Genomic DNA, 53,648 nt, shown 5'->3' on the forward strand with positions numbered 1-53,648 from the left:
ACATCTTCACCGATGAGGAATGCTACAACTTCTTCAAAGCCGCAGGATATGGAACTAATTAAACGCGACACGCTCTAAAGGTTCATTGTGGTGACACGAGCCCGCCTGTAGCGTTCCCTTTGGGGTTTTGTCAGGCGTGGCTTTTGGCCAGGCCCGGAATGCTTGGGGGCAAGATGACACTGCATGGACATTTTCACTGGAATGAACTGAACACGCGCGATCCGGAACGGGCGCGTATGTTCTATGGCGCCACGCTGGGCTGGACCTTCTCGGAGACGCCGATGGATGACGGCGTCTATTGGGTTGCCATGATGGACGGTTGTCCCGTCGCCGGCATCTTCACGATGACCAGCCCGGACTTCGACGGCTTGCCGGAGCACTGGTTTTCATATCTGGCCGTCGACGATGTCGATGTGCGGGTTGCGCAGGCTGTAAAGGCGGGGGCTGAGTTGATCCGCCCGCCCTTTGAAGCTGCCGGGGCCGGGCGCCTTGCCATCGTGCGCGATCCCTCTGGCGCGGTGCTTGGCTGGATCACGCCGGAAACCGTCAGCGAGACCGTCAGCGAGACCGGCAGCTGACGCTGCGACGGTCAAAGGGCTTGCGCGGTTCAAGGGCCGTTGGTCGCCGCCTTCAGGCCGCGCGGCTGTCTTTAGCGGGTGCTGGCAAGGCCGGGCTACTGGTCGCGGCCTGGTCGGCAACAACTGCCCGCAACTGATCCGCCTCACGATGCCATTTGTCGGCTTCGCTGCGCTTCACGCGGGCTTCCCGTCGCCACTTGCCCTGCTTGGCCCATGCTCCAAGTCCGCCGATGGCGATGCCGGCCAGGATTGCGCAGAAGATCACCCAGAACAGCGGCACATCGGTGATCGTCAGGCGTGGATCCTGCGGATCAAAGGGATTGAGCGAGATGTTGACGCCATGGCGGTTGGCAACAGACAGCGGCAACAACACAAGCGCAATGACGAACAGGATGATGTTCTTCAGGAAGCGTGTCACGGGTCTGAAGCCTTTCGCTTGAATGCAGGTAATCAGTCGTCGTCGTCTTCACCGTGATCAACGCCATCATTGAGGCGTTCGCGCATTTCCTTGCCCGTCTTGAAGAAGGGCACGTATTTCTCGTCCACGTCGACCTTCTGGCCGGTGCGGGGATTGCGACCGACGCGAGCCGGGCGGTTCTTGACGGAAAAGGCACCAAAGCCACGCAACTCGACACGGTCCCCACGCATCAGCGCTTCGGTGACCTCATCAAGGATGGCGTTGACGATGTTCTCGACGTCCCGCTGGTAGAGATGCGGGTTCTGTTCGGCGATGCGCTGAACCAGTTCGGACTTGATCATTCCCCGCCCCCTCGTTTTGCTTCTGTCTCTGCCGCGTTGGGAGCGTGCCAAACAGAGACCAGTCCGTCAAGCGTAAGGCTCGGGGAAATCAATCCTTTAGCGTCCGAAACGTGGCCGATCAGCGCGCTGACCGCCCCTTCGCCCAGGCTATGGCCGATCTGGGCAGCGAAAGGCAGATTGCCTGCCTCCTTGGGGACCTTCCAGGTCACGACGGGCAATCCGCCGGGGACGCCTTTTTCGGCGCGCAGCCAGGCAATCGCTGTATCCTCTCCGCCGATGGCGTCGATCAGGCCAGCTTCTTTCGCGCGGTATCCGGTCAGGATCGCGCCATTGGCCAGTTCCCGGGCACGAGCATCGTCGAGATTGCGGCGGTCGGCGACCAGACGCACGAACCAGTCGTAGCTGTCGCCCACCAGTGTCTCCAGCACCTGACGGGCTTCCGGGCTTGTTGCGGAATAGAAATCCGGTTCGGCCTTCAGGGGAGAGCTTTTCACCGCATCCATCTCGATACCGAGCGTGGTGAGCAGTTTTTCGATGTTGCCGTACTGGAAAAGCACGCCGATGGAGCCGGTAATGGAATTGTAGCGGGCAACGATATGGTCGCTGGCCAGGGCAATCATGTAGCCGGCCGAGGCGCCGACCGTCCTGATCTCTGCGACCAGCGGCTTCTTGTTTGCCAGTTCGGTCAGTGCTTCATACAGCGCTTCACCGCCCGTGGTGCTGCCGCCGGGCGAGTTGATGGACAGGATCACACCTTTGACAGCCGTTGATTCCGAGATATCCCGGATCATCTTCAGTTGCTGGCGGTCATCCAGAATCACGCCATCGATGGCAATGCGGGCAATATGGGCTGAGCGGCGCGAGGCATCGGCGAGGCCTGTGACAGCGACAATTGCAGCGCCAAGGGCTACAGCAAGGATCAAAAAGGCGGCGACCCGCCAGAACGTCAGTTTCCGGCGCAGGCGGCGGCGGTCGACTATGGCATCGGGATCCAGGGACATGCGGCGCTATCTCCGTGAGGACTGACCCTCGTCAGTCCTCATGGCTACACAGCCGCAGTGGGCTTGAAAAGGCCATATCCTTCAGAATCTGCCTGCGGCAGTTTCATCGCCATGGCGCGCAGGGGCCAGACCTAGCACATTTCCGTCAGCCTTGAGCCTGTTCAGGCCTTGGGCGACGGGGATACGGAACGGCAGTTTCCGGAGGATTTCAGCTGACGCGCTGGAGTCCGATGGTCTTTGCCGTCTGGTCTTTCGTCTGCATCGTCGCGAGTGTTGCCCTCAGGGCACTGACTTGCATATCGGCAAGGTCGTCCATGGTTCGGACACCGGCCAGTTCTGCAGTAAAGCCACAAGCGCTCAGGTGTCCGTTGTCGAAGAGATAGCGCATCGCAAGAACGGCTGGATGCGGGGCTGCCGGTGCGGCCTCGTCTCTCGGGTCACGATGTTCGATAATATAGCGCTCCAGCTCGAAATCCGTCTGGATCTGCGGTTCGGATGCACGCATTCCGGTCCTCCCTATGCCACATTCGTGACCGGCGGTCTGAAGCTTGCCGGCTGAGAATTTCACTTTGTGACAAACAAGTTGCGGAACACTTGCAGGGCAAAATCCTGTTCATGATACGGTTAAACAGATGGAAATACGCCACAATGAGCGACGCTCGCCACATAGGTGCCGTTTTCGGGCGGTTGTGTGAGGAATTGCTGGTCTGCCCGTTCACCGGGGACGGTGTTCCCCGCTCCGGAGGTTGTTCTCATGCGCAAGAACCTGCGCTCGTTCATTGCTGGTGTCTCTTTTTCTGCCGTCGTTCTGTCTGCTCCGGCAGCCTTGGCGGCAAAATGTGGCTCTGATGCCAGCGGCTTTGCGGCCTGGCTCCAGGCGTTCAAGCAGGAGGCCACGTCCAGGCACGGACTGAGTTCCTACACCGTTTCTGCGGCTTTGAACGGCGTCACCTATGATGCGCAGGTGATCAAGCTTGATCGGAACCAGAAGTCCTTCAAGCTGAGCTTTGACGAATTCTACAAGCGCCGGGTCAACAACGCGCTGATCAAACGTGGTCAGACCCTCTGGGCGCAATATGGCGGCCTGTTCTCCCGGATCGAACGCGATTACGGCGTGCCGCCGCAGATCATCCTTGCAATCTGGGGGCTGGAGACTGGCTATGGCTCGGGATCGGGCAAGATGCAGGTCGTCCGCTCGCTCGCCACGTTGTCTTACGATTGTCGCCGCAGTGAGTTCTTCACGCGCGAACTCGTCGCGGCACTCAAGATCATCGAGAATGGCGACAAGGCGCCGGAAGACATGCGCGGTGCCTGGGCCGGCGAGCTTGGCCAGACGCAGTTCCTGCCGAGTTCCTATGTCAATTACGCCGTCGACTATGACGGCGACGGCAAGCGTGATCTGATCCGGTCTGTTCCTGATGTTCTGGCGTCCACTGCCAATTATCTGAAGCAGAAAGGTTGGCGGCCGGGTGAAGGCTGGGGTCCGGGCAGCGCCAATGAGGCTGTCCTGCGCGACTGGAACAGGGCCGAGGTCTATGTGAAGACCATCGGCGTGATGGCTGAAAAGCTCGAGAACTGATCCGGATCGAGACCGGTTGGTGCGGTTCTGATTTTTTTTGCCAAGTGACGCGGAATTGCCGGCGAGAGGGCGCCGGCACCGATGCGCCGGTGATGTGTGTCGCTGGCCTGTTTCAGGAGTTGCTGATGTCGCGGTCCTCCCTCGTTTCCCTGTTGGTTTTCCTTGTGCTGGTTGTCGGTGGCGGGTTGTTCATCGGCGCCACCAATCTGCCGGGCGAATGGTACGCCGGGCTGGTGAAGCCATCCTTCACGCCGCCAAACTGGCTGTTTCCGCCGGTCTGGACCCTGCTTTACATCGCCATTGCCGTGGCGGGCTGGCGTGTGTGTGCCCTGGGGCTGGCCGCCGCCCCGTTCCGGCTTTGGGTCTTGCAACTGGTGCTCAACTTCGCCTGGAGTCCGGTGGTCTTCACGTTGCACCGGCTGGATTTCGGTCTGGGCATCATCCTGGCGCTGCTGATCACCATTGTTCTGTTTATCCGGGTGTCCTGGCCTGCCGATCGCCTGGCGGCGCTGCTGTTTCTGCCCTACGCGGTCTGGGTTGCCTATGCCAGCGCATTGAACGGGGCTCTGGTGGTCCTCAACTGATCCGGCACGACCGTTTACCGGCTTAACAACGGACCTTTCCTCCTCTATTGCGCTGCAGCACGAGCCTCATTAGGCTCTGCCGCCTTGGAATGATGAGAAAGGTCAGCCGATGCTCAGCCGGGCGACGGATTTCGACAGCCTGAGTGCCGGGTTCTCCTGGAACCTGCCGGCGCGCTACAATATCGCCCGCTCTGTCTGCGACGACTGGGCGGCCCGCGAGCCGAGCCGTCTTGCAATCCGGCAGGTGTTTCCGGATGGCAGCGTGCGTGACTGGACCTACTCCGGTCTTGCCGCCGCCTCCAACCGCTTTGCCAATGTTCTGGCCGCCCGGGGCATCAAGCCGGGGGACCGGGTGGCGCTCCTGCTGCCGCAGGCTCCGGAAACCGCAATCGTTCATCTGGCCGTCTACAAGCTTGGCGCCATTGCGGTGCCACTGGCGGCTCTGTTCGGCTCGGATGCGCTGCGTTACCGGCTGACCGATTCCGGTGCGCGCGTGCTGGTGACCAATGCGGCGGGCCTGGCCAAGGTCGCACCCTTGCGCCCTGATCTGCAAGGCCTGGAACAGGTGATCAGCGTCGACGGGGCGGGGGATGGTGCAGACGGGTTCGAGGACCTGATGCAGCGGGCCCGTGATACCTTCACCTGTCTGGACACCGGTCTCAACGATCCAGCCCTGATGATCTACACCTCCGGCACCACTGGCCAGCCGAAGGGCGTCTTGCATGGTCACCGGGTGCTGCTCGGGCATCTGCCGGGCATTGAACTGTCGCAGGAATTTCTCGGCCAACCGGGTGATCTGCTCTGGACCCCGGCCGACTGGGCCTGGGCGGGCGGGCTGCTCAATGCGCTGTTTCCTTCGCTTCACCTCGGCGTGCCGGTGATTGCCTTTTCGGCGCAGAAATTTGATCCGGAACAGGCGTTCCACCTGATTGCAACCCAGGGCGTGCGCAACGTGTTCGTTCCGCCCACCGCGTTGAAAATGATGCGCGCGGTCGAAAACCCGGGCCGCCGGTTTGATCTCAAGCTGCGCAGCATCGGCTCGGCCGGTGAGGCGCTCGGACGTGAGGCGTTTGAGTGGACCCGCAGTGAACTGGGCCTGCCGGTCAACGAGTTCTACGGCCAGACAGAGTGCAACGCGGTCCTTGGCTCCTGCGCCGGGCTCGGCGTGTCGCGCCCGGGCGCCATCGGGCGTGCCATCCCGGGCCACGAGGTTGCGATCATCGGACCGGACGGCGTGGTGCTGCCGCGTGGAGAACAGGGCCAGATTGCCGTGCGGCGGCCGGATCCTGTGATGTTCCTGCAGTACTGGAACAAGCCGGAGGCGACAGCGGAGAAGTTCATCGGCGACTGGATGACCACCGGCGACCAGGGGGTGATGGACCGGGATGGCTATGTCGAGTTCATCGGCCGGGACGACGATGTCATCACCTCGGCCAGCTATCGTATCGGTCCCGGTGAGATCGAGGATTGCCTCCTCACTCATCCAGCCGTGAAACTGGCGGCGGCCATCGGCAAGCCGGACGCCCTGCGCACCGAAATCGTCAAGGCCTATGTGGTTCTGGCCGAAGGCTACCAGGGCGATGAAGCCCTGGCACAGGAGATCCGCGCCCATGTGCGCACGCGTCTGTCGGCGCATGAATATCCGCGCGAGATCGCGTTTCTGGATGAACTGCCGATGACCACCACGGGGAAGATCATCCGGCGCGAATTGCGGGAGCGGGCGAAGGCAGAGGGCTGAGCCTTCCCCGTCAGCGCCGTTTCAAACGATGATACAGGTGCCGCGCGGCGCGGAATGCGAAGCGATCTGCCGCCTGCACAGCCGCGACTGGCGCCGCCAACGGGCCCCGCGTGAAGCGGAACGTGGCATATGTCATGCGCCCGCGCCACAGCGGGTTGATCATCGGATGGTCGGGGATGGCCAGAGAATCGCCGCCTCCGGACCGGCAGGGATCATTCACCCCGTTGCGTAGCGCCTGCAGCGTGATGCGCTGGCCGGGAGAAAAGCGGGCAAGTTCCTCGGCATAGGCGATCTTCCAGGCATAGGCCCGGCCGCCATGCTCTGCCATTACCAGGAGCGCGATCGCGCGCCCATCGAGCCGCAAGGCCTCGACCTGCAGTGCGTCTGCCGTCGCCAGCGCGGCCACGAAGCTGCGCGCGAAGGCGTCGGTCTGTCCGTTGCTGGCGAGCGCCGTGCCCGAGCGCCCCTTCCAGCCGGCAGCTTCCAGGGTCAGGAAGTCCTCGAAGGCGGACAGGGCCGCCGCACCCCGGTAACTTTCCTCGCGCACGTCGCCAAGCTCCTGCAGACGGCGCGCCAGCCGATCGTATTCCTTGCGCCGCTTGCCGGTCATGACCTCTGCCAGCTGCTGCGCCCCTTCAGCGCCTGCCGCATGGGCCGCGCGGTCCTCGGCGGGTCCTTGCGTAATGGTCCAGCCGCTTGCGCCCTGGCGCAGCAGGCGGGCAACCGGCCCTTCCAGCGGCAGGAACGGGATATCAAGGCTGCTTGCGCCCGGCAGGGCGGCAACAGAAGAGGCCGCTTCCAGGAACCCGGGAATGGCGTCGGCAGGGCATTGCGGGTGGACCAGTGGCGTGCCGAGCGGGCCATATTCGCTGGCCCAGAGCGTTGCCGTCGGGACAAGGAACCCCGCCTGCCGTCGCCCAACGGGCGCTGCCATCAGCCAGCGGCCTGTGGCCGCCTCCTTGACGACGGCAAGGTGCAACTGGCCGCGTTTCAGATGGGCGGCATAAGGCAGCAGGAAGCCTGGACCGAAGAACGGATTTGGCTCCAGCGCCTCGGCATAGAGCTGGTTCCAGGCGGTATTTTCAGCGAGCGGGCACAGGCGGGTGGTGAAGGTCATGCGGTACCTGTTCGGCCGGGTGTGCGGTGCCTGTCCGGCAGGAGGGCAAAGGGGACAAACCCCAGCCGCCGCCGTGTCATCAGCGCAAGGGCAATGGCTTCGATGATCATGGCAAGCGATGTTGCAACCGCAGCGCCGATCAGCCCATAGAGCGGGATCATCACCATGTTGAGGCAGACATTGACCGCAAACACACCGGCATAGACAGCGGCGCAGCTTTTCTGGTGGCCGCTCATGCCCAAAAGGGCATCCGCCGGTCCGATGCTGGCGCGGGCCAGGACCCCGATGACGAGGATGGCGATCAGCGGGGCGCCGGCGCTGAACTGGGGGCCGAACAGGGCCAAGAGCAGCGGTGACAGGACTATGAGCACAGTTCCTGCGGCCAGGGACGGCCAGAAGGTCCAGCGGCTCGTCTGCCGGGCATAGGCGGCGAGGGCGCTCCGGTTCGCGCCCTGGGCAAGGCCGGCAAAACGATGCGCCGAGGCTGCACGGACGGCAAAGTGGACAAAATGCACCAGGGCAAGCGTCTTTGAGGCGGCAAAGTAAATCGCAACGTCTTCCGGCGGACGCCAGAAGCTGACCATCACCACGTCGGCGCTGCTGAGAAGCTGGAGAAAGCCCTCCACCATCAGCAGTGGCAGGGATACAGTGATCCAGAGCCGCATTTCGTGCCGGTGCGGGCCCGCCGGGATGCGCCGGTTCAGCTCCCGCTGCAGTGTCCAGGCCTGGTGTGCCGTTACGGTGAGGCTCGCAGCGACAGCCATCACGGCGGCAATGGCCGCTGTGACGATATGGCCGGTCAGGACCAGGGGAAGCAGCAAGGCCAGCAGCAGTAGGGGTCTGTAGATAAAGGAGGCAAGCAGTCCGAGCGCCGGCAGGTCATAGCTGCGGGCGATGGCATCCTGCACGCTGGTCAGCGCAAACAAGGGGACTGCAAGCAGGGCAATGGCTGCCGGCCAGACATACAGCGGATCGATCAGCGACCGGCTCCACAAGATCACTTCCAGCCCGGCCAGGGTGGTGAGACTGGCCGCCGCAAACACGAGGAGACGGCTGGCGCTTAAAAAGCCGCGCAGCCGGTTCATGTCCTTCGCGGCATTGTATTGCGGCACGAACCGCGTTGGCGAGGCGGAGAAGCCGAGGCTGGCCAACAGCCCCAGCACCAGCGCCAGCGTCCAGACGACGGCGAAAATGCCGTAATCCGCAGCGCCCATCCAGCGCGCCAGCACGATCTGGGACAGATAGGCAAGCGCCGCGCCGGCGATGCGGATGGCGAGGATGACGAGCGCCATGCGCCCTGCGCCGGTTGCCAGCTTTTGCCCCAGCTGCTGCCGCAGACCCTGCGGCAGCAAGCCTTGCAGGCGGGAAAACATGGCAGGTTGCCGCGCTGCGGCGCCTGTCCCTGTCCGTGCCGCCCGCTGCCTTGCCACCTGCCGTCTCCGCCTGTCCGGTCCCTTGCCTGCATCGTCTATCGCATGGCGCATTTAAGATTTGGTCATCCCGGCCCTGGCCTCGGCCCTAGCCCCCTGACAGCCAATGGTTCTGGTCGTTCGGCAACGTGGCATGGCAAGGCCGGGTGCCATCCGGGCTCGACCCTTGTGAAATTTTAGCTGCTTGACTCTCGTCTGGAGATCGGGAATCCATAAGAACAGAAAGAGAACAAAAGAACGAGGCATTGAGGGCGCGATGGAAAGGTCCAGAACGGAACCGACCCCGGCTCGCCCGGTGGATGATGTGAAGCATGGCGCAGGCCTGGGGGGAGCGCAAGGTCGCGCTGCGGGCCCCGTGGGGCCTTACGGAAAATCTTTCGGAAGAGATTCGGGAGACTTTCCTGTGTCGTCTGTTGCCGCATCTCTGCCGCCTTGCCCCAAACAGGTTTCGCCTGCCGGGAACGAACAGGAAACGGTGCCCCCGCCCGGTTCCATGCGTTCCCGCTCGGCCCTTGATGAGCTGCGTCGCCGCATTGCCGGACTTGAGGGACGCCTCCCTTCAGACACGCAGCTCATGCCGGTTTCCCCTCCCGCCGCCAGGGCGGGGAAACCGGCCAGGGTCGACCTTGCGGGCAAGCCGGCACAGGCGAAGTCCGATACAGGGCAGGACAAGGCCGGGGCCTCCGGTCGTGTCCGCCTTGGGGTGCCGGAGGTTGACGGGCTGATGGCCTGCGGCGCCGGCCTTGCGCTGGGCGCGCTGCATGAGATCGGCGCAGATGAAAGTCGGGATTGCGGAGCCGTGTCCGGTCTCGGGCTTGCCTTTGTCGCTGCGGTCGCGCGCTCACGGCCGGGGCAAGTGCTCTGGGTGTGTGATCCGATGGTGCGGCGGGAGACCGGTTTGCCGCATGCGCCGGGCCTGTGGCAGTTCGGACTTGATCCGGCCCGGATCATCCTGGTGCTTGCCCGCCGGCCGGAAGAGGCCTTGTGGGCGATGGAGGAAGGTGCCCGCTGCCCGGCGCTTGCCGCCGTGGTTGGCGAGTTTCATGGCTTTGTCCGTGCCCTGGACCTGACGGCCAGCCGGCGTCTGTCCTTGCGGGCGCAGGAGAGCGGTGTGCCGGTTTTCCTGCTGCGCCATGGCGCGGTGGCAGAGCCGGGAGCAGCGCTTACCCGCTGGCGTGCTGCGCCGGCCGCTTCGGGGCCTGTTGCCCTTGCCCCTGGCGGCAGTGAAACCGGGATGGGAAGGCATCCCTTCATCGGCCTGTCACGCTGGCGGGCTGCCCTTGATCGCAACCGGGAAGGATCGTCCGCCCGGCTCACCCTGGAGTGGTCACATGCCGCGAGCAGACTTGCCGCGCCAGCGGCTTCTGACACTCTGGTTTCCGCAACTGCCGTTGGACCGGATCCTGCGGCTGCAGGCGGTGAACTTGTTGCCTTCCCGGGGCGGCGGGCAGGCTGAACCGGCCCGTACGGCGACCTCTGCGGTGACCCGGCCGCAGGCTGTCATCCATGACAGCGGTCAGGCCTTGCGGCTGCGCAGCCTTGATGCAACCGCCGTTGCTTGCGGGCTGCGACCGGGTGATGCCCTGGCCGATGCCCGGGCCAGGGTGCCGGATCTTCAGGTTCACCGTGAAGCCCCGGAACTGGAGGCCGCGCTGCTGGCGTCGCTTGCCGACTGGTGTGATCGTTACACGCCCCTGGTGGCCCTTGAAGCGCCGGACCGTTTGGTTCTGGACATAACGGGATGTGCGCATCTGCATGGCGGCGAAGCCGGGTTGATGGCCGATGCCCTTGCGCGGCTCCAGCGGCAAGGCTTTGCAGTCCGGGCCGCCATTGCGGATACGGCCGCTGCTACCCGGGGCCTGGCCTGCCACGCGACATCGGTACAGCAGCCTGGGGTGCTGGTTCCGGAAGGGGAGGTGCGAAAGGCTCTTGCGCCCTTGCCATTGGCTGCACTTGGCATTGCGCCGGAGGCGGTGGCTGCGCTGTCGGCTGTCGGCCTGACCCGGATTGCCGACATCCTCGGTCAGCCCCGTGCCCCTCTGGCCGCCCGCTACGGCCTGGAGTTGCTCCGCCGTCTTGATCAGGCCCTGGGGGAGGCTGGCGAGAGCATTTCACCCCGGCTCGCCCCGCCGTTGATCCTGGCCGAACGGCGGCTGTTCGAACCGGTGGCCCGGCTGGAGGATATCGAGGCGATCCTGCTTTCGCTTGGCGGGCAGGTCAGCGATGCGCTGGAGCGGCGTGTCGAAGGCGGGCGCTTGTTTGAATTTACCCTTTTCCGGGTCGATGGTCATGTCCAGCGGCTGATGGTGGGCACCAGCCGCCCCTTGCGCGGCGGGGCAGCGCTTTTGTCCCTGTTCCGCCAGAAGCTGAAGGCCGACGAGGGCGCGCTGGAGGCCGGGTTCGGCTTTGATCTCCTGCGGCTTGCCGTTCTGGAGGCGCAGTCCTTTGCCCCGCACCAGACCAGTCTTGAGGGGGCCAGCCTCGGGGGGGCAGGGGAGGACACGACAACAGACCTTGCCGGCCTTGTCGACCGGCTGGGCGCGCGGCTTGGGCTCGCCCGGGTCGCCCGGTTCATGCCGGTGGACCATCATTTGCCCGAGGTGCGGGTTCACCTGGTGCCGGCGGCGTCCGTGGCCGATGCCGCGCTGGCCTGGGACTGTGAGCCACGCCCCGGCGGGGAGGCCCCCCTGACACGGCCCCTGCGCCTGCTTGTTCCGGCCGAGCCTGTGGATGCCGTTGCAATCGTGCCGGAGGGACCGCCGTTGCGGTTCCGCTGGCGCCGGGCGCTCTATCGGGTGGCGCGGTCCGAGGGGCCGGAGCGTCTGGCGCCGCCCTGGTGGCTGGGGGGCGGCGGGGCCGGTCGTCTGCCGGAGACGCCGGGTGAGCCTGTTCACATGCCAACGCGGGACTATTACCGCATCGAGGATGAGGAGGGGCGCCGCTTCTGGATCTATCGTGATGGTCTTTATGAGCGGGAGACGGCGGATCCGCGCTGGTTCCTGCAAGGGGTTTTCGCGTGAGCAAGTCTTTTCCCCCTGTTGCCACGGGTCCTTTGGGGCGGCAGGCGTCTTTCGCCGAACTGGGCGTTGCCAGCAACTTCTCATTCCTGCAAGGCGCGTCCCATGCCGAGGAACTGGTTGCAACGGCCGCACAGCTCGGGCTGTCCGGACTTGGACTTACGGATCGCAACAGCCTTGCCGGCGTGGTGCGGGCGCATGTGGCGGCCAGGGACCTCGGGCTGCGCTACGTTCCCGGTTGCCGCCTGGTGTTTGCCGATGGCACGCCGGACCTGTTGATCTGGCCACGCGACCGGGAGGCCTATGGCCGGCTTGCCCGATTGTTGACCCTTGGCAACCGGCGCAGCGTCAAGGGACAGTGTACCTTGATGCTCGAGGATGTCTTGGCTGTCGGCGACGGCTTCGCGCTCGCGCTGGTGGCTCCGCCCGGCCTGCCACAGCCGGAGCACCTCCTGCCCGTTCTGTCCCGGCTGCGCGAGGGACATGGCGCGGGGCTGCGCCTGGCTGCCCCGCCTGCCTATGACGGGCTTGACCGTCGCCGGCTGGGCCTGCTGATGGAGATTGCCGACCGGGCGGAGGCGCGTCTGCTGGCCACCAATGACGTGCTCTATCATGCGGTTGATCGTCGGCCCTTGCAGGATGTCCTGACCTGCATCCGCCTGCATGAGCGCCTGGCCACTGCCGGACGCCGGCTGTCGGCCAATGCCGAGCGCCATCTGAAGGGGCCGGAGGCGATGGCGCGCCTGTTTGCTCCCTGTCCGCAGGCGCTGCGTGAGAGCCTGGTCATTCTGGAGGAGACCAGTTTCTCGCTCGATCAGCTTGGCTACGACTATCCCGATGAACCGACTGGCCCCAGTGCCAATCCCCAGGCGGAGCTGGAGCGGCTGACCGAGCTGGGCAAGACGCGGCGCTATCCTGACGGCGTTCCGGCGGCTGTGGAGGCGGCCATCGCGCATGAGCTGCAGATAATTAGCCAGCTTAATTACGCGCCCTATTTCCTCACCGTGGCGGATATTGTCCGTTTCGCCCGGTCGCGCGGCATCCTGTGTCAGGGTCGCGGGTCGGCGGCCAATTCCGCCGTGTGTTTCTGCATCGGTATCACCGAGGTCGATCCGAAACGCGGGGACCTGCTGTTCGAACGGTTCATCTCGCCCGAGCGGCGGGAGCCTCCGGACATTGACGTCGACTTCGAGCATGAGCGGCGCGAGGAGGTGATCCAGTATATCTACGGCAAGTACGGGCGTGAGCGGGCCGGGCTTGCGGCGACGGTGATCAGCTATCGCTCCCGCTCGGCCTTGCGCGAGGTTGGCAAGGTATTCGGCTTGTCGGGCGATGCTGTGGCTGCGCTGTCGGGGACCGTCTGGGGGCATTCCTCTTCCGGCACGCGGGAGACCCATGTGCGGGAGGCGGGGCTTGATCCGGACGATCCGCTGCTGGCCCAGGTGCTGGCCCTGTCGCGGCAACTGATCGGGTTTCCCCGCCATCTGTCGCAGCATGTCGGCGGCTTTGTCATCACGCGCGGCCGGCTCGACGAGGTGGTGCCGATCCAGAACGCGGCCATGGCCGACCGCACCGTCATCGAGTGGGACAAGGATGATCTTGATGCCCTTGGCATTCTCAAGATCGATGTGCTGGCGCTCGGGATGCTGTCGGCTCTGCGCAAGGCGCTGGACATGCTGCGGGCCGATTATGGCCGCGACCTCACCCTGGCGACGATCCCTGCCGAGGATCCGGCGGTCTATGACATGCTGTGCCGGGCCGATTCCATCGGCGTGTTCCAGGTCGAGAGCCGGGCCCAGATGACCATGCTGCCGCGTCTCAGGCCGCGCCATTTCTATGACCTTGTCATCGAGGTGGCGATTGTCCGGCCCGGGCCGATCCAGGGCGACATGGTTCATCCCTATTTGCGCCGGCGCCAGGGCAAGGAACGCGTCAGCTATCCGTCGCGCGAGCTGGAGGCCGTGCTTGGTAAGACCCTGGGCGTGCCCTTGTTCCAGGAACAGGCGATGCGGATCGCCATTGTCGCAGCGGGATTTACGCCCGGCGAAGCCGATCGGTTGCGCCGGGCGATGGCCACGTTTCGCAAGGTCGGGACCATCGGCAGTTTTCAGCAGAAAATGATCGAGGGCATGGCCGCCAATGGCTATGACCGCGATTTCGCCGAGCGTTGCTTCCGCCAGATCGAGGGCTTTGGCGAATACGGGTTTCCCGAAAGCCATGCGGCCAGTTTTGCCCTCCTCGTCTATGCCTCCGCCTGGGTCAAGGCGCGCTATCCGGATGTGTTTCTGGCTGCCCTTCTCAACGCACAGCCGCTCGGCTTCTATGCTCCGGCGCAGCTGGTGCGTGACGCGCAGGAGCATGGCGTCGAGGTGCGCGAGGTCGATGTCAATCTGTCAGGCTGGGATGCGCATCTTGAACCTGGGCTTGCTGCCGCGCGCGGCCTGCATCCCCGTCATCGCGAGATGACCGGCGTGGTCCTGTCGGACCGGGCGGTCCGGCTCGGCTTCCGTCAGGTGAAGGGACTTACCGAAGCGGACATACGCCGGTTGGTTGAGCCGCGCGGCGAAGGCTACGATTCGCTGCGTGACCTGTGGCTGCGCACTGGCCTGCCCCGGGCAGTGATCGCCCGCCTGGCCGAGGCCGATGCCTTTCGCTCCCTCGGGCTGGATCGCCGGACCGCGCTCTGGGCGGCGCAGGGGCTGGAAGCAGGCGGGGCGGCGGAGCGGTTGCCGTTGTTCGACCAGGCGTCTCTGCCGGATCTGCGGCGGGAGCCCGATGTTGCCCTGCCGCCCATGCCGCCGGGCGCGCATGTGGTTGCCGACTATCGCAGCCTGTCGCTGTCGCTCAAGGCGCATCCGGTGAGTTTTGTCCGCGATCTGCTGCGACGGCGCGATGTCACACCGGCGGAGCATCTTGCCCGTCTGTCCACCGGGCGGCGCCTGTCGGTTGCCGGTCTCGTGCTGGTGCGCCAGCGCCCGGGTTCGGCCAAGGGCGTCATCTTCATGACGCTGGAGGACGAGGGCGGGGTTGCCAATGTCATTGTCTGGCCGGCGGTGTTCGAACGCTTCCGGGCCATCATCCTGGGGGCGCGCTTCGTCCGGGTGCGTGGCCGGCTGCAGAACGAGGCGGGTGTCATCCACGTGGTTGCGGAGGAACTCGAGGATGTCACGCCCCTGCTGGCCCTGCTGTCGGACCAGCCGTTGACCGATGCCGGATTATCACGCGCCGACGAGGTGCGCCGTCCGGTGATCGAGCAATCGGAAAAGCTGAAGCCCGCTGGCCGCCTCGCCATGCTGGTGCGCGAGGTGCCGGAACTGCGGCAGGACATTGCCCGCCTGCCGCCGCCGCGCGACCTGATGGACAGTGCCCGCCAGGTGCTGCCGCGCGGTCGCAACTTTCATTGAGCTAGATCCCGGCGCGGCCGACCTCAGCTCTCGTCCAGAGCCTCGACGTAGTACCAGCGCCCGCCAGACTTGCGAAACAGGCTCAGTTCCCGGTGCGTCTGCAGCTTGGCGGCCGCAAGATAGCGCGCTTCGAACAGGACAGTGCCGTCACGCGCTGCCCCCGTGCCCTTCTCTGTCGCCAGAACAGTCAGCCCGGTCCAGCGGCTTTCCTCCGCCCAGCGGGTGGTTGCGGCGACGTCAAAGCCGGGCTGAAACTTCGGCCACAGCGTTTCATTGAGATAGGCAATGTCCTTGAGCACATAGGCGCTGTAACGGGAGCGCATCAGGGCCTCGGCGGTCGCGGCCGGCGTCGTGCGGGCCAGCGCCGGGCCACAGCATAGGCCAAGCGTCTGCCCCGATCCGCAGGGACATGGCGCGTTCGCGGCAAGTGGGGTCATCGCGCTCATGCCTCAGGGCAGGGCAGCCTGCCCCGCGTTGCTGTCGGTCGCCAGCCAAGAGCGGCGCCCGGACAGGAAAGGTGCCAGGAAAGGTGTCAGCAAGGAGCTGGTGGAGCCGAGGGGAATCGAACCCCTGACCTCTGCAGTGCGATTGCAGCGCTCTCCCATCTGAGCTACGGCCCCCTTCAGGTCGCGGCATTTAGGAGGGGGTTCGCAGCCCTGTCAAGCGCTTCGCTTAAGGCTGAAACCAGATCGCGTCTTGCGGCAGGAGAGGGGGGCCGCTACATGATGCGTCACGGCCAAATGCGGATACGGACAACACGATGCGTGCAATTCTCGACGTCTTCCTCCTGGTGCTTCAGCTTTACACCTATGTGCTGATCGCCAGCGCCATCTTCTCCTGGCTCTATGCCTTCAATGTTGTGAACTCGAGCAACCAGTTCATCGCGACCGTCGGCCAGATCCTCTACAATCTGACCGAACCGGTGCTGCGCCCGATCCGCCGCTTCATTCCGTCATTGAACGGCCTCGATCTCTCTCCGATTGTGCTTCTGCTTGGCATCTTCCTGCTGCAGAACGTAATCGTGCGCTACGTCTATCCGAACGTCTTCTGATCCGGTGTCGGACCGGCACCGGCGATGACGGATCCTGCCTCTGCCCTGCCGTTCCGCGTTGAACGTGACGGGGTCAGGCTGGCTGTCCGGCTGACACCGAAAGCCGCCAGGGACAGTGTCGATGGCCTCGGCATGTTGTCCGATGGCCGGGCCGTTCTCCTGGCCCGGGTGCGGGCCGTGCCGGAGAAAGGCGCGGCCAATGCTGCGCTGGAGGCCCTGCTCGCCAAGGCCCTGGGCGTCGGCAAGAGCCTCGTCTCGGTTGAGGGCGGGGCGACCGCGCGTCTGAAACAGGTGCATGTCACCGGTGATGCCGCCACGCTGGCCGGCCGTATCCAGACCTTGCTGCAGACCTGACATGCCGCAACGGGCAAGACCATCAGGACTTCGCTTCAGTCCTCCAGCTTGCGAGCCTCGTCGGCCAGCATGATCGGAATGCCATCGCGGATCGGATAGGCCAGCTTGGCAACGCGGGACACAAGCTCCTGCCGCGCAGCATCATATTCAAGCGTCGTCTTGGTCACCGGGCAAACCAGCAGTTCCAGCATCTTGCGGTCAATCCTGCGGTCGCCGGGGCGCGGAGTGTCGTCGGTCATCGTCGTTTCCTTGATGCGTTATTGCAGCGTCGAGCCGCCGTCATTGCCTGCCGCGCGTGCAAGGTCAATCTCCGTGATGGCGACCAGCGTCTCGGCGCGTGTCTTCAGGTCTGCAGCTTCCAGCATTGCCTGCTTTTCTGCTGCGCCATAGGGGCTCATCATGCACAGGGCATTGACGAGCACCTCTGTCTCGGCATTGTCGACACTGTCCCAATCAGCGTCCATGCCATGGGCGTCGAGATAGGCGCGGAACGCCTTCAGCAGTCCGGCGCGATCGACCTCGGCTTCGCCCGCGCCTTGCATCAGGTCACCGGCGTAAGGGGTGAAGTCCACTGCAGCCTGACGGAACGGCGTGATGGTGTCGAGTTCTGACGTGACACTGAACCGGGCAACGCCCTGGAGCGAGATCAGATAGCGCCCGTCGCCGCTTTCCTGGAAGCTGGTAATCCGGCCGGCACAGCCAACACGCGCGAGGGCCGGTTTTCTTGCATCATCTGGCTGACCGATAGCGGGCTGGATCATCCCGATCAACCGCTGCCCGGCGAGCGCTGCATCCACCATGGCAAGATAGCGCGGCTCGAAAATATTCAGCGGAAGCTGGGTGCGCGGCAGCAGAAGGGCTCCCGTCAGCGGAAACACCGGCAGGGTCGCCGGAAGATCGTCGATGGTACGGTAGAGCGCATTCCCGGCCTGCATGATCTGGTCCTTGCTTGAAGTGCCTGCGAGCCGGCCGTTCCGACCCGCAGACCTTATACGCTCAGGAAAACAGAACGGACGACAGTTTGCGCCGGCCATAGTTGGTCGCCGGATCTTTCGCGCCCCAGGCCTCGAAGAACTGCAGCAACTGCTTGCGCGCGCCATCCTCGTTCCAGTCGCGGCCACGGCGGACGATTTCGATCAGATGATCGACAGCGCCCTGATGATCCTCGCGGGCGGCAAGGCCGAGGGCGAGATCGAACCGGGCCTGGTGGTCGGTCGGGTCGGCGGCGATGCGAGCCTCCAGTTCGGCGAGATCTCCAAGGGACTCGGCCTGTTCGGCAAGCGCAAGCGCGGCCTGGGCGGCGGTGTAGTGGGCATCCTTGCGGCCGGCTTCCGGAACCATGTCGAGCGCCTGGCGGGCGCGGACAAGATCACCAGCGCCAAGATAGCAGCGGGCGAGACCGGCGAGGGCGCGGACATTCTCCGGGTCGATCTGCAGCGCCGCCCCGAACATCTGGGCTGCCTGGCCATAGTCCTTGGCCTCCAGCAGGGCGTCGCCCTCCACCAGAAGGTCATCCGCCCCGCCCGCCGGCACCGCGCCGCCGAGCCGCTCGATGAAAGCCTTGATCTGACTTTCGGGCTGCGCGCCCATGAAGCCGTCGACCGGTTGTCCGTTCTTGAAGGCGATGACGGCCGGAATGGACTGGATGCCGAGCTGGCCGGCCACTTCCGGATGGTCGTCGATGTTCATCTTGGCCAGCTTGACGGCGCCCTTGGCGGCTTTGACGGCACCTTCAATCACCGGGGTCAGCTGACGGCAAGGTCCGCACCAGGGCGCCCAGAAATCGACCAGGACCGGCTGGTGCCGCGAGGCTTCCAGCACGTCCCGGGCGAAGGTTGCGGTGGTCACGTCCTTGATCAGGTCATCGCCGCCGGCCGGTGCCGGATTGGCTGCCGGCTTTGCGCCGCCGCCGAAACTGCCGCCGAATCCGCCGCCAACCTGGCCGCCCATGGAATAGCTACCCGTGCTCATGTGTCCTGGCCCCTTGAAGTGCCGGCCGTTCGACACGGCCACAATGCCTTTGCCGCAGGTGGCGCCATTCGCCCCTGCCGCGATTTGTCGTCCATAACATGGACGTTGAGCACGCGAATTACAAACCCTGCGCTTTTGCCTCTTCCGTCACCGCAATCACCAGCGGCGCGTGGCCGCAGCCCCTGGCAAAGGTCATCAGCCCGTCCCGCGAGATCGTGGTGGTGGCGTCATTGGACAGCGGATGAAAATTCAGCACATCGTGCTGCATCATCGCCGCGTCAAACACCACCGTCAGCTCCTGTCCGGTGTCGTTGATCAGGCCGAAGGGCGTAACCGAACCCGGAACGACGCCGAGATACTGCATCATCTGCTCCGGCGAGCCGAAGGAGACGCGGCCTGATCCGCCGATCAGATTGTGCACCTGTTTCAGGTCGACTGTCGCATCGTGCAGCACGACGATCAGGAACAGCTTGCCCTTCTTGTCTTTCACGAAAAGGTTGCGGGTATGGGCGCCGGGGATCATTGCATGGATATCCGCGCCTTCCGCGACGGTGAACACCGGGCGATGGTCGACGGTCGTGGTCCGGATGCCGAGCCTGTCGAAAAAAGCCATCAGATCGTCGCGGGTTGCCGGCATTCAGGGTCTCCAGAACAGGGCCGGGCTTCTCCGGCGCGGTAAGGCTCGCGATGTTCTAGCCGAAGCAGCTCGCAAGGCTCAAGGCGGGTCGCGACGCCAAAGCGCACACAAACGGCCTGGAACAGAGTGCATCTGCGGTCATCCGGACAGGCCGGCAAGTCTCTGTCCACAGCTCGTCCACAGGGGCGGCGAAGCACTGAAAATGCCGCAAAAAACCCTGTTGCAATCTGAACCGGCTTGGTTCATATACACCCCACCTCGACGGCGGGCAGCAATGCCGGTGCCGGAAAATGCGGGTGTAGCTCAGGGGTAGAGCACAACCTTGCCAAGGTTGGGGTCGAGGGTTCAAATCCCTTCGCCCGCTCCATTCTCTCTCGATAGCTGATCATGGATCAGGCCTTCGGTTGAGCGGGATGGTATTGAGGTTGCTGCCGGTTACCCACCGACAGTCAGGATGCGGGTGTAGCTCAGGGGTAGAGCACAACCTTGCCAAGGTTGGGGTCGAGGGTTCAAATCCCTTCGCCCGCTCCATTTTCTCTCAGGCGCGAGAGTGCAACAAAGCCGCCGTAAGGCGGCTTTTTGTTTTTCCGCCGCGGTCGGGCGATCACGCCAGTCGCCAGCGGCCGCGCCAGACGAGCCAGGTCTCGACAGCCACGAGATTGACCAGCCAACTGCCCCACGCCGTGACAGTGTAGGTCTCCAGTGGTGTTTGGCCTGCAATCATCAGCGGGATCATCATCAGGCGCAATGTGACGGCTGCAAAGGTCAGCGCCGCTGAGCGCAGCATCCAGATCTGATGCTCAGCGAAACGCCCTTGCAGCGCGCGGACAAGGCCCATGCCGGTCGCGCCGATCCAGATAAGGGCGAGCGTGAAGAAGCCGGCGCCCGTCCAGGCCGACCCCTGGTAACCCGGCAGCATGGCCAGGGAGCTGATAGCGGCCAGTAAAATCGACAGGACATAGAGGCGGCCGGCCCAGCGGTGCAGACCGGGCCGGCGGCGCGAGCCTTTCCAGAACTGAAACGGCACCAGCGCCAGGGCCAGTGGGCCGAACACGAGATGGGCAAACAGGGGGAGGCTGTAACCTTCCGTGTAGTGCACCAGATGCGCCATGACCTGTTCGAAGGGCGCGACCAGCCCGCGCCAGGACGCCACGGCGACCAACAGGCAGGAGATGCTCATGGCAACGAACCACGGATTGCGTGCTTGCGGCAGTCCAGACATGCCCTTCTCCTTGACAGTGTAAAGTTGATACAGGTTTGAGGGCATTCCTTGACACTGTCAAGATCCCGAACATACTCGGCACATGTCAAAAGCCCTGAAGCCTGCCGATTCCCTGTCCGGTCCGGTACGCCCGCACCATCATGGCAACCTGCGCGAGGCGCTGATTGCCGCCTCAATCCAGCTTCTTGATGCCGAGGGCCCGTCCGGTCTGACCTTGCGCAAGGCTGCAGCCAGGGCGGGCGTGTCGCATGCCGCGCCGGCACATCACTTTGCCGGCCTGCCGGATCTGCTGACCGCAGTCGCGACCGAGGCATTTGCCCTGTTTACCGAGGCCATGCGCGAGGCCCGCCAGGGCGCCGGCGACGATCCGATGGCGCGGCTGGAGGGTATTTGCCGCGGCTACATTCGCTTCGCCAACGACCATGCCGGCCTGTTTCACGTCATGTTTCTGACCGGTGACGTCGACCGGTCCAATGCGACCTTCCTGTCGACGTCCGAAACGGCCTATGCCGAACTCCGGCTTGCCTGCCTGCCCTTCTCACGGCAGGCGCCCGAGCCGGACCAGCAACTCGAGATCGCAGTCTGGTCGCTGGTGCATGGCTTTGCGGTGCTCGGATTTGGCGCATGCGATCCGAAAGGATTCACGCCAACACCCCGTCCGGATTTCAACGGCCTTTTGCGCCGGCTGGTGCTGCAATCGGCGGCGGCGGATTGATCCTGCGCAAGGCTGCCCTGGATTTCTCGGCGTAGGCTTTTCGGGCGCGAAACTATCGCGCAGTCCTGTTCCATCCGGTTTGGAGGCTATCCCGATGCGCTGGTTTGTTATCGTGCTGTGCCTTGCTGCTGCGGCCTTGATGCCTGCAGGACCGGTGCTATCAGCCCAGGGAAATGCGGGCGCTGGTGAGCGCCTGGCGCAGCAATGGTGCGCTGCCTGTCATGTCGTCTCGGAAAATCAGTCGAATGCGGCCACCATCGGGGTTCCGTCCTTCTTCGATATCGCCGCCAATCCGGACATGACGGAAGCCAAGATCGTGACATTTCTCGCCGATCCGCATCCGAAGATGCCGGACATGGGCCTTTCCAACCCGCAGATCCGGGATCTTGCGGCCTATATCGTTTCTCTCGGGCGCTAGGGTCAGGCGGATCATCGGCGTGGCCGATCAGCCACACCCTTGCGAAATTGACAATCCGGTAACCAGTCGGTTGCAATTGAAGGTATAAGCTACGGCGACGTTGTCTCCCCAGAATCGGACCCGACAAGATGCTCCCGTATCGCTCGATCGCACTCGGCTCCATTGCAGCCCTTATTCTTGCCGCATCGCCCGCGTTTGCGCAGGAAACCATGCCGATGCCCCAGACCCAGTATGTGCTGGATATTGGCGCCGGTGTTCTGGTCCAGCCGCGCTATGACGGCTCCGATTCCTATCTCTTTTCCCCCATGCCAATTTTTGAGGTTGGCCGGTTCTATGTGCCCGGCCTTGGCCAGGTGGCGGACGGAAAGCAGCAGACGGGCGTCTTCTTCTTCCCATCCCTGAATTTCGTCGGCGAGCGCAAGCCGTCGGATGACAAGGACCTGCGCGGCACCCGCAAGATCAACTGGGCTTTCGAAGCAGGCCTCGGGGCTGGCTTCCAGGGTGAGAATTTCCGTGTCTTTGCCGAGGTGCGCCAGGGCTTCAACGGCCACAAGGGGCAGGTCGGCCAGATCGGAGCTGACCTGATCACCCGTCCGATGGACCGGCTGGAATGGAGCATCGGTCCGCGCGTCGGCTTTGCCTCGTCCAAATACATGGACACCTATTTCAGCGTCTCAGCGGCAGAGTCGGCCGCAAGTGGCCTGTCCCAGTTCAAGGCGAGCGGCGGCTTCAAGAGCGTCGGTGTCGAGACGCGCTTCAGCTACGACCTCAACGACAAGGTCAAGCTGCATCTTCAAGGTGGATATGACCGGCTCATCGGCGATGCGGGAAAGAGCCCGCTCGTGAAAAAGGGCGACCGGAACCAGTTCAACATCGGCACTGGCGTGACCTACCGCTTCTCGTTCGACGTCTTCTGAGACGTCACGCCAGGGATATGTTGCTGAGGCCGGGCCAGGCGCCCGGCCTTTTTCATTCAGGTGCAAGGCTCCAGGGTTATGCCCTTGGGCAGCCGGGTTGCCGCGTCGCCGCAGGCATTGATGATGCGGTCCTGCGAGAGGCCACGGACCGTGCTGAGATCGGCGCCGGGCAGGCGGGTGTTGCGCAGCAGGGCATCAGTCAGGTTGGCATTGCCAAAGTCGGCGCCGGACATGTCCGCGCTGCTCAGGCGAACACCGCTCAGATCCGCGCCGCGAAACGACGTGCCCCTGGCAATGAGCCGGTCGAGGTCGGCCTGCATCAGGCGCGCGTCCGAGAAATCCGCGCCGCTGACGTCGGCCCGCTCGAGGTCGACGCCATCCATCTTGGCGTTGCTGAAGTTTGCCCCCATGGCGCCAGCCCGGATCAGGGAGGCGTTGCGCAGGTCCGAGGCGGTGAAATCAGCGCCCTCCAGCCGGGCCTCGTTGAGATCGGCGTCCCTCAGGTCCGCGTTGCCGAACCGCGCGCGGGTCAGGTTTGCCTTCTCCATGTCGACGCCGCGCATCGAGGCGCCGGTCAGATCGGCCTCCACAAGCGTGGCGCGTTCCAGTTCGGTCCGACGCAGGTCAGCGCGCGACAACTGCGCACCGGAGAGATCCGCCTCTTTCAGGTCAGCTTCCCGCAGATTTGTGCCCTTCAGATCGAAACCCGCCAGTTGTAGTCCGCGCAGGGTCGTCAGCCGCAGGTCGCAGGACGGGCAGCCCTGGTTGCGCATCAGGTCAGCAACCGGATCCTGCGCCTGTGCTGCGCCGGTCCCAAGGCCGATCAGCAGCAGCGCGGCCCAGGCGCTCCCTTTGACAAGCTCCGGAAACACTGAGGTGCCGGTGACAATTGGTAGGGAGGGGCGATCCGCTGTCATGGGAAGTCTCCTTGTGCTGATCGATATCTAGACCTTTGCCGGACGACTGCAAGGCGCAATCGGACGCGGGCGGCATCGAAGGTCTGAACTGGCAACAAGGAGAGGAAAAGCGGCACGGAAGAAAGTGGCGGGGTCGCAGATGCCACTTTCTTCCGTCCAAAAGCGCTGACGACGCACAACCTGACAATCAGCATCCTCAAATTAGATCAAATGTATTGCTAAATGGTTTTCGTGCCGTTTTGTCGAGCAAACAAATTGTTCTTTATGAATTAATGTATTCATAAAGTATATTAACAAGGCTGCAGCGAGTTGCATTGCAATCTGCAAATGCCGGGTTAATGGGTGTTAACCGGGCTATTTTCACATGACGCATCAAGCGAATTCGGCGCGCAGGTCGATGGTTGATTGCTTGCCGATGCTGTCGAAATGCTGTTCGACCCATGCTGCGGCTGTTTCGCGCCCAATGCGATGCAGCTCTTGCAGAAATGGCCATTCCGCATTGACCTTGGAGGAGGCCTGCAGGGGTTTGAGCGCTTCGCCGTCGATGCGATGCAGCCGGACGTCCATGTATTTTTCAGAGCTGAGCTTGCCCTCACGGATGAGGCGACCGACAAACTCGATTGTGCGCATTTCACGCAGCAAGGTCGAGTTGAAGGTGATCTCGTTCAGCCGGTTCAGAATTTCTCGAGCTGTGCGCGGCGTTTCCGCCCGCTCGATGGGGTTGATCTGGATCAGGACCGTGTCATGGGTGTCCGTCTCATAGAACAAGGGATACAGCGGCGGATTGCCCATGTAGCCGCCGTCCCAGTAGGGCACGCCATCGATCTCGACGGCCTGGAACATGTGTGGCAGGCAGGCAGACGCCATGACGGCATCCAGCGTGATTTCCTTGCCGGAGAACACGCGGATTTTGCCGGTCTTAACATTCGTGGCCGCAAGAAACAGCCGCAGGCCATCGCAGGCCCGCACGGCTTCAAAGTCGACCGTCTCCTCCACCACCTCGCGCAGCGGGTTGACGTTCAGAGGATTGAATTCATAAGGCGAGGCAAAGCGCGAGATCAGGTCGAAGGCGAGATAGCTCGGCGAGAAATCAAGGCTCCACTGACCGAGCGCCACGTCCAGCGGTGAGCGCTTGATCGGGCTCAGGAACGCATGTTCGCTCACCTTTCGCCAGAATTGTTCAAGCGCGGCACGTGCGCCCTCGCTGCCGCCAGCGTGAAAGCCGCTGGCAAGCGCAACGGCATTCATCGCGCCCGCAGAGGTGCCGGTGATGCCGTCGATCTCGATCCGGTCATCTTCCAGCAGCCAGTCGAGCACGCCCCAGGTGAAGGCGCCATGGGCGCCTCCCCCTTGCAGGGCCAGATTGATCCGTTTGCGATTGGGCTGCGATGGTTGGCTGGACGCAGTGCTGGCCTTGTCTGACATGCCTTACTGCGCGGTCCAGCCGCCATCCATCGGCAGGATGGTTCCGGTCATCGAGGCTGCCGCATCCGAGCACAGGAACACGGCGAGGGCGGCGACCTGTTCCACGGTGACGAAGTCCTTGGTCGGCTGCGCCTTGAGCAACACTTCGCGCTTCACTTCCTCTTCGGTCATGTTGCGCGCCTTCATCGTGTCCGGGATCTGGGCTTCGACCAGCGGCGTCCAGACATAGCCCGGGCAGATGGCATTCACCGTGATGCCCTGTTCCGCCACTTCCAGCGCCACCGTCTTGGTCAGGCCGGCAATGCCGTGCTTGGCGGCGACATAAGCCGACTTGAACGGTGAGGCGACCAGCGCATGGGCAGAGGCGGTGTTGATGATCCGGCCCCAGCCGCGCTTCTTCATGCCCGGGAGGGCTGCGCGGATCGAATGGAAAGCGGAGGTCAGGTTAATCGCGATGATCGCGTCCCACTTTTCGATCGGAAACTCGTCGATCGGCGAGACGTGCTGGATGCCGGCGTTGTTGATCAGGATATCGACCGAGCCGAATTCGTTCTCGGCATTGAGGATCATGGTGGCGATCTCTTCGCCATTCATCATGTTGGCGGCCGAGTAGACGCACTGGACGCCGAAGTCCTTTTCGATGGCGCTGCGCTCGGCTTCGATCTTTGCGGCATCGCCGAAGCCGTTGATGACGATGTTGGCGCCCTGTGCCGCCAGCGCGCGGGCGTAGCCAAGGCCGATGCCAGAGCTCGATCCAGTGATGATGGCGGTCTTGTTCTTCAGCATGCAAAGGCACTCCTGTTCAGCGGTTGGCCGGAGCTTCCCATGAAATCACCTTGCACCGCAACACAGGAGAAGATGATGTTTCTGTAACGGTTCGTCGGGGTGTCAGTTGCGACGGCCAAGGCTTTTGACCCGCGCAATGGCCTGTGCCGCGTCATGGCGGGTGCGTGCCTCTTCCGTCTGGCCGGCAGTAAGCCCGACCCGTTCAGCATATCGCTCGCGCACCAGCCCATAGCAGGTCGCATGCAGGCTGGCGAAGAGCCAGACGCTGACGCCGACGCTTCCAAGCGGCAGCGCTGCCGAGATCGCAAGTGCGACGGCCGGATCTGGGAAGGCGGCCTTCAGGAGGCCCAGGATCCAGGTCCAGGCCAGCGTCATCACGACCGACAACAGGCCAACAACGAGCGCAGCGAACGCCATCGCCCAACCGAGGCCGGCGCTGGCGCTCCACGACTGGCGCAGGGTCAGGTCGTCTTCCAGCGCCGCGGCGGGCAGGATCAGCGACAGTTTCTGCATGAGCATCAGGGCAATGAAGGGCGCGGCGATGAAGGCGATGATGCCAAAGCCTGCGGTTACTGCCGTGATGATCCCGGCGAGCGCGAACAAGGGCACCAGCATCAGCGCGCCCAGCAGCAGAAGCAGCAGCAGCTTCACCATCACCTTCAGCACGCGCGGGGCAAACGAGAACGGAAAGTCCTTTGCTCCGATCAGGATGCGCCGCATGTAGGCGGTGGCCGCAGCAAAGCCGAGCAGAATGTTTGCGAGGCCGGCAATGAGACGCAACGCGCCATCGTCGGCAGCCACGACCGGTTCCGTCATGTAGGAAACGGTGGTGAAACCATCGCCGGGCAGCAGCTGGCCGCTGAGCGCGAGGTTCAGTCCGGCCATCAGCAGGATGTAACCCCAGCTGGCCGCCAGCAGCGTTCCGATCCGCCCGAAGGCGAGCGCGAGAGCCCTTTCGAGCACGGACAGGATCATGACGGCCTCCGGTGATGCGACATCAGTCCTTAAGATAGGGGCATCAGCTTCCCACAAAAACAGGGTCGTTCGGGTTTTCTGCCCAGAGCGTCTCGATTGCCCGGCGATAGGCAACAGTCACGGCGGCGAGTGTCACGCTCATGCTAAAAATCTGTAGCAGCGCAAAACTGATGGTCAGGAGAATCTGTCCTGCAATTGTGGAGGTCGCACCGACCCCTCGTACGAGGACGATAAAGAAACCCAGTGTAATCAGGGCTGGGATTTGGAGGCTGAGTCCTGCGAGAACTGTGGGAATAAAATGATTTTTTGAAAGTATGAATGCTTTTTTGATTCCAACATTATGTCCAACAGCCGCTGCAGGGACGATGAAGCATACTCTAAAGTAAAAATAGAAGTTTAGCAGAATAAATCCGATGATTGCAATGAAGTATAGTAGTCCGCTGAGGTTGCCGATCTGGAGTGACTTAATGATCTCGAGCAGGATTGCCATTGGAATGAGTGAAAGAATAAACGCTGGAGTGCTGATAAGTACTGCCAGCATGATGCGACCGAGAACTTTCAGTTCCAGGCGTCCAAAACGAAGCTGAAAGGTCTCAGGCCGTTCGTTCAGCAGTCCGAAGCAATGCCATGCCGTGGCGATACTGCCCGAGGCAAGCAGGCTGCAAATGATGTTTGCGACCATGAACAAGGTGCCAAGCGGACTGAATGAAGTCATGGTCTGGGCGATGTTCAAGCCGATGCTGATCGCCACCCATGCGCCCGCGATGTGGAGGGTCGTGTGTATGTTTTCGACAACAAGCGCGAACATGTCCGAGAGAAAGGAGCGATACATTCAACGAGTCCCGTATCTACCAACGGCGGGTTTGAGGCGAGTTGATGGGCTTGATACATCTCATAGATGTATATTTTGACAATGCGTTGCCCTTTCCCGCGAGAGACTTTGTCCCAGTTTCTTTGCGTGCGCTTCTTGATTGCCCTTTTGCCAAAGGCAAATTAAGCAGGCGCGGGGGCGTGAGGGGCGTTTTCCCGCGCGGATGAAGACAGGTTGGCCTGTGCAATGACCGAATACACACCCATGCGCCTGCCGCGCCGCAGGTCTGTTGCCGTTCAGGTGGGGCATATCCTGGTGGGCGGTAATGCCCCCGTCGTCGTGCAGTCGATGACCAACACCGATACGGCCGATGCCGATGCCACGGTTGCGCAGGTGGCAGCGCTGGCCCGGGCGGGGTCAGAGCTGGTGCGGATCACGGTGGACCGGGACGAGTCCGCTGCAGCGGTGCCGAAGATCCGCGAACGGCTGGAACGGATCGGTGTGAATGTGCCGCTGATCGGTGACTTCCATTACAATGGTCACAAGCTTCTGGCTGATTATCCGGCCTGCGCTGAAGCGCTTGCCAAGTACCGGATCAATCCCGGGAACGTTGGTTTCAAGGGAAAGCGGGATACCCAGTTCTCGCAGATCATCGAGATTGCGCTGCAATACGACAAGCCGGTGCGCATTGGCGTCAACTGGGGGTCGCTCGACCAGGATCTTCTGACGAAACTGATGGATGAGAACGCCGTCAGCGACAATCCGATCTCGGCTGCAGCCGTGATGCGCGAGGCGATCATCCAGTCCGGCCTTCTGTCCGCTGGCCGCGCCGAGGAACTGGGCATGGGCCGAGACAAGATCATCCTGTCGGCCAAGGTCAGCCAGGTGCAGGACCTCATCGCCGTTTATGCTGATCTTGCAAGCCGTTGCGACTATGCGCTGCATCTCGGACTGACCGAGGCCGGCATGGGAACCAAGGGCATCGTTGCCTCTTCGGCCTCGATGGGCATCCTGTTGCAGCAGGGCATTGGCGATACGATCCGCGTGTCGCTGACGCCGGAGCCGGGCGGGGACCGGTCGCGGGAAGTGCAGGTTGCCCAGGAACTGCTGCAGGTCATGGGCTTCCGCGCCTTCGTGCCGGTGGTGGCGGCCTGCCCGGGCTGCGGGCGGACAACGTCTACGGTTTTTCAAGAGCTTGCGAGCGAGATCCAGGATCACTTGCGGGTTTCCATGCCGGAGTGGCGTGAAAAATATCCCGGTGTTGAAGGGCTTAATGTGGCTGTCATGGGCTGCATCGTAAATGGCCCGGGCGAATCGAAATTTGCCGATATCGGGATCTCCCTACCGGGCACCGGTGAGACACCGACAGCGCCGGTCTTTGTCGATGGCGAGAAGGTGACGACCTTGCGCGGTCCGAATATCGCCAGCGAATTCAAGGTGATGGTGCTAGAGTACATAGAGCGGCGCTTTGGGCGTGGGACGAAACCCGTTCCCGAAATCAAGACGTCTGCCAGCTGAATAAGGACTGTTCCGCGATCATGGCCCATGCCCCGAACGAAGCTGAGGCCGAGCGTCCGGCCATTCTGGTGATCACATCGCAGGTGGTGCGCGGCGGGATCGGTGGGCGAGGGGTGGTATTTGCCCTGGAACGGCTGGGGTTCCCGGTCTGGTTCCTGCCAACCGTGCTGCTGCCCTGGCATCCGGGGCAGGGCCGGGGAACGCGGATCGTTGCGGAAACGGCGGATTTCAGCGCAATTGCAGCCGATCTGGCGGGGTCCGACAAGCTGCCAGAGATCGGCGGCATCCTGTCCGGCTATCTTGGGAATCCAGCGCAGGCCGATGCGGTTGCGGCTCTTGTCAGGGCGGTTAAGAAGGTTTCGCCGGAAGTTCCCTATCTGTGTGACCCTGTGATTGGCGACCTCGGCGGGCTCTACGTACCGGAGGAGACTGCACGGTCAATCCGCGACAAATTGCTGCCTTTGGCCGACATTTCCACCCCAAATCGCTATGAGCTGGCCTGGCTGACCGGACGTGACATCGACACCGAGCTGCAGGCCCTGTCAGCCGCCCGCAGGCTCGGCCCGGAGCGGGTCATCGTCACCTCCGCACCGGCGCTGCGCCGCAACTCGATCTCCAATCTCCTGGTCGGACCGCGCGGAGCGATTGCTGCCGAACATGGCACGATCGACAACCCGCCGCATGGCACCGGCGACCTCCTGTCCGCCCTGTTCCTTGCCCGGCATCTGGAGGGGCTGGAAGACGAGGCGGCGCTGGTCAGGGCGGCAGGGTCCACATTCGAGATGGTGGCCCGCAGCGTGCGCAAGGGATCGAGCGAGTTGCTCTATCCCTCCGAGCAGCAGGCGGTTGCCCGGCCGATGGCGCTGGTCAGCACCCGGCGGGTGCTGGAAACCGCAACGGCGCGCTGAACATGGATAGCGGACCGCGATGGATCGCCGGGGTGGACGGGTGTCCGGCCGGCTGGATCGCGGTGATGGCGCCCGAGGATGACCTGTCCCGACCGCAAGTCCGGATCGTGCCGGCATTGGCTGACCTCATGACCGCCGAGCCTCGGCTCGAGGTGCTGGCCGTCGACATGCCGATGGGATTGCCTGAGCTAACCCGCCCGGGAGGACGCGGGCCGGAGTTAGCCGTGAGGCCCTTGCTGGGCGAGCGTCAGTCGTCCGTCTTCTCCATCCCCTCGCGCCGGGCGGTCTATGCGCAGGAATACCGGCAGGCCTGCGCAGAGGCCCTGGAGACGTCAGAGCCGCCGCGCAAGGTGTCCAAGCAGGCATTCCATCTGTTTCCCAAGATCCGAGAACTGGATGCGCTGCTTCTGACCGGTGAGGAAGCGCGGCTGTTCGAGGTGCATCCGGAAGTCGCGTTCTGGCGTTTGAACGGCGAGGCGGCGATGCGCCTGCCGAAGAAGATCAAGGGCCGGGTCAATCCGGACGGCATGGCCGAGCGCCGGGACGTGCTCCGCCGGTTCGGGCTCCCGGGCAGCTTTCTGGAGCAAGCTGCGCCACGCGGGGCGGCGGCGGATGATTTTCTGGATGCAAGCGTCAACCTGCTGATCGCGGCCCGAATCCTGCGCGGTGAGGCGCGGCCGTTTCCGGCCGAACCAGGCCGCGACGCGCGCGGCCTGAGGATGGCGATCTGGGCGTGAAGCGGTTCAGGCGATTCAGGGTTTGGCGGCAGGAACCTTGGAAACAGGCACAGCAGCAGGCTGAGCCTGGGCTGTTGCTGCCGCAGCCGCCGCTTCAGGGGTAAGCGGCGGCAGATCGCTGGCCGCTTCCTCCTTCGAGCCAAACGTGAACCAACGCTTGAGGAACCCCTTCTGCTCGCCGGCTGCCGCATCGCCGCTGGCGGCATAGGCCGTTGCCGAAACGTCAACAGTCTGCGTCGCAGGCGCTGACGTGCCATTGGTGGCAGGGCCGGTGAAGAGGCTCGCAAAGGCCCCGTTGGGGCGTGGTGCAGCCTGGTCGGCACCTGAACGCGGGGTCTGGCTGGCGGCTGAAGCCACTGCCTGTGCCGCCGGTGTGGTGATGGCGCCGGGTTGCGCTGTTCCGGTGGTCGCGGCAACTGCCGTCGCACCTTCCGGTGCAGCAGTCGGCAACGCCGGCGACCCGTCGGCATTGAAGTCCTTGTTGCCGACGAAGGCGGCGATCTGCGTCTGGGTTTCCTTCCAGCGCTTCTCGCGGGCTTCCTTTTCGTCCAGCGCTGCAACCTGGGTCAGGAACGCCGCCTCATCCTGCTTCTGCTTGGAGGCAACAGCCATGGCCACAGCTTGTGGCACTTCATATGCGGGACACTGGGCTGTCGCCCGGAACGGAACGCCGGCCACCAGCGGTGTTGCATCGAAGACGTATTTCTTTTCGCACACCGCAATCTTCGGCGGCACTTTCGTGACCTCGAAGTGGTCATAACCGGTCTTCAGCATGCGCCAGAAGTCCAGGTGCGGGCTCTTGCGGTGCCGCGCCATGTTCTCGGCGGTCATGCGGAACGGGAAAGCCTGAACCTGGAATGACTTCTGGCCGCCCTTGAAACTGTCGCGAGCGAGCGCATAGATGTCCTGGACCTGCTTGTCCGTCATGGCATAGCAGCCGCGCGAGGAGCAGGCGCCATGCACCATCAGCTCGGAACCCGTGCGGTTATGCGCCTGATCGTAAGAATTCGGGAAGCCGAGGTTGAACGCCAGATGATAGCTTGAGTTCGGATTCATCAGGCCCGGCGTGATTTCATAGAAACCTTCCGGCGCTTGCCGGTCGCCTTCCTTGAACTTGGGTCCAAGCTGCCCTGACCATTTGCAGATGTCGAAGTCTTCCAGCAGGGCATAGCGTCCGCTGCGTGTCTGCTTCCAGACCTCGAGCTTGGATTCTTCCTTGAAAATGCGGATCATGATCGGCGAGCGAAGATCCATCTTCAGCTCGGCAAGTCTGGCTTTCACCTGCGGCGAGACTTCACGCAGATGCTTGGGGCCGGATCCCATATACATGTCGTCGGCCTGGCAGCCGGCGAGAAGACCTGCCAGCACAAGCGCGCCTAAACCGCGCCCGATGCGTCCCAATCCGAGGGAATATCGCTTGGCCTTGCCCATATTCACGACACCTACCATCAACGCCGCATTGCAGCATACTACAGCAACGCCCGGCTCAAGCGTAGCGGTGTGTGGTTTACGAGACCTTACTCCCGATCACACCGCCGGCTTTTGCGAGCTTGCCGCAACTCCTGCGGGATTGATCCCTGAAATTGCGGCAAAGCGACGGCAAGCGGGTTAGAGCGAGCGCCCGATGGCGAGGTATTTGGCGCGGCGCTGCTGCCGGATCTCGTCCGGGGACAGGTTCGCCATGTCGGCCAGCGTGGTTTCGATGGCGGCTCCGGCCCGGTCGATGATGGTCTCGCGGGCGCGGTGAGCGCCGCCAACCGGCTCCTCGATAATGCCGTCGATGACGCCGAGCTTGAGAAGGTCCTGCGCCGTGATCTTCATGTTGGTCGCCGCTTCCTGGGCCCGGGCGCTGTCGCGCCACAGGATGGAGGCTGCGCCTTCCGGCGAGATCACGCTGTAGACCGCATGTTCCAGCATCAGCACCTTGCTGGTGGCGGCGATGGCGATTGCGCCGCCGGACCCGCCTTCGCCGATGACGACCGCGATGCTGGGCACGGAGAGGCTGAGGCAGCGGTCGGTCGAACGGGCAATGGCTTCGGCCTGGCCGCGCTCCTCGGCACCGCTGCCCGGATAGGCACCAGCCGTATCAATCAGCGAGATCACCGGAATGCCAAAGCGCTCGGCGAGGTCCATGATCCGGACGGACTTGCGGTAGCCTTCCGGACGGGCCATGCCGAAATTGTGACGCAGGCGGGTTTCGGTGTCAGAGCCCTTTTCCTGGCCGAGAATGGCAACGGACTGGCCACGGAACCGGCCAAAGCCCGCGAGAATCGCCTGGTCCTCGCCAAAATGCCGGTCGCCGGCGAGCGGCGTGAAGTCCTCGATGAGGCCCTTGATGTAATGGGCGGCATGCGGACGGTCCGGGTGGCGCGCAACCAGCGTTTTCTGCCAGGGCGTCAGCTTCGCATAAATATCGGCGAGTGTCTGGTCGGCCTTGGTGTCGAGCCGGGCAACTTCGGCATCCACATCAACGGCCTCGCCGGAGGCGGCCAGGGCCTTCAGCTCCTGGGCCTTGCCTACGATGTCGGCGACGGGTTTTTCGAATTCCAGATAGCTGTGCATGAACCGGTTACCTGAAAGCCGCAGGCGAGGTGAGCACGAATGCTCCGCCCCGGCTGATCGTTGGGACTGGCCTTATGTCGTGGCGCGACACTGAACAGCAAGGCCTGGCAAGTCAAGCGGGCGCTGTACCAGCTGACCGGGTGAGGTGCAAGGCAGGTGTTTGTTCGGGCCGGACCCGGAGCCCGGCTCACGGCCGGACCAGAACAGCAATTGCTGCAAGCTCAGCGGGCGGCCTGGTCCGTGCCCGAGCCGTCGAGCTTCAGCTTGGAAGCTTCCACGACCATCTGGCCGTTCTTGGTCGGGATTGAAATGCGGTAGGGGACCAGAACATCGTTCCGTCCCATCGGCGCAAGCCAGGTCTCAATGGCGGCATTGGCCATCTGCTGGACCTGTTCACGGCCCGGACGATGTCCGGCAACCGGAACCCACTTGGCCGAACAGACGACAACAGGCCCATCATAGCCACGGCCGGAAACCTCGCGGATTTCCTTGAAGCTGAGCTGGATGTCAAATCGCGTCCAGCCGTCAAAGACCGGCAGCTTGCGATTGCAGGCAGCCGCACCGAGGCCGGTCTTGCCAGAAGATACGGGCATCAGCGCCGCGCTGAGCGGATCCATCGCATTCTGGCGGTGCTTCTTGGTGACTTCGACGCGGTCCGGCATCGGCTTGAATGGCGGAGTTGCCTCGAAGTCGCGGATGCTGCCCGAGCCCTGCTGCAGGAAGACGTAGAAATCGCGGCTCGCGGCCTGGGAGGTCATCGTGTATTTCGACGGAACCACCTTGGTGCCGACCAGCCAGCCGGAGGCCTCGGCCCCGCCCTTGCCGGTGGAAAACACGCTGCCGATGCCGGCCGGCTCGATGCCGACCTTGGCGGAATAGGCGTTGCCCTGCAGCACGAGGGACATGGTGGCGCGACCAATGGTGAGACCGGCGACCGTGATGTCATAGAGCCCGCCAACCTTGCTGGTCTTGGCAAGCGCAGCCTCGTTGCCGAGCGTGGCCGCGATCAGGGCTGAAACGGCAAGAAGGCCCTTGCGCCATCCGGCTTTCGTCATCCTCGACACGATATGTCCTCCTCGGGGGGCTGTCCGTCTCGACGGGCGCCGGTGCGAAATACTTGGCAAACCTTGCGCCCTTGGTCATCTCAAGAGCATGTCAAGAGCATGCAGACACACAAGCGTGCCGGCGCCACAGCGTCGCACGATGATTGTCCAGTCCGGCGATTTTTGGGCCGGTATGGTAACTGTTCGGTTAAAGTAGCGCGTTTTGCGGGCAAATGCCATTGATTGGCACTGGTTCGTCGGCGAAGCCTTGACGTTGTCCGTCCAGGCCAGTATACGAACCCCGATTTTTCCGAAATTGGCCGGTGGTGACGTTGCCGGACCTCGCGGTCCGCCGCAAATCGGCTGTAACCATACCGGGACCCTTCGTGGCCCGGCCAGAAGAATAAAGGGTAGTCCCATGGCACGCCGCTGCGAGCTGACTGGCAAGGACGTGATGTCCGGCAACAATGTTTCCCACGCCAACAACAGGACCCGTCGCCGGTTCCTGCCGAACCTTTGCAACGTCTCGCTGATCAGCGACACGCTGGGCGCCAGCTTCAAGCTGCGCATTTCTGCCCATGCCCTGCGCTCGGTCGAACACCGTGGTGGCCTGGACGCTTTCCTTGCCAAGGCTGTCGATGCCGAACTGTCCGACAAGGCCCGCCTGATCAAGGCTGAGGTCAAGCGTCGTCAGGCTGAAGCTGCCTGAGACCAACACCCAAAGGGGTGAACTGATGATCAAGGCCGAGACTTTCTCCGCCGGTCGCGTCGCCATCGCAGTCACTGCGATGGCGATTGTCGTTCTGGCATCCAACTATCTGGTGCAGTTCCCGGTTCAGGGCACGCTCGGCGGCATCGTGCTGGCCGATCTGCTGACCTGGGGGGCTTTCACCTATCCGGCGGCGTTTCTCGTCACCGATCTGACCAATCGTCGGTTCGGTCCGAAGGCGGCGCGGCAGGTGGTCTATGCCGGCTTCGTGCTGGCGGTGATCCTGTCTGTCTGGCTGGCAACGCCGCGCATCGCCATTGCTTCCGGCACGGCTTTCCTCGTGGCGCAGCTGCTGGACGTAACGGTGTTCAACCGTCTGCGGCAGGCGGCCTGGTGGAAGGCGCCGTTCGTCTCGTCGCTGCTGGGCTCAGTCATCGATACGATCCTCTTTTTCTCGATCGCCTTTGCGCCGCTTTTCGGCGGCGATGATGCCTTCGCGCTGGAACTGGCGCCGCTGTTCGGCGTGTTTGCCACCGACGTGCCGCGCTGGATCTCCTGGGCGCTGGGTGACTTTTCGGTGAAGATGCTGGTGGCGATCGCGCTGCTTGCGCCTTATCGGGTGCTGATGGCGATCCTGGTGCCGGCAACGCAGGAACGCGTGGCCTGATAGCATTGCTTCCGATGATGCGAAATGCCCCGGGCCGATGGTCCGGGGCTTTTTGTGTTTGTTTGCCGTCATTCCGGACAAGGTGAGCGATAGCGAACCGCAGATCCGGAATCCAGCACATCAGGGGCGAGCACCAGCGAGCACAATTTATCAGTTGCCTTACCGCAGAGGCTTCAGCTCGCTTGTCGCGCTTCGCGCGGCTGATATCTGGATCCCGGCTCGGCGCCTCGCTCACGCTCGGCTGGGCCGGGATGACGCGTGCGCCATTGTCCATTCCGGGGGTCTTGCTTCCGGCGGTCTAGCCGTCCAGGCGGAAGCGCAGCAGCAGGGTGCGCTGGAGCAGGGAGCGGTTGTCGTCGGAGAGCAGCGTCAGGATCGTGCGACCTGCAGCGTCCTGATGCACGGCTAGCCCTTCCATGTTGTCGATCTGGTGCGACGGGCCTGCCTCCATCAGGATCTCGCCAGCGAGCACCGCACCGGGCTTCACGTCAGCGGCGGCAAAGCGGCGCAGGCGCATGCCAACCCAGTCGCGCAGGTTGAAGCGGCGTTCCAATAGCAGCAGGTCGCCGCCGGGCAGGAATGCGGCGTCGGTGGCGTCATAATCATCCGAGCGTACTATTTCGAATGAACCGGCTCGCGGACCGCCGAGAATGAAGCCGGGCAGATCATGCGCCTGGCTCTGACCGCGTTCGGCAATGGCGACCAGAGCGCCGCCGAGCGGGCCGTCGTCCGGGGCGGCGGCCAGCGCCTCGAGCCCCTTGTTGAAGCGGAGTGCCCGGATGCCTTTCGGCGTCTCGACTCCGGAGATCAGGCGGCTGGCGGCGCTGGTGAGTGGCCAGGCAAAGCGCAGGATGCGGTTGGTGCGCTCCGTGGCGACGAACAGTTCCAGCTTGCCGCGGTTGCGGCCGAGGGTGACGGCTTCGGTGTCGCTGGAACTGGTCTTGCGTAGTTCGATGCCCTTGGCATCCAGCATCGGGGCATATCGGACGTCACCGAGACCAAGAGGCGCCCCCTCCGGCGACTGCCGGATCCGGGCCGCAACCCACAGGGCATTGTCGGTGACCGCCAGCATCTGCGCGCCGTCGCCGAGTATGATCAGGCCGGAAAGGCCGCCGATCTCGCGGTTTGTGGCGGTCAGATCAAGGCCGCCGAGAAAGGTCAGCTTGCCAAAGCGCGTCGCATCGCTGCCCTGCTGGAACCGTTCGATACGGGCCGCCGATACGGCGACTGGCGTGCCATCGGCCAGCAGCGGCCCGGCTGCAAGAGACGGCGTGGCAAGGCTCAGGATCAGCGCCAGACCGAGGCCTGCCGCCGAGAGGCCGGCCCAGCGGAACCGGCCGGTCATGCGCGCCGTCTTGCTCGGCCGCGACCTGCGCCACGGCCACCTGTGGCCTGCTGCGAGGTGTCCTCGAACAGGTCGGCGAGCTGATCGGTCATGGCGCCGGCCAGTTCTTCGGCGTCGACGATGGTGACGGCGCGGCTGTAATAGCGGGTGACGTCATGGCCGATGCCGATGGCGATGAGTTCGACCGGTGAGCGGTTCTCGATCTCGTCGATGACGAAACGCAGATGGCGCTCGAGATAGTTGCCCGGGTTGACCGACAGGGTGCAGTCATCGACCGGCGCGCCGTCGGAGATCATCATCAGGATGCGGCGGTTTTCCGGGCGGGCGAGCAGGCGGCGGTGGGCCCAGTCGAGCGCTTCGCCGTCGATGTTCTCCTTCAGGAGCCCCTCGCGCATCATCAGGCCGAGATTGCGGCGCGAGCGGCGCCAGGGCGCGTCGGCGGCCTTGTAGATGATGTGGCGCAGGTCGTTGAGGCGGCCGGGCTGGGCCGGTTTGCCAGCCGCAAGCCAGGCTTCGCGCGATTGCCCGCCCTTCCAGGCCTTGGTGGTGAAGCCGAGGATCTCGACCTTGACGCCGCAGCGCTCCAGCGTGCGCGCGAGAATATCGGCGCAGGCGGCGGCAACGGTGATCGGGCGGCCGCGCATGGAACCGGAATTGTCCAGCACCAGGGTCACCACGGTGTCGCGGAAGTTGGTGTCGCGCTCCTGCTTGAACGCCAGCGGCTGCATCGGGTCGATGACGGCGCGGGTGAGGCGGGCGGTGTCGAGGATGCCTTCCTCGAGATCGAAGTCCCAGGAGCGGTTCTGCTGCGCCATCAGCTTGCGCTGCAGGCGGTTGGCAAGGCGGGCGACGGCGCTCTGCAGGTTGACGAGCTGCTTGTCGAGGAACGCGCGCAGGCGCTCCAGCTCGGCGACGTCGCACAGATCCTCCGCCGAGACTTCCTCGTCGAAGCGGGTGGTGTAGACGCGGTAATCGGTGACCGGCTTGTTCGACTGGGGCAGTTCGCGGCGCTGGCTTTCGCCCGGCTCCTCGGCCTCCATGTCGAGGTCCTGGTCCTCCATGTCGAAACTGTCGCTGTCAGCAGCTTCCGTCTCGCCGGCGGCCATTTCCTCGCCAGTGACTTCGGTTTCCTGCGGCGCGGTTTCTTCCTCGCCGTCCTGTTCCTGGTTGTCGGAGCCGGTTTCGGAATCCTCGTTGCGGCCGCTGTCGTCGCTTTCTTCCGGGTCTTCGGTCTGGTCCGGCTCGTCGCCGAAATCCTCGCCCATGTCGAGGGCGGTCAGGACACTGCGCATCTGGCCGGCGAAGGCGGCCTGGTTGTCCAGGCGGGTGACCAGCCGGTCGAGATCCGTGCCGGCCTTCTGCTCGATCCAGTCGCGCCACAGCGACACGAGTTTTTGGGCGGCCGGCGGCGGCGGCGCGCCGGTGAGGCGCTCGCGCACGATCAGCGACAGGGCGTCGACCAGCGGCGCATCCTCGCGCCGGGACACGTCCATCGCGCCCTGGCGTGTGTAGCGGTCGTCGAGCATGACCGAGAGATTGTCGGCAACGCCCGGCATGCGGGATGCACCAACGGACTCGCAGCGGGCCTGTTCGACGGCATCAAAGATGACGCGGGCGTCGCCGCCCTTCGGCATCGATTTCTGGTGGACCTTTGCATCATGGCAGGCAAGGCGCAGCGCCATCGAATCCGACAGGCCACGGGTGATGGCGATGTCGCGCGACGATGGCTTGCGGGCCGGCTCGGGCAGGCGAGCTGCTCCGCCCGACAAGACCGGGCGGTCGCCGGAGAAGATAACTTCAAGCTCGGGCGTGCCGGCGATGGCGCGCATCGTGCCGGCAACGGCCTGCTTGAAGGGCTCGTTCGGCGCCTGTCCCTTGGTGCCGCCGCCGCTGTTGCTGCCTGGTCCTGCCATGGTGCTCAGCTCATGACCAGTTTGACAGCGGATTCAGGCAGTTCCTCGCCGAAGCAGCGCTGGTAGAACTCGGACACCAGCGAGCGTTCCGTGTCGTCGCACTTGTTGAGGAAGGTGAGGCGGAAGGCGAAGCCGAGGTCGCCGAAGATCTCGGCGTTCTCGGCCCAGGTGATCACGGTGCGCGGGCTCATGACGGTCGACAGGTCGCCGTTGACGAAGGCGGAGCGGGTCATGTCGGCAAGCCGCACCATCTTCGAGGCGATGGCGCGGCCTTCGGCTCCGGTGAGGTGCTTTGCCTTGGCCAGGATGATGCCGACTTCGTTGTCATGCGGCAGGTAGTTCAGCGCGGTGACGATCGACCAGCGGTCCATCTGCGCCTGGTTGATCTGCTGCGTGCCGTGATAGAGGCCGGAGGTGTCGCCCAGACCAATCGTATTGGCGGTCGCGAACAGGCGGAAGCACGGGTGCGGGCGGATGACGCGGCTCTGGTCGAGCAGGGTCAGGCGGCCGGAGGATTCCAGCACGCGCTGGATCACGAACATCACGTCCGGACGGCCGGCGTCATATTCGTCGAACACCAGGGCGATGTTGTTCTGGTAGGCCCAGGGCAGGATGCCATCGCGGAATTCGGTGACCTGCTTGCCATCCTTGAGGACGATCGCGTCCTTGCCGATCAGGTCGATACGGCTGATGTGGCTGTCGAGGTTGACGCGGACGCAGGGCCAGTTGAGGCGTGCTGCAACCTGTTCGATATGGGTGGACTTGCCCGTGCCGTGATAGCCGGTGACCATCACACGGCGATTGCGCGCAAAGCCGGCGAGAATGGCCAGCGTCGTCGGCCGGTCGAACAGGTAATCAGGATCCACGTCCGGCACATGCTCGGTCGGGGTCTTGTAGGCAGGCACTTTCAGGTCACTGCGGAAGCCGAACACCTCTTCGACGGAAACTTCGGTGTCGGGCATGCCTTCGGCCACGGTCATCTTGTCAGTCATCGGTCCTCCGCTGCCTCGGCCGGGCCGGGGTCAGGGTCATGTGGGGAAAGCCGGCGCGAACGCACCAGGCTAGGGATAATCTCGGCGAAATGGCGCTGCCGTATGTGCTCCATTTCTTCTTTTCGCAATTCCAGGCGCAAAACCGGTTCCCACTTTTGCTGGAATTGCTCTAGCAGAAACCGGCTTTCTTCAGGACGTTGTAGGCCTGAATGATCTGCCGCAGGCGATCCTCGGACGACCGGTCGCCACCATTGGCATCCGGATGATTGAGTTTCACCAATTCCTTATAGCGCGCCTTGATCTCGTCGCCACGCGCCTTCTCCGACAGATTGAGCACATCAAACGACCGCTTTTCAAGGGCGAGAAGCTTGCGATCCCGCGTGTGCGTCGTTCCGCCATGCCGGGCATAGGCGCGCGGACGGGCGCTCGTGCGTGGATCATGCCCATCCGGCCCCTGCGCAGCCTCCTTGTTGACGCCCATCTTCCACGTCGGACGATGTCCCGTCAGGGCGTCCTTCTGGTAGACGCGCACCGCGTCGTCATCCATGCCGGTGAAATAGTTGTACGTCTTGTTGTAGTCCCGCACATGATCGATGCAGAAAAAGAAGTACTGCCCCTCGCGGTCACGTCCCTGCGGCGCCTTGTGGGTGCCGGGGCGCGCGCAGCCGGGGTGCTGGCAGGGCGGAAAGATGTCTTCGTCGAGCCGGTCCTTGTCAGGTTTGACGCGGATCCGGTCGAACAATTTGGAATCCAGTTTCATGGGCCCGATTATGGAGAGGGTGGCACTGGCGAACAAGGTTATCGGGGGGAATAAAAGAAAGGGTTTCCATCCGGGCTGGCATCCTTGCAACAGGGTTGACGCGCGGGGGCCATATGGACAGAACATAGCGCATGACCATTCGCCAGCAGATGACCGATCTCCTGACCGATGCCTTCGCGCCGAGCGAACTCACGGTCCTTGACGAATCCGACAAGCACAAGGGCCATGGCGGTTGGCGTGAGAGCGGGGAAACCCACTTCCGCGTCCGCATTGTTGCCGAGGCCTTCGCCGGCAAGGGGCGGGTCGACCGTCACCGGGCGATCAACGGCGTGCTTGCCCCCTGCTTTGCCGCCGGTGTGCATGCGCTTGCCATCGAAGTTCGGTCCCCGGACGAGCCGGACCCGCGTGTTGCACGGGTGAGCGGAGCGGTTTGAGGGGGTGACACCACTCCGTGCTGTCCCGGTCTTGGGCCGGGACCTGGCAGGATGGCGCTGCGGTTGCGCGGGGGTGGGCTTGCGGGCAGTGTCACAGGTCCCGGCACAGGGCCTAGACGGCGCGGTGGGGGGCGTAATGGCCCCTCCTTCGTCGCTCCTGCGCAGGCAGGAGCCTAGTAACCGAGGCGGTTAGCGGTGTGCGCTGACTGTGCCTTGTACCGTTGTTTGGGTTGGGTTTCCGCTGAGTTTTCCAAGATGCACCGGGGGTACTGGGCTCCTGCCTGCGCAGGAGCGACGAGGGGAGGGGGCCGTGTTGGAGCCTCTTCCGTCTCGTAACACTCCGCGCTGTCCCGGCCTTGAGCCGGGACCTGTCAGAATTGCTCCGTGGTGACGCCGGTGGTGGGCTCGTGGGCGGCATCACAGGTCCCGGCACAGGGCCGGGACGGCGTGTGTGGGGGCGATGGGGGCTGACAGATTGACGGAACCGCCTCGTCGCCCCCACCCTATTGCAAATTAGCCCACCTTCGCCGGGGCGCCCGCCAGCTTGTCTGCCCTGGCGTCCTGGGCCTTGGCGGCGGACTTGATGTCCCGGGCGTTGAGCGGCATGATGCGCAGGCGGGTGATGCGGTTGCGTTCGCGGCGCAGCACGGTGAAGCGGAAGCCGTGGAAGGTGAAGATCTGCCGCTCGTCCGGGATCATCCGGGCCTCGTGAATGACCAGGCCGGCGATGGTGGTCGCTTCCTCGTCAGGCAGGTTCCAGTCATTGGCGCGGTTGAGGTCACGGATGGGCACCGAGCCGTCGACAATGACCGAGCCATCGGCCTGGGGCCGTACGCCGGTCAGCTCGATATCGTGTTCGTCCGCGATTTCGCCGACGATTTCCTCAAGGATGTCTTCCAGCGTCACGAGGCCCTGCACCTCGCCATATTCGTCGATGACGAAGGCAAAATGTGATTTGCGCTTGAGGAAGGCGTTGAGCTGGTCCTGCAGGCTGGTTGTGTCCGGCACGAACCAGGGCGGTGTGGCGATCTTCAGGACATCGAGCTTGTCGAAATCATTGCCGGCAGCTTTCAGCGCGCGGAGAAGGTCCTTGGCGTGCAGCACGCCGACGAAATTGTCGCTCTCGCCCTTCCACAGCGGCATGCGGGTGTAGGGCGCGGCAAGCGCGGCGTCGATCAGCTTGGAAATATCCTCATCGACATTGAGGGCCATCATGCTGGTCCGGTGCACCATGACGTCGGAGACTTCCAGCTCCGCGAGGTCAAGCAGGCCGCCGAGACGGTCACGGTCGGCCTTGACGAGGCCGCCCTCCAGATGCTGCAGGTCGACCGCGCCGCGCAGCTCGTCATGCGCTGACAGGATCGCGGTCGCCTCGTCGACACTGACGCCGAAAATGCGCAGGATCAGACGGACAACCCACTCGATGGTAATCACAACGGGGCCGAAAACCGCAACGATGATCCGAACGACCGGAGCCACCGCAATGGCGAAGCGGTCCGGATTGGAGATCGCCACGGTCTTGGGCATGACTTCGGACAGGACGACGACAAGGATCGTCATCACGACTGTTGCCAGCGCAACGCCAGCCTCGCCGAAGAGCGACAGAAACAGGCTGGTGGTCAGCGCGGAGGCCAGGATGTTGACGATGTTGTTGCCCAGCAGCAATGCGCCGATCAGCCGCTCACGGGTGGCGATCAGGCGTGAGACCACGCTGGCCCGCGGATCTCCAGCCTTCTCCAACTGGTGCATGCGTGCCCGCGAGGCGGCCGTAAGGGCCGTCTCGGAGCCTGAGAAGAAGGCGGACACGGCGAGCAGGCAGAGAATTCCGCCGATCGTGAACCACAAGGTCGTTTCGATCATGAGCGCAGCTTCTCCTGGAGGAAGGCGAGCACGGCCGCAGGGTCTACGCCTTTTTCGACGAAGGCCTGGCCGATGCCACGGGAAAGGATGAAGGTCAGTGCGCCGCGGCTGACCTTTTTATCCTGGGCAATGATGTCGAGCAGCGTTTCGGCTGGCGGCATCTGCCCGGGGATCTGCCGCATGTGGGTCGGCAGGCCGACTTCGACAAGATGGGCCGTGACACGGGCAACAACGGCGTCGTCGATCAGGCCCAGGCGGGCGGAGAATTCATGCGCCAGGGTCATGCCGATGGCGACGCCCTCGCCATGGACGAGGCGCTCGCTGGCATAGTCGACAGCCGACTCCAGCGCATGGCCGAAGGTGTGGCCGAGATTGAGCAATGCCCGCTGGCCGGCCTCGCGCTCGTCGGCGGACACGGTTGCTGCCTTGGCGGCGCAGGAGCGGGCGACGGCTTCCTCGCGGGCCGGTCCACCGGAGAAGATCTCGCGCCAGTTCGCCTCCAGCCAGTCGAAGAAGGCGGCATCGCCGAGGAGGCCGTATTTGACCACCTCGGCATAGCCGGCGCGGAACTCGCGTTCGCTCAGCGTGTCGAGCAGGGCGGTATCGGCAAGGACGAGGTCGGGCTGGTGGAATGCACCGATCAGGTTCTTGCCATGGCGGGAATTGATGCCGGTCTTGCCACCGACGGAACTGTCGACCTGGGACAGGAGCGTGGTCGGGATCTGGATGAAACTCATGCCCCGGCGCACGGAGGCGGCCACGAAGCCGGCCAGATCGCCGACAACGCCGCCGCCGAAGGCGAGCACCGCATCGCCGCGTTCCAGGCGGGCGGCCAGAACCTCGTCGCACAGGCGCTGGTATTCGGCAAAGCACTTGGTCTGCTCGCCCGGCGGGACGGTCATCACGGTGTAGCCGACGCCGGCGGCATCAAGGCTGTTGGTCAGTGCGGCAAGATGCAGGCGGGCGACAGTGGCATCGGTGATGATGGCGAGCCGGCCGCCCGGCATCAGCGCGGCAGTGCGCTCACCCGTAGAGGCGAGAAGGCCACGGCCGATCAGGATGTCATAGGAGCGATCGCCGAGATCGACCGGGACGGTTGTCGGATGGAGGATACTTGCAAGGGTCATGATTACTCGGCAGCGGTTTCAGGTCCGGATGACAGGTCAGGCCGGGACGACAGATAGATCTCCAGCGCCTGCATGATGTCTTCCATAACCGTTTCGTGGGGCACATCGCGCGACCAGACCGACAGGTCGGCCAGGGCATAGACCGGTTCGCGCGTGTCCAGCAGCTTGCGCATCGTGCCTTCCGGGTCGGCGTTCTGCAGCAATGGGCGGGTGGGCCGCTTGCGCACCCGGCTCATGACCGTGTCGAGATCCGCCCGCAGCCATACCGAGACGGCGCGGCGGGATATTTCCTTGCGGGTGGTCTCGCTCATGAAGGCACCGCCGCCGGTTGCCAGGACCATCGGGCCCTCCTGCAAGAGACGGGCGATGACGCGTTCCTCGCCGCGGCGGAATTCCGGCTCGCCATGGACGGCGAAGATTTCGGATACGGTCATGTTGGCGGCCGTCTCGATCTCGGTATCGGCATCCAGGAAGGGCAGGCCGAGGCGCTGGGCAAGGCGCCGGCCAACACTGGACTTGCCGCAGCCCATGATGCCGACCAGCACGAGGCAACGGTTTCCCAGGGCCGCGACAAGCCGGGCTGCACGTTCGTCGGTGATGAGTGTGCCCGTTCCGGCTGCCCCCACGGCCATCCTCCCTTGTGTCTGTTCCCGGGCCTTTTATCATATTCAGACGAAATGCAAGTGCGTCGCAACCTGAGTCGGCGCCAAGGAGCCGATTTGCCGTGCCAACCCTGACCCGTCTCGTTGCCGCCGTCCTTGTCCTGGCGATGCTTGGCTATGGTGCCGTCTATGCGCTGGCCAATCTGGTCGAGCCACGCGAGCGGGAAATCACGGTGCGGGTGCAGAAGGACGGCTTCGCCCGGTAGGGCGGTGCTGCGTGGCGGGAGCTGGAGCAATGGCGGGGGATACCGGCATCGAGACATTTCTGGAAATGCTGGCGGCGGAGCGCGGCGCGGCACTCAATACGCTCGAAAGCTATCGGCGGGATCTGGAGGACTTTGCTGAGTTTCTCGGCTCCACCCGGATATCCGAAGCGGACCAGGGCGATGTCAGCGCCTATCTCGGCGACCTGACCGCGCGGGGATTTGCTGCCTCGTCACAGGCGCGGCGGTTGTCGGCTCTCAGGCAGTTCTTCAAGTTCCTGTTTGCAGAAGGCCGGCGCAAGGACGAGCCAACGCGGATCCTGTCGGCACCGAAGAAGCGGCAGAGCCTGCCGAAAGTGCTGAGCGTGGCCGAGGTGGACCGCCTGATCGAGGCGGCGCGGTTCGATGCGGTGCAGGTGCACGAGACGCCGGGGCGGCAACTCAGGGCCTCACGGCTCTACACGCTGCTGGAGGTGCTCTACGCCTCGGGGCTGCGCGTGTCCGAACTGGTGGCGCTGCCGGTGCGGGCAGCCTTGCGCGATGCGCGGCTGATCGAGATCCGCGGCAAGGGCGGCAAGGAGCGGCTGGTGCCGCTGAGCCCGCGCGCGCAGGAGGCGATGCGGGCCTATGTGGCGCTGCGCAAGGCCGAAAACGCGTTTACCGAGAGCCCCTGGCTGTTTCCGTCCTATTCGGAAAGCGGGCATTTCACCCGGCAGGCCTTTGCGCGCGACCTGAAGACGCTGGCGGTGGGGGTTGGCTTGTCGGCGGCGCAGGTATCGCCGCATGTGCTAAGGCACGCCTTTGCCTCGCATCTGTTGCAGAACGGAGCGGACCTGCGCGTGGTGCAGCAGCTTCTCGGACATGCCGACATCTCGACGACGCAGATCTACACCCATGTGCTCGACGAGCGCCTGCGGGATCTCGTCGAGACACATCATCCACTGGCGAAGGCCTGATTTTCAGCGCGTGGGCGCCGGAGTTTCGGGCAAGAGGCTCTCGATGGTCCGGGCAACGGCGAGGAGATGCCGGTCGGAATGGGCCGGGCCGTCAATCTCGAGACCAACGGGCAGACCGTCTGCCGTAATGCCTGCTGGCAGTGAGATGCCCGGGATGGCGGCATTCGATCCCGGATCCGTGTTGCGGATGAAGGTGGGGAAAGTCGGAACCTCGACGCCATCGAGGCGGACCGTGCGGTCGGAGGTGGCGATCGGCGTCGCGGCCAGCGGCACGGTCGGGAAGACCAGCGCATCAAGCCGTTCGCGCGTGAAGACCTCGGCATAAGCGGCCTGAAGCCGGGGCCGCAGATCCTGCATCGCCTCGCGGTAGACCGCATCGGGGATCGCGCCGGAACCCGTCACATACTCGGAGAAGACATGGGCGACGTCCGGGCTGGCGATTGCGGCGGCAAGGCCCTCGAGCGTGACGCCAGTTTCATTGGCCGCGAGAAACTCCGGCATGTCGCGGCGGATCTCGTAAAGCGCGATGGCGATGCCGACCCGGTCGCTGATGTCGCGGATGTTCGTCAGGTCGACCGGAACAAGGGTCACACCGGCCAGGCGCAGCCGGTCGAGTGCAGTCTCGAACACGGCGGCTGTCGCCGGGTCGAGGCCTTGCGTGAAGGGAGCGGCAAGGCCGAGGCGAATCGACTGCGGGGCGACGTCCCGCAGCTCGTTGATTGTGCCGGTGATGACCGCATCGAGAAGCGCAAGATCGGCGACGCTGCGGGCCATCGGGCCTGCGGTGTCACGGGTGCGGGCAATCGGGACGATGCCTGCCCCCGGATAGCGGCCGACGGTGGGGCGCAATCCACAGATGCCGTTGAGGGCGGCGGGAATGCGGACCGAACCGCCGGTGTCGGTGCCAAGGCCGGCCGGGGCGAGGCGCGCGCCGATGGCAGCTCCGGTGCCGCCACTGGAGCCGCCGGCGATCCGGTCCGGTGCATAGGCGTTGGCGACGGCACCGAAGGCGGCATTGTTCGAGGTGATGCCGAAGGCCAGCTCGTGCATGTTGGTCTTGCCGAGAATGATCGCCCCGGCCGCGCGCAGCCGCGCGACCACGGGCGCATCCGTTGCCGGCACCCAGTCCTTCAACGCCGGCGTTCCGGCGGTGTTGGGCAGGCCGGCGACGGCGATGTTGTCCTTGATCACCAGTGGCACGCCCTGCAGCGGGCCGGAAGGCGCTGCACCCGCCGCGTCAGATGCGGCTGCGGCCGCGCGTGCACCGGTTTCATCAAGGGTGATGAAGATGTTGTCGCCCGCCCGCGCCTTCGCGGCCTCCAGCAGGGTGGCCACAAGGGCGGTGGTGGTCAGGCTGCCGGACGCACGGGCGGCCTGAAGGTCGGAAATGGTCATCTCGCGCATGGTGCCCTCTGGTCGCGCATGGTGCCCTCTGGCCGTCGTGCCCGGGAGCAGACAAGCTCCGCCCAGGGCAATGATGCAGTCAAGCACAAGCGCCTTGCAACAACACGGAATGCTCGCCGACCTGCACGATCAGGCAAGCGAGATTGCAGCTTCTGCCAGAGGCAAGGCGGCTCACACCGGCATCAAGGCCCAGTAGTCGAAGTCGAGGATGACGTTTTCGGCATAGGTGCCGGTGTCATCGGAATAGGGGAAGTCGGCGCAGGGGCGGTTCTTGGTGGAAACGAGGCGCAGGCGCAGGGCGCCGACGTCGTTGCGGCCTTCAATGCGGGCGGTGTCGATGACTTCCGACCAGGCATAGACCGTGTCGCCGGCGAAGAGCGGGGCGACATGGCGGCCGGCGTTGATCGCGGCGATGTGGAAGGCCGAGCCGAGGCCATTGAAGGACAGGGCGCGTGCCAGCGAGATGACGTGTCCGCCATAGATCAGCCGCCGGCCGAAGCGGCCCTGACCTTCCGTGTGTTGGTTGAAATGCACCTTCGCCGTGTTCTGGTAGAGGCGTGTGGCCAGCATGTGGTCGGTTTCCTCGACCGTCATGCCGTCCACATGGTCGATGCGCTCGCCGGCAACATAGTCGGCAAAGCGGAAGCGGCTGCCGGCGAGGGCGGCGTCCCAGGCGTGGGCGGACAGCATCGGGCAGGCATCGCCGAGTGCATCGGGATCAATGCTTTCCGGCAGGGTCGGAACAACGGGAGCCGGCGCAGGGCTGCCCGGCTCGCGCTTGTTGACCATGACCCAGCGGACATAGTCGAGCACTTCCGTGCCGTCGGACTTGTAGCCGGTGGAGCGGACATAGACGACGCCGGTCTTGCCGTTGGAGTTTTCCTTGAGGCCGATGACCTCGGACACGGCCGACAGGGTGTCGCCCGGGTAGACAGGTGCAAGGAAGCGGCCGCCGGCGTAGCCGAGATTGGCCACGGCATTGAGCGAGATGTCCGGGACGGTCTTGCCGAAGACGATGTGGAAGGTCAGCAGGTCATCGATCGGCGCGCGCGGATAGCCCAGCTTGCGGGCGAAGGCATCCGACGACTGCACGGCAAAGCGCGGGCCATAGATCGCGGTGTAAAGGGCGATGTCGCCCTCTGTGACGGTCCGCGGCGTGGCATGGCGGATCACCTGGCCGACGTAGAAATCCTCGAAGAAATTGCCCGGGTTCGTCTTGGTCACGCCTGAACTCCCACTGCCACCGACCTGTTTCTGCCCGCGACTTTGACCTGTTGCTGCAATGCGAAGCAAGTGGGACCTTTGTCGGAGGTGCGGCTTGTCATGCGCGATGGCACAACCTACATCGGCGGCTACGAAGAAACACGTAGTTCCAGACCTGCGGGACAGGCAGCATCATGCCGGTACCGGCATGTCGAGGTTAAGCGAATGGAAAACCTACTCGCCCTGGCCGGGCAAAACCTGCTGTCACCTATCATCCTGTCCTTCGCACTTGGACTGGCGGCGGCGCTCGGGCGATCAGACCTGTCGGTGCCGGAGGCCGCAGCCAAGGCGCTGTCGATCTACCTGCTGTTTGCCATCGGCTTCAAGGGCGGCGTCAGCGTGTCGTCGCATGGGCTGGACGCGCGGCTGGGCCTGTCGCTGGTCGCGGGCGTGCTGCTGTCCTTCGTCCTGCCGTTTGTCGCCTATGCGCTGGTGCGCAGCCTGACCCGTCTGTCGGCGCTGGATGCGGCGGCTGTTGCCGGTCACTACGGGTCGATTTCCATTGTCACCTTCGTGGCGGCAAGCTCCGTGCTGCAGGGCAGCGGCATTCCGGGAGAAGGCTACATGGTGGCGGTGGCCGCTGCTATGGAGGCTCCGGCGATCCTGTCCGCGCTCTGGCTGGCCAGCCGCTCGCGCAAGCCGCAACCCGGCGGCGCAGCCGATCAGCATGACGGCGGCCTGATGCGCGAAATCCTGCTCAACGGTTCCATCGTGCTGCTGGTGGGCTCGTTCTTTATCGGCATGATCACCGGACAGAAGGGCCTGAGCGAGATTGAAAGCTTCATCGTTGCCCCGTTCAAGGGCGTGCTGTGCCTGTTCCTGCTGGACATGGGACTTGTGGCGGGACGTGGCCTGCGCGCGGCGCGGGGGATCCTGTCGCCGGGGCTGGTCGGGTTCGGCATGCTCATGCCATTGATCGGCGCGGCTGCGGGGCTCGGGACCGGCGCGCTGCTGGGCCTGTCGACCGGCGGCGTGGTGCTGATGATGACGCTGTGCGCCTCGGCCTCCTATATTGCCGTGCCGGCGGCGATGCGCGTGGCGCTGCCGGAGGCCAATCCGTCCGTCTACCTGACGGTGTCGCTCGGGATCACGTTCCCGTTCAACCTGACTGTCGGAATTCCGCTTTACATCGCAATCGCCACCGGGCTGGGCATCGGAGGGTAAGGGCATGCAGACGACCAAGGCAAAGCGCGTCGAGATCATTATCGAGGCCCCGATGGAGCGGCGCCTGACGCAGGCCCTGACGGCGGCCGGCGTGACCGGTTTCACCATCCTGCCGGTGCTGGGTGGGAATGGTCGCTCCGGAGCCTGGAGCCGCGAGGGTCAGGTGTCGCTGGCCGGCGGCATGGTGGCCTTCATCTGTATCTTGAAAGAAGAGCGGCTGGACAACCTGCTGCAAAAGGCCATGCCGCTGGTTCAGCAGCATATTGGCGTCGTCAGCATCACCGATTGCGAGGTGCTGCGGGCCGAGCGGTTCTGACAGTTGTTCAACGGGCAACTGTTCTGCAGGCAGCTGTTCAGTCGGCCCCTATTCAGCCGGGTTGACCGCAGACGGCATTCCATGACTGTATCCGCCCCAGCAAGGCATGCGCGGCATCGGCTCTCCTGAGCGTCCGCGCCCGAAAAGCCCCCGAACGCTGGCGAGGACATACAGTCGTGGCACATGACTTCCCCAATCATCTGGTCGCCGGCTATGGCCGTTACCTCAACAAGGGCTATGTCCGGTTTCGCGAGACCCAGGAGCAACTGGCGATCTATGGCCAGCGGCCGGATGTGATGGTGATCTCGTGCTGCGACAGCCGCGTTACGCCGGAGGGCGTGTTCCATGCCGGACCGGGCGAGTTGTTCGTGGTGCGCAACGTGGCCAACCTGGTGCCACCCTATGAGGAAACCGATGGCCAGCACGGCACCAGCGCGGCGCTGGAATATGCCGTGCGCGTGCTCAAGGTAAAGCACATCGTCGTCATGGGACACGCGAAATGCGGCGGCGTCCACGCTTTCCGCGAAAACGCCAATGCACCGCTGGCGACCGGCGCCTTCATCGGTCGCTGGATCAAGCTGCTGGAACCGGCGGCGATTGCCATGGCCTGCATGCCGGTCGACAAGCTGGATGATCCGCAGCTGGCGATGGAATATGCCGGGGTGCGCCAGTCGCTGAAAAACCTTGCGACATTCCCGTTCGTCGACGAAGCCATGCGCAACGAGGGCCTGAAGGTGCATGGCGCCTGGTTCGACATCGGCTCGGGCGACCTCAGGGTTATGGACCCGGAGACCAGCAAGTTCGAGAGCTGTGCGCCGGAGAGTTTTGCCGGTGAGGTCGCGGCTGGCTGAGCCGCCGGGAGCCGCAGAGCGTCCCTGACTGGTCCCGGCTCAAAGGCCGGGACAGCGCAGAGAGGGGGAGGGACTCGCGAGTTCCTTGCCAATGTCCTCGGCATTCCGTCACTGGCGCGGGGACGCCAGCACCAGGCTCCAGAACACCTTGTATTTCGAGCCGGGAGCGTAGGTGGTCGCGATGCCCATACGGGTCGCGCGCGGGTCCAGCATGACCTTGTTGTGGCCCGGGGATTCGCGCCAGCCGGAGAAGGCTTCCGCAAGCGTGCGGTAGCCGGCGCTGACATTCTCGACCGCGTCGGTCTTGGTCTCGCCGATGGCGCTGAGACGGGTCTTGAGCTGGTTCTGCGGCTCGAGCGAGGCGCGGATGCTGTCTGCTTGCGCGATGGTCCGCGCCTGGGACTGGGCGATGGCGCCAAGCGCAGGGTCAAGCGTCAAGGGACCAAGGCCGTTGTTCTGTCGGTACTGGTTGATCATCTGCAGCGCCGCCGGCTGGTCAACATTGGCATTGACCCGCGCAAGGTCGCGGTAGAAGGGCGGCAGTTCGACCGGCTTTTCGGTTTGGCAACCGCCGAGCAGGAGGAGGCCAGTGGCCAAGGCAAGGCCTGCCAGCCATCCAGTCGTCTGACGGGTCATGGTTTTCGTCATTTCAGCTTCTTTCTGCTGCGCCCCAGCCTTGCGAATCACCGGCGAGATTAGGCCGCTTCGCGTGGAAGTGCCACGGCCTGACTGTCCCGAGATAGGGCAGGCTTTGACGGGGCTTGACGAAGACTGTTGCGATGTGCCCTTGCTGGATGTCAGTAGAACTATACGGTATTGAGGTTGCGTTTACATTCGTGCCGTATATCTGCGCGCATAAAACGATAATAAACGAGGGGAATTGGGGCTCGTGACTGACGAAGAGGAAGAAAAGCCGATCAAGGTGATCATTGCGGATGATTCCGGAACTGTTCGCAAGTTCGTCGAGAAAGCTTTGCTTGCAACTGGCCGGACCATGGAGATTACCATGGCGGCCGATGGCAAGGACGCCGTCGAGAAGCTCAGCCGCGCGGCGTTCGACATCGCGTTCCTCGATATCAACATGCCACAGCTCAACGGGGTTGAGGTGATGGCGGCCATTCACGTCATGGGTGCGAAGACCTTTGCCGTGTCGATGTCCGATGGACTGGGCGAGGAAGCGGAAAAGAAGCTCAAATCCTTCGGTGCGTATGATTTCCTGACCAAGCCGTTCAGCGCCAGCCAGGTGCGGCATGTGATCGAGGTTTACGAAGCGATCAACATGCCCTTTGACGTGCTTGTGGTCGATGATTCAGCCACTGTCCGCCGGATCGTCAAACGGGTGCTGGAGCGCTCGATTTTCAAGCTGAACATTGTCGAGGCCGAGGATGGCCACGCGGCGATCAAGCGGGTGAGCGAGAAGTCATACCGGGTCATTTTCACGGATTTCAACATGCCGAACATGACAGGTCTGGAACTGGCCGAGCGGTTGGCCGCCACGACGCGGGCTTCGGATGTCATCCTGATGTCGACCGAATACAACACCACGCTGGATCAGGCGGCAGAGCGGGTGAAGGCCAAGGCCTTCCTGCGCAAGCCCTTCTATCCGGAAGACGTGGACAGCATCCTGCATCACCTGTTCGGGCTCAAGCACTCGCATTTCTCGAAACAGGTGCGCATGTTCGCCATGACGTGAGCGGCGGCCAACCGCATGGGGCAGCCGCCGGAGGTTGTCAGCGCTTGCCGGCCTCGAGGACATCCTCGAAGGTGCGCAGGCCAGGCATCGGCGAACTGACGAGCACGGCCATGTTGCCGGGGGCGTGCTGGTTCTTCCACATCTTTGTATGGGCCTTCGGGATCTGGTCCCAGGGGAACACTTCCGACATGCACGGATCGATGCGGCGGTCGATGACGAACTTGTTCGCCTCGGAGGCCTGTTTCAGATGGGCGAAATGCGAGCCCTGGATGCGCTTCTGCCGCATCCAGACATAGCGGGCGTCGAAGGTGATGTTGAAGCCGGTGGTGCCGGCGCAGAACACGACCATGCCGCCGCGCTTGGCAACCAGACAGGAGACCGGGAAGGTCTGCTCGCCGGGGTGCTCGAACACCATGTCGACGTCATTGCCCTTGCCGGTGATGTCCCAGATCGCCTTGCCGAACTTGCGCGCTTCCTGGGTCCAGGTGTTGAACTCGGGCGAGTTGACCTTCGGCAGCTGGCCCCAGCAGTTGAAGTCCTTGCGGTTGATGACGCCCTTGGCGCCAAGCGACATGACGTAGTCGCGCTTGTCCTCGTCCGAGATGATGCCGATGGCATTGGCGCCGGCTGCGGCGGCAAGCTGGATGCCGAAGACGCCGAGACCGCCGGAGGCGCCCCAGACGAGCACGTTCTGGCCCGGGCGCAACTGGTGCGGCGCGTGGCCGAACAGCATGCGATAGGCAGTGGCAAGCGTCAGGGTGTAGCAGGCAGCTTCTTCCCAGGTCAGGTGCTTGGGACGCGGCATCAGCTGCTGCGACTGCACCCGGCAGAACTGGGAGAAGGATCCATCCGGTGTTTCGTAGCCCCAGATGCGCTGGGTCGACGAGAACATCGGGTCGCCGCCGTTGCACTCCTCGTCATCGCCGTCATCCTGGTTGCAGTGGATCACGACTTCATCGCCGACCTTCCAGCGCTTGACCTTGGAGCCGACGGCCCAGACAATGCCCGAGGCATCAGATCCGGCGATGTGGTAGGGGCTCTTGTGGCTGCCGAACACCGAAATCGGTTCTCCAAGCGCAGCCCAGACGCCATTGTAGTTGACGCCGGCGGCCATGACGAGCACGAGCACTTCGTGGCTGTCCAGTTCCCAGGTCG

Annotated in this window: 55 protein-coding genes and 3 tRNA genes (1 of these 58 running past the window's edge); 26 read left to right on the forward strand and 32 right to left on the reverse strand. The window is 63.9% G+C overall.

The window, feature by feature from the left end:
• Positions 1 to 173 precede the first annotated feature (173 nt).
• Entirely contained in the window at positions 174 to 578 is a 405-nt protein-coding gene (locus tag ACTIFE_RS12345) for a VOC family protein (RefSeq protein ID WP_439529459.1), read from the forward strand.
• 52 nt (positions 579 to 630) lie between these two features.
• Here the strand turns inward: ACTIFE_RS12345 and ACTIFE_RS12350 are convergent, their stop codons facing one another.
• The 4 genes from ACTIFE_RS12350 to ACTIFE_RS12365 form a co-directional block, all read right to left on the reverse strand.
• The gene (locus ACTIFE_RS12350) at positions 631 to 996 is read right to left on the reverse strand and encodes a DUF1049 domain-containing protein (protein ID WP_439529460.1); all 366 of its coding nucleotides are present in this window, start codon (positions 994 to 996) and stop codon (positions 631 to 633) included.
• Positions 997 to 1,028: 32 nt separating this feature from the next.
• Positions 1,029 to 1,337, reverse strand: a complete 309-nt coding sequence (locus ACTIFE_RS12355; protein ID WP_106753672.1) for an integration host factor subunit beta — start codon at positions 1,335 to 1,337, stop codon at positions 1,029 to 1,031.
• A complete protein-coding gene (gene sppA, locus ACTIFE_RS12360) occupies positions 1,334 to 2,338 on the reverse strand; it encodes a signal peptide peptidase SppA (protein WP_439529461.1) in 1,005 nt (334 codons plus the stop codon). Before sppA ends, ACTIFE_RS12355 begins: the two co-directional genes overlap by 4 nt.
• 208 nt (positions 2,339 to 2,546) lie before the next feature.
• Positions 2,547 to 2,843, reverse strand: coding sequence for a hypothetical protein (locus ACTIFE_RS12365; RefSeq protein WP_439529462.1), 297 nt, complete (start codon positions 2,841 to 2,843; stop codon positions 2,547 to 2,549).
• A 249-nt stretch (positions 2,844 to 3,092) separates the two neighbouring features.
• Here ACTIFE_RS12365 and ACTIFE_RS12370 point away from each other — a divergent pair, with 249 nt between their 5' ends.
• The 3 genes from ACTIFE_RS12370 (at position 3,093) to ACTIFE_RS12380 (ending at position 6,239) form a co-directional block, all read left to right on the forward strand.
• Positions 3,093 to 3,917: a lytic murein transglycosylase gene (locus ACTIFE_RS12370; protein ID WP_439529463.1), complete on the forward strand. Its 825-nt coding sequence runs from the start codon at positions 3,093 to 3,095 to the stop codon at positions 3,915 to 3,917.
• A gap of 125 nt (positions 3,918 to 4,042) precedes the next feature.
• Positions 4,043 to 4,501, forward strand: coding sequence for a TspO/MBR family protein (locus tag ACTIFE_RS12375; protein ID WP_439529464.1), 459 nt, complete (start codon positions 4,043 to 4,045; stop codon positions 4,499 to 4,501).
• A gap of 109 nt (positions 4,502 to 4,610) precedes the next feature.
• Complete coding sequence (locus tag ACTIFE_RS12380; protein ID WP_439529465.1) at positions 4,611 to 6,239, forward strand: acyl-CoA synthetase; 1,629 nt, start codon at positions 4,611 to 4,613, stop codon at positions 6,237 to 6,239.
• Between the two features lie 10 nt (positions 6,240 to 6,249).
• On the opposite strand, the gene ACTIFE_RS12385 is transcribed toward ACTIFE_RS12380, so the two are convergent.
• Positions 6,250 to 7,356 carry a GNAT family N-acetyltransferase gene (locus ACTIFE_RS12385; RefSeq protein ID WP_439529466.1) on the reverse strand — a complete coding sequence of 369 codons (1,107 nt, stop codon included), beginning with the start codon at positions 7,354 to 7,356 and terminating at the stop codon, positions 6,250 to 6,252.
• Positions 7,353 to 8,729, reverse strand: coding sequence for a lipopolysaccharide biosynthesis protein (locus ACTIFE_RS12390; RefSeq protein WP_439529467.1), 1,377 nt, complete (start codon positions 8,727 to 8,729; stop codon positions 7,353 to 7,355). Before ACTIFE_RS12390 ends, ACTIFE_RS12385 begins: the two co-directional genes overlap by 4 nt.
• Before the next feature lie 631 nt (positions 8,730 to 9,360).
• On the opposite strand from ACTIFE_RS12390, the gene ACTIFE_RS12395 reads away from it, so the two are divergent.
• Genes ACTIFE_RS12395 through ACTIFE_RS12405 form a run of 3 tightly spaced genes read left to right on the forward strand, consistent with a single transcriptional unit; the run spans position 9,361 to position 15,207 of the window.
• Entirely contained in the window at positions 9,361 to 10,242 is an 882-nt protein-coding gene (locus tag ACTIFE_RS12395; protein ID WP_439529468.1) for an ImuA family protein, read from the forward strand.
• 25 nt (positions 10,243 to 10,267) lie between these two features.
• Positions 10,268 to 11,806, forward strand: coding sequence for a DNA polymerase Y family protein (locus ACTIFE_RS12400; RefSeq protein WP_439529567.1), 1,539 nt, complete (start codon positions 10,268 to 10,270; stop codon positions 11,804 to 11,806).
• 32 nt (positions 11,807 to 11,838) lie between these two features.
• Entirely contained in the window at positions 11,839 to 15,207 is a 3,369-nt protein-coding gene (locus ACTIFE_RS12405; RefSeq protein WP_439529568.1) for an error-prone DNA polymerase, read from the forward strand.
• Between the two features lie 23 nt (positions 15,208 to 15,230).
• On the opposite strand, the gene ACTIFE_RS12410 is transcribed toward ACTIFE_RS12405, so the two are convergent.
• Both ACTIFE_RS12410 and ACTIFE_RS12415 read right to left on the reverse strand, forming a co-directional pair.
• Positions 15,231 to 15,644, reverse strand: a complete 414-nt coding sequence (locus tag ACTIFE_RS12410; protein WP_439529469.1) for a YchJ family protein — start codon at positions 15,642 to 15,644, stop codon at positions 15,231 to 15,233.
• Positions 15,645 to 15,751: 107 nt separating this feature from the next.
• Positions 15,752 to 15,827: transfer RNA gene (locus ACTIFE_RS12415), tRNA-Ala, on the reverse strand.
• Positions 15,828 to 15,967: 140 nt separating this feature from the next.
• Between ACTIFE_RS12415 and ACTIFE_RS12420 the strand changes: the two genes are divergently transcribed.
• Both ACTIFE_RS12420 and ACTIFE_RS12425 read left to right on the forward strand, forming a co-directional pair.
• On the forward strand, positions 15,968 to 16,258 hold the full coding sequence (locus tag ACTIFE_RS12420; RefSeq protein ID WP_439529470.1) for a YggT family protein: 291 nt from the start codon (positions 15,968 to 15,970) through the stop codon (positions 16,256 to 16,258).
• Between the two features lie 24 nt (positions 16,259 to 16,282).
• Complete coding sequence (locus tag ACTIFE_RS12425) at positions 16,283 to 16,612, forward strand: DUF167 family protein (RefSeq protein ID WP_439529471.1); 330 nt, start codon at positions 16,283 to 16,285, stop codon at positions 16,610 to 16,612.
• Positions 16,613 to 16,647: 35 nt separating this feature from the next.
• Here ACTIFE_RS12425 and ACTIFE_RS12430 read toward each other — a convergent pair whose 3' ends face one another.
• The 4 genes from ACTIFE_RS12430 to ACTIFE_RS12445 form a co-directional block, all read right to left on the reverse strand.
• The gene (locus tag ACTIFE_RS12430) at positions 16,648 to 16,851 is read right to left on the reverse strand and encodes a Trm112 family protein (RefSeq protein WP_439529472.1); all 204 of its coding nucleotides are present in this window, start codon (positions 16,849 to 16,851) and stop codon (positions 16,648 to 16,650) included.
• Between the two features lie 18 nt (positions 16,852 to 16,869).
• Positions 16,870 to 17,547, reverse strand: coding sequence for an LON peptidase substrate-binding domain-containing protein (locus ACTIFE_RS12435; RefSeq protein ID WP_439529473.1), 678 nt, complete (start codon positions 17,545 to 17,547; stop codon positions 16,870 to 16,872).
• Between the two features lie 61 nt (positions 17,548 to 17,608).
• A complete protein-coding gene (trxA, locus tag ACTIFE_RS12440; RefSeq protein WP_439529474.1) occupies positions 17,609 to 18,583 on the reverse strand; it encodes a thioredoxin in 975 nt (324 codons plus the stop codon).
• Between the two features lie 118 nt (positions 18,584 to 18,701).
• Positions 18,702 to 19,220, reverse strand: coding sequence for a prolyl-tRNA synthetase associated domain-containing protein (locus tag ACTIFE_RS12445; protein ID WP_439529475.1), 519 nt, complete (start codon positions 19,218 to 19,220; stop codon positions 18,702 to 18,704).
• A gap of 292 nt (positions 19,221 to 19,512) precedes the next feature.
• On the opposite strand from ACTIFE_RS12445, the gene ACTIFE_RS12450 reads away from it, so the two are divergent.
• A tRNA-Gly gene (locus tag ACTIFE_RS12450) sits at positions 19,513 to 19,587 on the forward strand.
• A gap of 89 nt (positions 19,588 to 19,676) precedes the next feature.
• A tRNA-Gly gene (locus ACTIFE_RS12455) sits at positions 19,677 to 19,751 on the forward strand.
• Positions 19,752 to 19,824: 73 nt separating this feature from the next.
• Here the strand turns inward: ACTIFE_RS12455 and ACTIFE_RS12460 are convergent.
• Positions 19,825 to 20,442 carry a DUF2306 domain-containing protein gene (locus tag ACTIFE_RS12460; RefSeq protein ID WP_439529476.1) on the reverse strand — a complete coding sequence of 206 codons (618 nt, stop codon included), beginning with the start codon at positions 20,440 to 20,442 and terminating at the stop codon, positions 19,825 to 19,827.
• Positions 20,443 to 20,524: 82 nt separating this feature from the next.
• Here ACTIFE_RS12460 and ACTIFE_RS12465 point away from each other — a divergent pair, with 82 nt between their 5' ends.
• From ACTIFE_RS12465 to ACTIFE_RS12475, 3 genes are all read left to right on the forward strand, one after another.
• On the forward strand, positions 20,525 to 21,157 hold the full coding sequence (locus tag ACTIFE_RS12465) for a TetR/AcrR family transcriptional regulator (RefSeq protein WP_439529477.1): 633 nt from the start codon (positions 20,525 to 20,527) through the stop codon (positions 21,155 to 21,157).
• A 94-nt stretch (positions 21,158 to 21,251) separates the two neighbouring features.
• Positions 21,252 to 21,575, forward strand: a complete 324-nt coding sequence (locus tag ACTIFE_RS12470; RefSeq protein ID WP_439529478.1) for a c-type cytochrome — start codon at positions 21,252 to 21,254, stop codon at positions 21,573 to 21,575.
• 128 nt (positions 21,576 to 21,703) lie between these two features.
• A complete protein-coding gene (locus ACTIFE_RS12475; protein ID WP_439529479.1) occupies positions 21,704 to 22,492 on the forward strand; it encodes a MipA/OmpV family protein in 789 nt (262 codons plus the stop codon).
• 56 nt (positions 22,493 to 22,548) lie between these two features.
• Here ACTIFE_RS12475 and ACTIFE_RS12480 read toward each other — a convergent pair whose 3' ends face one another.
• The 5 genes from ACTIFE_RS12480 to ACTIFE_RS12500 all read right to left on the reverse strand — a co-directional run bounded on the left by ACTIFE_RS12480 (position 22,549) and on the right by ACTIFE_RS12500 (position 27,427).
• Entirely contained in the window at positions 22,549 to 23,409 is an 861-nt protein-coding gene (locus tag ACTIFE_RS12480) for a pentapeptide repeat-containing protein (protein WP_439529480.1), read from the reverse strand.
• 372 nt (positions 23,410 to 23,781) lie between these two features.
• A complete protein-coding gene (locus ACTIFE_RS12485) occupies positions 23,782 to 24,834 on the reverse strand; it encodes a patatin-like phospholipase family protein (RefSeq protein WP_439529481.1) in 1,053 nt (350 codons plus the stop codon).
• Between the two features lie 3 nt (positions 24,835 to 24,837).
• On the reverse strand, positions 24,838 to 25,620 hold the full coding sequence (locus ACTIFE_RS12490) for a 3-hydroxybutyrate dehydrogenase (protein ID WP_439529482.1): 783 nt from the start codon (positions 25,618 to 25,620) through the stop codon (positions 24,838 to 24,840).
• A gap of 102 nt (positions 25,621 to 25,722) precedes the next feature.
• Positions 25,723 to 26,595: a 4-hydroxy-3-methylbut-2-en-1-yl diphosphate synthase gene (locus ACTIFE_RS12495; RefSeq protein ID WP_439529483.1), complete on the reverse strand. Its 873-nt coding sequence runs from the start codon at positions 26,593 to 26,595 to the stop codon at positions 25,723 to 25,725.
• 43 nt (positions 26,596 to 26,638) lie between these two features.
• Positions 26,639 to 27,427, reverse strand: coding sequence for a hypothetical protein (locus ACTIFE_RS12500; RefSeq protein WP_439529484.1), 789 nt, complete (start codon positions 27,425 to 27,427; stop codon positions 26,639 to 26,641).
• A gap of 225 nt (positions 27,428 to 27,652) precedes the next feature.
• Here ACTIFE_RS12500 and ispG point away from each other — a divergent pair, with 225 nt between their 5' ends.
• From ispG to ACTIFE_RS12515, 3 genes are read left to right on the forward strand one after another with little or no spacing between them, the layout of a single operon-like run.
• The gene (gene ispG / locus ACTIFE_RS12505) at positions 27,653 to 28,924 is read left to right on the forward strand and encodes a flavodoxin-dependent (E)-4-hydroxy-3-methylbut-2-enyl-diphosphate synthase (protein WP_439529485.1); all 1,272 of its coding nucleotides are present in this window, start codon (positions 27,653 to 27,655) and stop codon (positions 28,922 to 28,924) included.
• 20 nt (positions 28,925 to 28,944) lie between these two features.
• The gene (pdxY, locus tag ACTIFE_RS12510) at positions 28,945 to 29,832 is read left to right on the forward strand and encodes a pyridoxal kinase (RefSeq protein ID WP_439529486.1); all 888 of its coding nucleotides are present in this window, start codon (positions 28,945 to 28,947) and stop codon (positions 29,830 to 29,832) included.
• Between the two features lie 2 nt (positions 29,833 to 29,834).
• The gene (locus ACTIFE_RS12515) at positions 29,835 to 30,569 is read left to right on the forward strand and encodes a DUF429 domain-containing protein (RefSeq protein WP_439529487.1); all 735 of its coding nucleotides are present in this window, start codon (positions 29,835 to 29,837) and stop codon (positions 30,567 to 30,569) included.
• A 15-nt stretch (positions 30,570 to 30,584) separates the two neighbouring features.
• Here ACTIFE_RS12515 and ACTIFE_RS12520 read toward each other — a convergent pair whose 3' ends face one another.
• From ACTIFE_RS12520 to ACTIFE_RS12530, 3 genes are all read right to left on the reverse strand, one after another.
• Positions 30,585 to 32,000: a transcriptional regulator gene (locus ACTIFE_RS12520; RefSeq protein WP_439529488.1), complete on the reverse strand. Its 1,416-nt coding sequence runs from the start codon at positions 31,998 to 32,000 to the stop codon at positions 30,585 to 30,587.
• 177 nt (positions 32,001 to 32,177) lie between these two features.
• Positions 32,178 to 33,131 carry an acetyl-CoA carboxylase carboxyltransferase subunit alpha gene (locus tag ACTIFE_RS12525; protein ID WP_439529489.1) on the reverse strand — a complete coding sequence of 318 codons (954 nt, stop codon included), beginning with the start codon at positions 33,129 to 33,131 and terminating at the stop codon, positions 32,178 to 32,180.
• 221 nt (positions 33,132 to 33,352) lie between these two features.
• Positions 33,353 to 34,186 (reverse strand): DUF3108 domain-containing protein, encoded by an 834-nt coding sequence (locus tag ACTIFE_RS12530; protein WP_439529569.1) that lies wholly within the window; start codon positions 34,184 to 34,186, stop codon positions 33,353 to 33,355.
• A gap of 406 nt (positions 34,187 to 34,592) precedes the next feature.
• Here ACTIFE_RS12530 and rpmB point away from each other — a divergent pair, with 406 nt between their 5' ends.
• Together rpmB and ACTIFE_RS12540 are read left to right on the forward strand one after the other, a co-directional pair.
• Entirely contained in the window at positions 34,593 to 34,883 is a 291-nt protein-coding gene (rpmB, locus tag ACTIFE_RS12535; RefSeq protein ID WP_439529490.1) for a 50S ribosomal protein L28, read from the forward strand.
• Positions 34,884 to 34,908: 25 nt separating this feature from the next.
• Positions 34,909 to 35,550, forward strand: a complete 642-nt coding sequence (locus ACTIFE_RS12540) for a queuosine precursor transporter (protein WP_439529491.1) — start codon at positions 34,909 to 34,911, stop codon at positions 35,548 to 35,550.
• 298 nt (positions 35,551 to 35,848) lie between these two features.
• Here ACTIFE_RS12540 and ACTIFE_RS12545 read toward each other — a convergent pair whose 3' ends face one another.
• The 4 genes from ACTIFE_RS12545 to ACTIFE_RS12560 all read right to left on the reverse strand — a co-directional run bounded on the left by ACTIFE_RS12545 (position 35,849) and on the right by ACTIFE_RS12560 (position 40,560).
• The gene (locus ACTIFE_RS12545) at positions 35,849 to 36,895 is read right to left on the reverse strand and encodes an esterase-like activity of phytase family protein (RefSeq protein ID WP_439529492.1); all 1,047 of its coding nucleotides are present in this window, start codon (positions 36,893 to 36,895) and stop codon (positions 35,849 to 35,851) included.
• On the reverse strand, positions 36,892 to 38,808 hold the full coding sequence (gene cobT / locus ACTIFE_RS12550; protein WP_439529493.1) for a cobaltochelatase subunit CobT: 1,917 nt from the start codon (positions 38,806 to 38,808) through the stop codon (positions 36,892 to 36,894). The genes ACTIFE_RS12545 and cobT overlap by 4 nt, the downstream gene beginning before the upstream one ends.
• A gap of 5 nt (positions 38,809 to 38,813) precedes the next feature.
• Entirely contained in the window at positions 38,814 to 39,800 is a 987-nt protein-coding gene (gene cobS, locus ACTIFE_RS12555; protein ID WP_439529494.1) for a cobaltochelatase subunit CobS, read from the reverse strand.
• Between the two features lie 169 nt (positions 39,801 to 39,969).
• The gene (locus ACTIFE_RS12560; RefSeq protein WP_439529495.1) at positions 39,970 to 40,560 is read right to left on the reverse strand and encodes a J domain-containing protein; all 591 of its coding nucleotides are present in this window, start codon (positions 40,558 to 40,560) and stop codon (positions 39,970 to 39,972) included.
• Between the two features lie 131 nt (positions 40,561 to 40,691).
• Between ACTIFE_RS12560 and ACTIFE_RS12565 the strand changes: the two genes are divergently transcribed.
• A complete protein-coding gene (locus tag ACTIFE_RS12565) occupies positions 40,692 to 40,994 on the forward strand; it encodes a BolA family protein (protein WP_439529496.1) in 303 nt (100 codons plus the stop codon).
• Between the two features lie 513 nt (positions 40,995 to 41,507).
• Here the strand turns inward: ACTIFE_RS12565 and ACTIFE_RS12570 are convergent.
• From ACTIFE_RS12570 to ACTIFE_RS12580, 3 genes are read right to left on the reverse strand one after another with little or no spacing between them, the layout of a single operon-like run.
• The gene (locus tag ACTIFE_RS12570; RefSeq protein WP_439529497.1) at positions 41,508 to 42,854 is read right to left on the reverse strand and encodes an HlyC/CorC family transporter; all 1,347 of its coding nucleotides are present in this window, start codon (positions 42,852 to 42,854) and stop codon (positions 41,508 to 41,510) included.
• Entirely contained in the window at positions 42,851 to 43,981 is a 1,131-nt protein-coding gene (aroB, locus tag ACTIFE_RS12575; RefSeq protein WP_439529498.1) for a 3-dehydroquinate synthase, read from the reverse strand. The genes ACTIFE_RS12570 and aroB overlap by 4 nt, the downstream gene beginning before the upstream one ends.
• Positions 43,982 to 43,983: 2 nt before the next feature.
• A complete protein-coding gene (locus ACTIFE_RS12580) occupies positions 43,984 to 44,613 on the reverse strand; it encodes a shikimate kinase (RefSeq protein WP_439529499.1) in 630 nt (209 codons plus the stop codon).
• Between the two features lie 92 nt (positions 44,614 to 44,705).
• On the opposite strand from ACTIFE_RS12580, the gene ACTIFE_RS12585 reads away from it, so the two are divergent.
• Together ACTIFE_RS12585 and xerD are read left to right on the forward strand one after the other, a co-directional pair.
• Positions 44,706 to 44,849: a hypothetical protein gene (locus tag ACTIFE_RS12585; RefSeq protein ID WP_439529500.1), complete on the forward strand. Its 144-nt coding sequence runs from the start codon at positions 44,706 to 44,708 to the stop codon at positions 44,847 to 44,849.
• A gap of 29 nt (positions 44,850 to 44,878) precedes the next feature.
• Positions 44,879 to 45,802 carry a site-specific tyrosine recombinase XerD gene (gene xerD, locus ACTIFE_RS12590; protein WP_439529501.1) on the forward strand — a complete coding sequence of 308 codons (924 nt, stop codon included), beginning with the start codon at positions 44,879 to 44,881 and terminating at the stop codon, positions 45,800 to 45,802.
• A 3-nt stretch (positions 45,803 to 45,805) separates the two neighbouring features.
• Here xerD and iaaH read toward each other — a convergent pair whose 3' ends face one another.
• Both iaaH and ACTIFE_RS12600 read right to left on the reverse strand, forming a co-directional pair.
• Positions 45,806 to 47,206 (reverse strand): indoleacetamide hydrolase, encoded by a 1,401-nt coding sequence (gene iaaH, locus ACTIFE_RS12595; protein ID WP_439529502.1) that lies wholly within the window; start codon positions 47,204 to 47,206, stop codon positions 45,806 to 45,808.
• 171 nt (positions 47,207 to 47,377) lie between these two features.
• A complete protein-coding gene (locus ACTIFE_RS12600) occupies positions 47,378 to 48,430 on the reverse strand; it encodes a MaoC family dehydratase (RefSeq protein WP_439529503.1) in 1,053 nt (350 codons plus the stop codon).
• Between the two features lie 204 nt (positions 48,431 to 48,634).
• Here ACTIFE_RS12600 and ACTIFE_RS12605 point away from each other — a divergent pair, with 204 nt between their 5' ends.
• From ACTIFE_RS12605 to ACTIFE_RS12615, 3 genes are all read left to right on the forward strand, one after another.
• A complete protein-coding gene (locus ACTIFE_RS12605) occupies positions 48,635 to 49,633 on the forward strand; it encodes a sodium-dependent bicarbonate transport family permease (protein WP_439529504.1) in 999 nt (332 codons plus the stop codon).
• A gap of 4 nt (positions 49,634 to 49,637) precedes the next feature.
• Positions 49,638 to 49,949: a P-II family nitrogen regulator gene (locus ACTIFE_RS12610; protein ID WP_439529505.1), complete on the forward strand. Its 312-nt coding sequence runs from the start codon at positions 49,638 to 49,640 to the stop codon at positions 49,947 to 49,949.
• Positions 49,950 to 50,125: 176 nt separating this feature from the next.
• A complete protein-coding gene (locus ACTIFE_RS12615) occupies positions 50,126 to 50,800 on the forward strand; it encodes a carbonic anhydrase (protein ID WP_439529506.1) in 675 nt (224 codons plus the stop codon).
• Between the two features lie 108 nt (positions 50,801 to 50,908).
• Here ACTIFE_RS12615 and ACTIFE_RS12620 read toward each other — a convergent pair whose 3' ends face one another.
• Positions 50,909 to 51,448, reverse strand: a complete 540-nt coding sequence (locus tag ACTIFE_RS12620) for a CAP domain-containing protein (RefSeq protein ID WP_439529507.1) — start codon at positions 51,446 to 51,448, stop codon at positions 50,909 to 50,911.
• Between the two features lie 241 nt (positions 51,449 to 51,689).
• Here ACTIFE_RS12620 and ACTIFE_RS12625 point away from each other — a divergent pair, with 241 nt between their 5' ends.
• A complete protein-coding gene (locus tag ACTIFE_RS12625; RefSeq protein ID WP_439529508.1) occupies positions 51,690 to 52,493 on the forward strand; it encodes a response regulator in 804 nt (267 codons plus the stop codon).
• A 37-nt stretch (positions 52,494 to 52,530) separates the two neighbouring features.
• Here the strand turns inward: ACTIFE_RS12625 and ccrA are convergent, their stop codons facing one another.
• Positions 52,531 to 53,648: the 3' portion of a crotonyl-CoA carboxylase/reductase gene (ccrA, locus tag ACTIFE_RS12630; protein WP_439529509.1), read on the reverse strand. It continues 178 nt past the right edge of the window; 1,118 of the gene's 1,296 nt are visible here — the last part of the coding sequence; the start codon falls outside the window, past its right edge; its stop codon occupies positions 52,531 to 52,533.

This window comes from Pannonibacter sp. (genome assembly GCF_051860505.1).
GTDB lineage: Bacteria > Pseudomonadota > Alphaproteobacteria > Rhizobiales > Stappiaceae > Pannonibacter.

What these genes read in the sequence shown, in the direction of transcription:
- ACTIFE_RS12345 (WP_439529459.1), top strand. Translation starts at nt 174, where the DNA reads ATGACACTGCATGGACATTTTCACTGGAATGAACTGAACACGCGCGAT.
- ACTIFE_RS12355 (WP_106753672.1), bottom strand. Translation starts at nt 1,337, where the DNA reads ATGATCAAGTCCGAACTGGTTCAGCGCATCGCCGAACAGAACCCGCAT.
- sppA (WP_439529461.1), bottom strand. Translation starts at nt 2,338, where the DNA reads ATGTCCCTGGATCCCGATGCCATAGTCGACCGCCGCCGCCTGCGCCGG.
- ACTIFE_RS12365 (WP_439529462.1), bottom strand. Translation starts at nt 2,843, where the DNA reads ATGCGTGCATCCGAACCGCAGATCCAGACGGATTTCGAGCTGGAGCGC.
- ACTIFE_RS12370 (WP_439529463.1), top strand. Translation starts at nt 3,093, where the DNA reads ATGCGCAAGAACCTGCGCTCGTTCATTGCTGGTGTCTCTTTTTCTGCC.
- ACTIFE_RS12375 (WP_439529464.1), top strand. Translation starts at nt 4,043, where the DNA reads ATGTCGCGGTCCTCCCTCGTTTCCCTGTTGGTTTTCCTTGTGCTGGTT.
- ACTIFE_RS12380 (WP_439529465.1), top strand. Translation starts at nt 4,611, where the DNA reads ATGCTCAGCCGGGCGACGGATTTCGACAGCCTGAGTGCCGGGTTCTCC.
- ACTIFE_RS12385 (WP_439529466.1), bottom strand. Translation starts at nt 7,356, where the DNA reads ATGACCTTCACCACCCGCCTGTGCCCGCTCGCTGAAAATACCGCCTGG.
- ACTIFE_RS12390 (WP_439529467.1), bottom strand. Translation starts at nt 8,729, where the DNA reads ATGTTTTCCCGCCTGCAAGGCTTGCTGCCGCAGGGTCTGCGGCAGCAG.
- ACTIFE_RS12395 (WP_439529468.1), top strand. Translation starts at nt 9,361, where the DNA reads ATGCCGGTTTCCCCTCCCGCCGCCAGGGCGGGGAAACCGGCCAGGGTC.
- ACTIFE_RS12410 (WP_439529469.1), bottom strand. Translation starts at nt 15,644, where the DNA reads ATGACCCCACTTGCCGCGAACGCGCCATGTCCCTGCGGATCGGGGCAG.
- ACTIFE_RS12420 (WP_439529470.1), top strand. Translation starts at nt 15,968, where the DNA reads ATGCGTGCAATTCTCGACGTCTTCCTCCTGGTGCTTCAGCTTTACACC.
- ACTIFE_RS12425 (WP_439529471.1), top strand. Translation starts at nt 16,283, where the DNA reads ATGACGGATCCTGCCTCTGCCCTGCCGTTCCGCGTTGAACGTGACGGG.
- ACTIFE_RS12430 (WP_439529472.1), bottom strand. Translation starts at nt 16,851, where the DNA reads ATGACCGACGACACTCCGCGCCCCGGCGACCGCAGGATTGACCGCAAG.
- ACTIFE_RS12435 (WP_439529473.1), bottom strand. Translation starts at nt 17,547, where the DNA reads ATGCAGGCCGGGAATGCGCTCTACCGTACCATCGACGATCTTCCGGCG.
- trxA (WP_439529474.1), bottom strand. Translation starts at nt 18,583, where the DNA reads ATGAGCACGGGTAGCTATTCCATGGGCGGCCAGGTTGGCGGCGGATTC.
- ACTIFE_RS12445 (WP_439529475.1), bottom strand. Translation starts at nt 19,220, where the DNA reads ATGCCGGCAACCCGCGACGATCTGATGGCTTTTTTCGACAGGCTCGGC.
- ACTIFE_RS12460 (WP_439529476.1), bottom strand. Translation starts at nt 20,442, where the DNA reads ATGTCTGGACTGCCGCAAGCACGCAATCCGTGGTTCGTTGCCATGAGC.
- ACTIFE_RS12465 (WP_439529477.1), top strand. Translation starts at nt 20,525, where the DNA reads ATGTCAAAAGCCCTGAAGCCTGCCGATTCCCTGTCCGGTCCGGTACGC.
- ACTIFE_RS12470 (WP_439529478.1), top strand. Translation starts at nt 21,252, where the DNA reads ATGCGCTGGTTTGTTATCGTGCTGTGCCTTGCTGCTGCGGCCTTGATG.
- ACTIFE_RS12475 (WP_439529479.1), top strand. Translation starts at nt 21,704, where the DNA reads ATGCTCCCGTATCGCTCGATCGCACTCGGCTCCATTGCAGCCCTTATT.
- ACTIFE_RS12480 (WP_439529480.1), bottom strand. Translation starts at nt 23,409, where the DNA reads ATGACAGCGGATCGCCCCTCCCTACCAATTGTCACCGGCACCTCAGTG.
- ACTIFE_RS12485 (WP_439529481.1), bottom strand. Translation starts at nt 24,834, where the DNA reads ATGTCAGACAAGGCCAGCACTGCGTCCAGCCAACCATCGCAGCCCAAT.
- ACTIFE_RS12490 (WP_439529482.1), bottom strand. Translation starts at nt 25,620, where the DNA reads ATGCTGAAGAACAAGACCGCCATCATCACTGGATCGAGCTCTGGCATC.
- ACTIFE_RS12495 (WP_439529483.1), bottom strand. Translation starts at nt 26,595, where the DNA reads ATGATCCTGTCCGTGCTCGAAAGGGCTCTCGCGCTCGCCTTCGGGCGG.
- ACTIFE_RS12500 (WP_439529484.1), bottom strand. Translation starts at nt 27,427, where the DNA reads ATGTATCGCTCCTTTCTCTCGGACATGTTCGCGCTTGTTGTCGAAAAC.
- ispG (WP_439529485.1), top strand. Translation starts at nt 27,653, where the DNA reads ATGACCGAATACACACCCATGCGCCTGCCGCGCCGCAGGTCTGTTGCC.
- pdxY (WP_439529486.1), top strand. Translation starts at nt 28,945, where the DNA reads ATGGCCCATGCCCCGAACGAAGCTGAGGCCGAGCGTCCGGCCATTCTG.
- ACTIFE_RS12515 (WP_439529487.1), top strand. Translation starts at nt 29,835, where the DNA reads ATGGATAGCGGACCGCGATGGATCGCCGGGGTGGACGGGTGTCCGGCC.
- ACTIFE_RS12520 (WP_439529488.1), bottom strand. Translation starts at nt 32,000, where the DNA reads ATGGGCAAGGCCAAGCGATATTCCCTCGGATTGGGACGCATCGGGCGC.
- ACTIFE_RS12525 (WP_439529489.1), bottom strand. Translation starts at nt 33,131, where the DNA reads ATGCACAGCTATCTGGAATTCGAAAAACCCGTCGCCGACATCGTAGGC.
- ACTIFE_RS12530 (WP_439529569.1), bottom strand. Translation starts at nt 34,186, where the DNA reads ATGACGAAAGCCGGATGGCGCAAGGGCCTTCTTGCCGTTTCAGCCCTG.
- rpmB (WP_439529490.1), top strand. Translation starts at nt 34,593, where the DNA reads ATGGCACGCCGCTGCGAGCTGACTGGCAAGGACGTGATGTCCGGCAAC.
- ACTIFE_RS12540 (WP_439529491.1), top strand. Translation starts at nt 34,909, where the DNA reads ATGATCAAGGCCGAGACTTTCTCCGCCGGTCGCGTCGCCATCGCAGTC.
- ACTIFE_RS12545 (WP_439529492.1), bottom strand. Translation starts at nt 36,895, where the DNA reads ATGACCGGCCGGTTCCGCTGGGCCGGCCTCTCGGCGGCAGGCCTCGGT.
- cobT (WP_439529493.1), bottom strand. Translation starts at nt 38,808, where the DNA reads ATGGCAGGACCAGGCAGCAACAGCGGCGGCGGCACCAAGGGACAGGCG.
- cobS (WP_439529494.1), bottom strand. Translation starts at nt 39,800, where the DNA reads ATGACTGACAAGATGACCGTGGCCGAAGGCATGCCCGACACCGAAGTT.
- ACTIFE_RS12560 (WP_439529495.1), bottom strand. Translation starts at nt 40,560, where the DNA reads ATGAAACTGGATTCCAAATTGTTCGACCGGATCCGCGTCAAACCTGAC.
- ACTIFE_RS12565 (WP_439529496.1), top strand. Translation starts at nt 40,692, where the DNA reads ATGACCATTCGCCAGCAGATGACCGATCTCCTGACCGATGCCTTCGCG.
- ACTIFE_RS12570 (WP_439529497.1), bottom strand. Translation starts at nt 42,854, where the DNA reads ATGATCGAAACGACCTTGTGGTTCACGATCGGCGGAATTCTCTGCCTG.
- aroB (WP_439529498.1), bottom strand. Translation starts at nt 43,981, where the DNA reads ATGACCCTTGCAAGTATCCTCCATCCGACAACCGTCCCGGTCGATCTC.
- ACTIFE_RS12580 (WP_439529499.1), bottom strand. Translation starts at nt 44,613, where the DNA reads ATGGCCGTGGGGGCAGCCGGAACGGGCACACTCATCACCGACGAACGT.
- xerD (WP_439529501.1), top strand. Translation starts at nt 44,879, where the DNA reads ATGGCGGGGGATACCGGCATCGAGACATTTCTGGAAATGCTGGCGGCG.
- iaaH (WP_439529502.1), bottom strand. Translation starts at nt 47,206, where the DNA reads ATGCGCGAGATGACCATTTCCGACCTTCAGGCCGCCCGTGCGTCCGGC.
- ACTIFE_RS12605 (WP_439529504.1), top strand. Translation starts at nt 48,635, where the DNA reads ATGGAAAACCTACTCGCCCTGGCCGGGCAAAACCTGCTGTCACCTATC.
- ACTIFE_RS12610 (WP_439529505.1), top strand. Translation starts at nt 49,638, where the DNA reads ATGCAGACGACCAAGGCAAAGCGCGTCGAGATCATTATCGAGGCCCCG.
- ACTIFE_RS12620 (WP_439529507.1), bottom strand. Translation starts at nt 51,448, where the DNA reads ATGACGAAAACCATGACCCGTCAGACGACTGGATGGCTGGCAGGCCTT.